This is a genomic window from Candidatus Poriferisodalis multihospitum (assembly GCF_028283155.1).
In the GTDB taxonomy this organism is placed as follows: Bacteria; Actinomycetota; Acidimicrobiia; order Acidimicrobiales; family Poriferisodalaceae; genus Poriferisodalis; species Poriferisodalis multihospitum.
The window spans coordinates 1-57,671 of sequence record NZ_JAPYOK010000031.1; the positions used below are offsets into that span (position 1 = coordinate 1).

General features: G+C 67.0%; 49 protein-coding genes and 1 pseudogene (1 of these 50 running past the window's edge). 32 read left to right on the forward strand and 18 right to left on the reverse strand.

The window, feature by feature from the left end:
- The 6 genes and pseudogenes from VI480_RS02155 to VI480_RS02180 form a co-directional block, all read left to right on the forward strand.
- Positions 1-716 (forward strand): annotated as a pseudogene (locus tag VI480_RS02155) (hypothetical protein); the annotation flags it as partial.
- Positions 713-1,249 carry a hypothetical protein gene (locus VI480_RS02160; protein WP_323671168.1) on the forward strand — a complete coding sequence of 179 codons (537 nt, stop codon included), beginning with the start codon at positions 713-715 and terminating at the stop codon, positions 1,247-1,249. The pseudogene VI480_RS02155 and the gene VI480_RS02160, both read left to right, overlap by 4 nt.
- 78 nt (positions 1,250-1,327) lie before the next feature.
- Positions 1,328-2,206 carry a TIGR04255 family protein gene (locus tag VI480_RS02165; RefSeq protein WP_323671169.1) on the forward strand — a complete coding sequence of 293 codons (879 nt, stop codon included), beginning with the start codon at positions 1,328-1,330 and terminating at the stop codon, positions 2,204-2,206.
- The gene (locus VI480_RS02170) at positions 2,203-2,871 is read left to right on the forward strand and encodes a helix-turn-helix domain-containing protein (protein WP_323671170.1); all 669 of its coding nucleotides are present in this window, start codon (positions 2,203-2,205) and stop codon (positions 2,869-2,871) included. Before VI480_RS02165 ends, VI480_RS02170 begins: the two co-directional genes overlap by 4 nt.
- A gap of 79 nt (positions 2,872-2,950) precedes the next feature.
- Positions 2,951-3,583, forward strand: a complete 633-nt coding sequence (locus tag VI480_RS02175) for a hypothetical protein (RefSeq protein ID WP_323671171.1) — start codon at positions 2,951-2,953, stop codon at positions 3,581-3,583.
- Between the two features lie 129 nt (positions 3,584-3,712).
- Positions 3,713-7,171: a DUF499 domain-containing protein gene (locus tag VI480_RS02180; RefSeq protein ID WP_323671172.1), complete on the forward strand. Its 3,459-nt coding sequence runs from the start codon at positions 3,713-3,715 to the stop codon at positions 7,169-7,171.
- Between the two features lie 157 nt (positions 7,172-7,328).
- On the opposite strand, the gene VI480_RS02185 is transcribed toward VI480_RS02180, so the two are convergent.
- Positions 7,329-9,788 carry a CoA transferase gene (locus VI480_RS02185; protein ID WP_323671173.1) on the reverse strand — a complete coding sequence of 820 codons (2,460 nt, stop codon included), beginning with the start codon at positions 9,786-9,788 and terminating at the stop codon, positions 7,329-7,331.
- 106 nt (positions 9,789-9,894) lie between these two features.
- Here VI480_RS02185 and VI480_RS02190 point away from each other — a divergent pair, with 106 nt between their 5' ends.
- Positions 9,895-11,061: a thiolase domain-containing protein gene (locus VI480_RS02190; RefSeq protein WP_323671174.1), complete on the forward strand. Its 1,167-nt coding sequence runs from the start codon at positions 9,895-9,897 to the stop codon at positions 11,059-11,061.
- Positions 11,062-11,101: 40 nt separating this feature from the next.
- Positions 11,102-11,521, forward strand: coding sequence for a Zn-ribbon domain-containing OB-fold protein (locus VI480_RS02195; protein WP_323671175.1), 420 nt, complete (start codon positions 11,102-11,104; stop codon positions 11,519-11,521).
- Positions 11,522-11,549: 28 nt separating this feature from the next.
- On the opposite strand, the gene dtd is transcribed toward VI480_RS02195, so the two are convergent.
- Both dtd and VI480_RS02205 read right to left on the reverse strand, forming a co-directional pair.
- Positions 11,550-11,987, reverse strand: a complete 438-nt coding sequence (gene dtd, locus VI480_RS02200; RefSeq protein WP_323671176.1) for a D-aminoacyl-tRNA deacylase — start codon at positions 11,985-11,987, stop codon at positions 11,550-11,552.
- A 21-nt stretch (positions 11,988-12,008) separates the two neighbouring features.
- Positions 12,009-12,395 (reverse strand): RidA family protein, encoded by a 387-nt coding sequence (locus VI480_RS02205; RefSeq protein WP_323671177.1) that lies wholly within the window; start codon positions 12,393-12,395, stop codon positions 12,009-12,011.
- Positions 12,396-12,560: 165 nt separating this feature from the next.
- Here VI480_RS02205 and VI480_RS02210 point away from each other — a divergent pair, with 165 nt between their 5' ends.
- A complete protein-coding gene (locus VI480_RS02210; protein WP_323671178.1) occupies positions 12,561-13,568 on the forward strand; it encodes a Fic family protein in 1,008 nt (335 codons plus the stop codon).
- A 4-nt stretch (positions 13,569-13,572) separates the two neighbouring features.
- Here VI480_RS02210 and VI480_RS02215 read toward each other — a convergent pair whose 3' ends face one another.
- Entirely contained in the window at positions 13,573-16,140 is a 2,568-nt protein-coding gene (locus tag VI480_RS02215) for a CoA transferase (RefSeq protein WP_323671179.1), read from the reverse strand.
- Positions 16,141-16,233: 93 nt separating this feature from the next.
- Between VI480_RS02215 and VI480_RS02220 the strand changes: the two genes are divergently transcribed.
- From VI480_RS02220 to VI480_RS02235, 4 genes are all read left to right on the forward strand, one after another.
- Positions 16,234-18,033 carry an ABC transporter substrate-binding protein gene (locus VI480_RS02220; RefSeq protein WP_323671180.1) on the forward strand — a complete coding sequence of 600 codons (1,800 nt, stop codon included), beginning with the start codon at positions 16,234-16,236 and terminating at the stop codon, positions 18,031-18,033.
- 37 nt (positions 18,034-18,070) lie between these two features.
- Complete coding sequence (locus tag VI480_RS02225) at positions 18,071-19,057, forward strand: ABC transporter permease (RefSeq protein ID WP_323671181.1); 987 nt, start codon at positions 18,071-18,073, stop codon at positions 19,055-19,057.
- Positions 19,044-19,919 carry an ABC transporter permease gene (locus tag VI480_RS02230; protein ID WP_323671182.1) on the forward strand — a complete coding sequence of 292 codons (876 nt, stop codon included), beginning with the start codon at positions 19,044-19,046 and terminating at the stop codon, positions 19,917-19,919. Before VI480_RS02225 ends, VI480_RS02230 begins: the two co-directional genes overlap by 14 nt.
- A 133-nt stretch (positions 19,920-20,052) precedes the next feature.
- Positions 20,053-20,331, forward strand: a complete 279-nt coding sequence (locus VI480_RS02235; protein WP_323671183.1) for an HU family DNA-binding protein — start codon at positions 20,053-20,055, stop codon at positions 20,329-20,331.
- An 8-nt stretch (positions 20,332-20,339) separates the two neighbouring features.
- Here VI480_RS02235 and VI480_RS02240 read toward each other — a convergent pair whose 3' ends face one another.
- Entirely contained in the window at positions 20,340-21,506 is a 1,167-nt protein-coding gene (locus VI480_RS02240) for an MFS transporter (RefSeq protein ID WP_323671184.1), read from the reverse strand.
- A 175-nt stretch (positions 21,507-21,681) separates the two neighbouring features.
- On the reverse strand, positions 21,682-22,899 hold the full coding sequence (locus tag VI480_RS02245) for a cytochrome P450 (protein WP_323671185.1): 1,218 nt from the start codon (positions 22,897-22,899) through the stop codon (positions 21,682-21,684).
- Between the two features lie 146 nt (positions 22,900-23,045).
- On the opposite strand from VI480_RS02245, the gene VI480_RS02250 reads away from it, so the two are divergent.
- From VI480_RS02250 to VI480_RS02260, 3 genes are read left to right on the forward strand one after another with little or no spacing between them, the layout of a single operon-like run.
- On the forward strand, positions 23,046-23,768 hold the full coding sequence (locus VI480_RS02250) for a crotonase/enoyl-CoA hydratase family protein (RefSeq protein WP_323671186.1): 723 nt from the start codon (positions 23,046-23,048) through the stop codon (positions 23,766-23,768).
- Between the two features lie 36 nt (positions 23,769-23,804).
- Positions 23,805-24,824: a zinc-binding dehydrogenase gene (locus tag VI480_RS02255; RefSeq protein ID WP_323671187.1), complete on the forward strand. Its 1,020-nt coding sequence runs from the start codon at positions 23,805-23,807 to the stop codon at positions 24,822-24,824.
- Between the two features lie 11 nt (positions 24,825-24,835).
- Positions 24,836-25,717, forward strand: coding sequence for an amidohydrolase family protein (locus VI480_RS02260; RefSeq protein ID WP_323671188.1), 882 nt, complete (start codon positions 24,836-24,838; stop codon positions 25,715-25,717).
- A gap of 30 nt (positions 25,718-25,747) precedes the next feature.
- On the opposite strand, the gene VI480_RS02265 is transcribed toward VI480_RS02260, so the two are convergent.
- From VI480_RS02265 to VI480_RS02280, 4 genes are read right to left on the reverse strand one after another with little or no spacing between them, the layout of a single operon-like run.
- Entirely contained in the window at positions 25,748-27,700 is a 1,953-nt protein-coding gene (locus VI480_RS02265) for a PQQ-binding-like beta-propeller repeat protein (RefSeq protein ID WP_323671189.1), read from the reverse strand.
- Entirely contained in the window at positions 27,697-28,272 is a 576-nt protein-coding gene (locus VI480_RS02270) for a hypothetical protein (RefSeq protein WP_323671190.1), read from the reverse strand. The genes VI480_RS02265 and VI480_RS02270 overlap by 4 nt, the downstream gene beginning before the upstream one ends.
- A gap of 27 nt (positions 28,273-28,299) precedes the next feature.
- Positions 28,300-29,436, reverse strand: coding sequence for a solute carrier family 23 protein (locus VI480_RS02275; RefSeq protein ID WP_323671191.1), 1,137 nt, complete (start codon positions 29,434-29,436; stop codon positions 28,300-28,302).
- A 29-nt stretch (positions 29,437-29,465) separates the two neighbouring features.
- A complete protein-coding gene (locus tag VI480_RS02280) occupies positions 29,466-30,539 on the reverse strand; it encodes an alpha/beta hydrolase fold domain-containing protein (RefSeq protein WP_323671192.1) in 1,074 nt (357 codons plus the stop codon).
- A gap of 175 nt (positions 30,540-30,714) precedes the next feature.
- Here VI480_RS02280 and VI480_RS02285 point away from each other — a divergent pair, with 175 nt between their 5' ends.
- Positions 30,715-31,677, forward strand: coding sequence for a hypothetical protein (locus VI480_RS02285; protein ID WP_323671193.1), 963 nt, complete (start codon positions 30,715-30,717; stop codon positions 31,675-31,677).
- 42 nt (positions 31,678-31,719) lie between these two features.
- On the opposite strand, the gene VI480_RS02290 is transcribed toward VI480_RS02285, so the two are convergent.
- The 3 genes from VI480_RS02290 to VI480_RS02300 all read right to left on the reverse strand — a co-directional run bounded on the left by VI480_RS02290 (position 31,720) and on the right by VI480_RS02300 (position 37,279).
- Complete coding sequence (locus VI480_RS02290) at positions 31,720-33,381, reverse strand: SulP family inorganic anion transporter (protein ID WP_323671194.1); 1,662 nt, start codon at positions 33,379-33,381, stop codon at positions 31,720-31,722.
- A 94-nt stretch (positions 33,382-33,475) separates the two neighbouring features.
- A complete protein-coding gene (locus VI480_RS02295; RefSeq protein ID WP_323671195.1) occupies positions 33,476-35,641 on the reverse strand; it encodes an acetyl/propionyl/methylcrotonyl-CoA carboxylase subunit alpha in 2,166 nt (721 codons plus the stop codon).
- Between the two features lie 12 nt (positions 35,642-35,653).
- Positions 35,654-37,279 (reverse strand): acyl-CoA carboxylase subunit beta, encoded by a 1,626-nt coding sequence (locus VI480_RS02300; RefSeq protein ID WP_323671196.1) that lies wholly within the window; start codon positions 37,277-37,279, stop codon positions 35,654-35,656.
- Positions 37,280-37,429: 150 nt separating this feature from the next.
- On the opposite strand from VI480_RS02300, the gene VI480_RS02305 reads away from it, so the two are divergent.
- The 7 genes from VI480_RS02305 (at position 37,430) to VI480_RS02335 (ending at position 44,062) form a co-directional block, all read left to right on the forward strand.
- On the forward strand, positions 37,430-38,041 hold the full coding sequence (locus tag VI480_RS02305) for an alpha/beta hydrolase (RefSeq protein WP_323671197.1): 612 nt from the start codon (positions 37,430-37,432) through the stop codon (positions 38,039-38,041).
- A 60-nt stretch (positions 38,042-38,101) separates the two neighbouring features.
- Positions 38,102-39,250 (forward strand): ABC transporter permease, encoded by a 1,149-nt coding sequence (locus VI480_RS02310; protein ID WP_323671198.1) that lies wholly within the window; start codon positions 38,102-38,104, stop codon positions 39,248-39,250.
- On the forward strand, positions 39,247-40,179 hold the full coding sequence (locus tag VI480_RS02315) for an ABC transporter permease (protein ID WP_323671199.1): 933 nt from the start codon (positions 39,247-39,249) through the stop codon (positions 40,177-40,179). The genes VI480_RS02310 and VI480_RS02315 overlap by 4 nt, the downstream gene beginning before the upstream one ends.
- Before the next feature lie 182 nt (positions 40,180-40,361).
- Positions 40,362-41,360, forward strand: coding sequence for a BMP family protein (locus tag VI480_RS02320; protein ID WP_323671200.1), 999 nt, complete (start codon positions 40,362-40,364; stop codon positions 41,358-41,360).
- A gap of 82 nt (positions 41,361-41,442) precedes the next feature.
- Entirely contained in the window at positions 41,443-41,727 is a 285-nt protein-coding gene (locus VI480_RS02325) for an ATP-binding cassette domain-containing protein (protein ID WP_323671201.1), read from the forward strand.
- Between the two features lie 62 nt (positions 41,728-41,789).
- Entirely contained in the window at positions 41,790-42,830 is a 1,041-nt protein-coding gene (locus VI480_RS02330; protein WP_323671202.1) for an ABC transporter ATP-binding protein, read from the forward strand.
- Between the two features lie 134 nt (positions 42,831-42,964).
- Entirely contained in the window at positions 42,965-44,062 is a 1,098-nt protein-coding gene (locus tag VI480_RS02335; protein ID WP_323671203.1) for an amidohydrolase family protein, read from the forward strand.
- Between the two features lie 54 nt (positions 44,063-44,116).
- Here the strand turns inward: VI480_RS02335 and VI480_RS02340 are convergent, their stop codons facing one another.
- Positions 44,117-45,322 (reverse strand): hypothetical protein, encoded by a 1,206-nt coding sequence (locus VI480_RS02340; protein ID WP_323671204.1) that lies wholly within the window; start codon positions 45,320-45,322, stop codon positions 44,117-44,119.
- 89 nt (positions 45,323-45,411) lie between these two features.
- Between VI480_RS02340 and VI480_RS02345 the strand changes: the two genes are divergently transcribed.
- On the forward strand, positions 45,412-46,089 hold the full coding sequence (locus VI480_RS02345; RefSeq protein WP_323671205.1) for a dienelactone hydrolase family protein: 678 nt from the start codon (positions 45,412-45,414) through the stop codon (positions 46,087-46,089).
- Positions 46,090-46,120: 31 nt separating this feature from the next.
- Positions 46,121-46,873, forward strand: a complete 753-nt coding sequence (locus VI480_RS02350; RefSeq protein ID WP_323671206.1) for an SDR family NAD(P)-dependent oxidoreductase — start codon at positions 46,121-46,123, stop codon at positions 46,871-46,873.
- Between the two features lie 25 nt (positions 46,874-46,898).
- Here VI480_RS02350 and VI480_RS02355 read toward each other — a convergent pair whose 3' ends face one another.
- The 3 genes from VI480_RS02355 to VI480_RS02365 form a co-directional block, all read right to left on the reverse strand.
- Entirely contained in the window at positions 46,899-47,195 is a 297-nt protein-coding gene (locus VI480_RS02355; RefSeq protein ID WP_323671207.1) for a DUF1330 domain-containing protein, read from the reverse strand.
- A gap of 88 nt (positions 47,196-47,283) precedes the next feature.
- On the reverse strand, positions 47,284-49,020 hold the full coding sequence (locus VI480_RS02360; protein WP_323671208.1) for a solute carrier family 23 protein: 1,737 nt from the start codon (positions 49,018-49,020) through the stop codon (positions 47,284-47,286).
- Between the two features lie 8 nt (positions 49,021-49,028).
- Positions 49,029-49,922, reverse strand: coding sequence for a MaoC/PaaZ C-terminal domain-containing protein (locus VI480_RS02365; RefSeq protein ID WP_323671209.1), 894 nt, complete (start codon positions 49,920-49,922; stop codon positions 49,029-49,031).
- Between the two features lie 70 nt (positions 49,923-49,992).
- Here VI480_RS02365 and VI480_RS02370 point away from each other — a divergent pair, with 70 nt between their 5' ends.
- From VI480_RS02370 to VI480_RS02380, 3 genes are read left to right on the forward strand one after another with little or no spacing between them, the layout of a single operon-like run.
- Positions 49,993-50,739, forward strand: coding sequence for a lysophospholipid acyltransferase family protein (locus VI480_RS02370; protein ID WP_323671210.1), 747 nt, complete (start codon positions 49,993-49,995; stop codon positions 50,737-50,739).
- Positions 50,736-52,013, forward strand: coding sequence for a CoA transferase (locus VI480_RS02375; RefSeq protein WP_323671211.1), 1,278 nt, complete (start codon positions 50,736-50,738; stop codon positions 52,011-52,013). The genes VI480_RS02370 and VI480_RS02375 overlap by 4 nt, the downstream gene beginning before the upstream one ends.
- Complete coding sequence (locus VI480_RS02380) at positions 52,013-53,251, forward strand: CaiB/BaiF CoA transferase family protein (protein ID WP_323671212.1); 1,239 nt, start codon at positions 52,013-52,015, stop codon at positions 53,249-53,251. Before VI480_RS02375 ends, VI480_RS02380 begins: the two co-directional genes overlap by 1 nt.
- A 27-nt stretch (positions 53,252-53,278) precedes the next feature.
- On the opposite strand, the gene VI480_RS02385 is transcribed toward VI480_RS02380, so the two are convergent.
- Positions 53,279-54,022: a helix-turn-helix domain-containing protein gene (locus VI480_RS02385; RefSeq protein ID WP_323671213.1), complete on the reverse strand. Its 744-nt coding sequence runs from the start codon at positions 54,020-54,022 to the stop codon at positions 53,279-53,281.
- 190 nt (positions 54,023-54,212) lie between these two features.
- Between VI480_RS02385 and VI480_RS02390 the strand changes: the two genes are divergently transcribed.
- The 3 genes from VI480_RS02390 to VI480_RS02400 form a co-directional block, all read left to right on the forward strand.
- Positions 54,213-55,325, forward strand: coding sequence for an LLM class flavin-dependent oxidoreductase (locus VI480_RS02390; protein WP_323671214.1), 1,113 nt, complete (start codon positions 54,213-54,215; stop codon positions 55,323-55,325).
- 83 nt (positions 55,326-55,408) lie between these two features.
- A complete protein-coding gene (locus tag VI480_RS02395) occupies positions 55,409-56,260 on the forward strand; it encodes an LLM class F420-dependent oxidoreductase (protein WP_323671215.1) in 852 nt (283 codons plus the stop codon).
- A gap of 29 nt (positions 56,261-56,289) precedes the next feature.
- Positions 56,290-57,671 carry the 5' portion of an acyl-CoA carboxylase subunit beta gene (locus tag VI480_RS02400; protein WP_323671216.1) on the forward strand. 199 nt of this gene lie beyond the right edge of the window, so the window shows 1,382 of its 1,581 coding nt (coding positions 1-1,382); it begins with the start codon at positions 56,290-56,292; its stop codon lies beyond the right edge, outside the window.

Below are 57,671 nucleotides of genomic sequence, written 5' to 3' on the forward strand. Positions count from 1 at the left end.
AGCAAGTCTTCGCACGGCCCGCACTCCCGATGATCTGGGTGTACGCGGAAGGCAATCCCTTCTCGACATCATCCGGCAACTTCATGGGCCAACTCGACTACCTCGTCGAGGTGATGCGCCGTCTCCCGGCCGCACCTGATGGCACGGGCACCCAACGAGACGCCCGCGACCGAGACCCTGCGACCCTCCGTGCCGCATCAGCGCGGCGAAGTGCCGATGAATCAGAACCCTTCGTCCAGCCGCCGGCCGACACCGGCGACCAGGTGGCATCCGCGCAGCGAGATACCGACGAAACAGAACGCGGCCTCGACGAGTCGCAACCCGGCACCAGCGGGGTCGTCGTGTGTACCGATCCGCCGTACTACGACAACATCCCCTACGCCGACCTGTCGGATTTCTTCTACATATGGCTCCGGCGCTGCCTCGCCGATGTCTGGCCAGACCTGTTCGGCACGCTGAAGGTGCCCAAGGCGCCCGAACTGATTGCAGAACCGGCCCGCCACGACGGCTGGGATGCCGCCGCGGCCTTCTTCGAGCGTGGCCTGCGAGAAGCGTTCGGCTCGATGGCCGACGCGCACGACGAACGCTTCCCGTGGACGATCTTCTACGCGTTCAAGCAGTCCGAGACCGACGCGTCCGGCACTGCTTCGACGGGCTGGGAGACCATGCTCGAAGGCGCTACAGCCGGGTGGTCGAACCCGACGGCAGCTCGATGACCGTGCGCGACGCGCTGGCCGAGATCAATCGGGCGCTCGACGCGGTGCTCGAAGAGCACGAGGGCGACCTCGATACCGACACTCGCTGGGCGCTGGCCTGGTACGCGCAGCACGGTCACAGCATCGGTCCCGCAGGTGAGGCCGACACGCTCTGCAAGGCCAAGAACACCTCCATCGGCGGTCTCGTGGAGGCAGGCATCCTGTGGCAGCAGGGCAACGAGTGCCGCCTGCTGCAAGCCGACGAACTCGACGAGCACTGGCACCCCACGACCGACAAGCGCCGGACAGTGTGGGAGACCACGCTGCATCTTCGGCGGACGCTGATGAGCGACGGCACCCAAGCAGCCGCTGCCCTGCTGCAAGCCGCCGGCACCAGCGACGACGCCCCACGCGACCTCGCCTACCGCCTGTTCCACATCTGCGAGCGCATCGGCACCCAGTCCGAAGCCCTCGCCTACAACGCCCTGGTCACCGCCTGGCCCGACCTCGCCCGCCAAGCCCAATCCTCCGAGGCCACCCTCACCTTCCAGTAGCCCCACCGCCTTGACTGATGCTGTGCTGGGTGGGCTGAACCGCTGCGACGCTCTCGGCGGCGCGGCTGTGTAACACGCTTGGTTACACTTTTGGTTATCGCCGACGACTTGTCCGGCCATACGCCGCCATTCCGGAATCCGCCGCTCGTCCTGACCGTGCTGGAGATCCGATACCCCGAGATTGCGGGTGGCTTGACCGACGACGCCGTGGCAGCGATGAAGGAAGCGGTGCGAGACAGCTTGCCGATCATGGCGACACAGATTGAGCAGCAGGTCGACGTGGCCGTGGAGGTGCCAGCTCCACTGCAGGTCACACAGCGCACGGCACCAAGGTTCTGCACCCGTGACCAAGCGACTGCGCTGGTTGTCAGGCACGACGCGCTAGTCCTCGAGACGACGGCGTACGCAGGCTGGGTTGAGCACTTTCGGCCACTGGCGCGACAAGTCGTCGAGACCTTGGAGCGCATCTGTGCGCCCGACGGCGTGTTGCGGATCGGCTTGCGGTACATCGACGAGATTCGGGTGCCCAACGCTGGCGACGAGCCTGAGGACTGGGACGGTTACATCAACTCTCAATTGCTGGCCGCAGCGGCAGCTGAGCTGAGGCCGGCTGGGATGAACGCGACGGCGTGGCAAGGCCGGATCCAGTACCAGACCGAGGCCTCGTACGCGCTGACTGTTCGTTACGGTCCGCAGACGGTTTATGCCGTAGACCCCGAGGGGCCCACCCGGCGCAAGTCTGTGCATCCACCAGGGCCGTATTTCCTGCTCGACTCCGATGCGTTTTGGACGAGCGAACACGAGATTCCCGAGTTCGCGGCAGACGGCATTCTCGAACGCTGCGATCGAGTGCATCAAGCAGCGAGCGACTTCTTCAAGATTGCCGTCACTGACAAGCTGCGCGCCGAAGTGCTCGACCGAAGCATGGATGCGCCGAGCACAAAGGACCTGACATGAGCCTGATCAACCGCATCGATGACGCGCCCACCGGCGCGTCAGTCGGTCACACACCGCCCCGCGTGGAGCGGACGAGGACGATTCAAGATGTCGTGGACGACATCGGGTTCCTGCGCAACCAGAGCGAGCTGCTGGTCAACGATTCGCAGGACCTACATGAGTCGATCGGACGCATGCACTCCGACGGCTTGGAGCAGGAGTTGCGCTCGACTGCGCTCCGCCTCGCTCAGGACCGCTTGCCGGCGCTGCTGGACCGGCTCAGCATGCTGGGCTTCTCGTGGCGGGACATCGCCCGGGTCTGCGGAGTCTCGGTGCCTGCCGTCCGCAAATGGCGACAAGGCGAGTCAGCGACGGGGGAGAACCGGCAGCGTGTCGCCCGCGCTGTGGCGCTCTGCGAGATCGCCGAAGAGCGCTATCTCATCGACGATGTCGCAGGATGGCTCGAGACGCCGGTGCACCCGGAGGCACCGTTGAGTGGGCTCGACCTGATGGCAGCGGAACGTCTCGATCTCGTCCTCAGAATGGCCCGCGACCAGCCGGGGGATCCTGAGCGGATCCTGGATGAGTTCGCATCAGACTGGCGCGTCCGGTACCGCTCTGATGTGGAGGTGTTTACGGCGGCCGATGGCCTGCGGGGCCTTCGTCTCGTCGGCTCTGACAGCTAGGGCGGTTCAGTTGCCGGATGAAGCGCTTGAGGCCCCGGGCTCGCCCTTGGACCTGTATCTCGCGTCTTCGCCTGCGGAAGTGGACCAGGCACGCCCGTTCATGACGGGCGATGTCTTCGGAGAAGTCACCATTCCGGGTGTAACGCCAGACACAGCGCCCGACAACGCGAGGCTCGGCATCGTTCTGACCCACCCGTGCTCGATGCGCGTTGATGGCGTGCGGCTGGCGCCACGACTTCACATGGCGCGAGTTGCCACCAGCCAAGAGATTCCGCTGAGGAAATGGCGAGACGGGCACTTCAAGGCGATGCCGCTGCCCGAACTCGCCGGAGAGCACCGAACCGCTCGATTTGAGGACATGGGTCTTGTCGAATCGGCGTCACTGCTGCCCGAGCGGCGCATCGCCTGCCTGTCGCCCTACGGCATCCACCTGCTCCAGCAGCGTTTCATCTGGTACCTCACACGATTCTTGGTGCCAACCCACCGACTCGCCGAGGCCACTGAAGCAGTCTTTGAGGAAGCCGAACTGGAGGAAGAGTGGGTGAGCCGCGCAGCCGAGCGTGGCGCCGCGCGCCACACATCTGTCGAGGCATTCCATCAGTGGATTCGGTCTTCTGACCAATCTGGAAGCACACGACAGGAACAGCTTGCCGATCCACAGCGCCGAGCGGGAATCCGTCGTGCCATGAGACTCCATCTCGCGCACGGCTAGGCACCGATGAGAACAAGGGTGCGCATAATAGAAACACCCACCCGGGGGCCGTCCCATGTGGTCGGCCCAGCGGGTGGGGATCAGATGGACACCCACTAGCAGTGACGGCGGGGACCCACTATGGCGGAGATGAGCAATCGGGCGCGGGTGGGGGAGGCGTTCGAGATTCTTGCGCGATGCCTCGGGCCGTTCGTCGAGCGGCACATGTCGCAGGGGCAGGGCGGCGGCGCGGACTGGGCGGCTCGGTTCGCCGCCACGGCGCGACCGCCGATTTCGGAGTTCTCGACGGAGGACCCGGCATTTCTGCTGCGCGTCATCGCCGACTGCTGGCGGGGGACGTTCGAGCGGCAATTGCCTCGCAGTGCGCGCAACATCGTGTTCGCCCTTCGAGACAAGCGGAACGACTGGGCACACAACAAACGCTTTCGCCTGAACGACACGCAGTACACGCTCAGTGCGATCGTCTCGCTCATCGAAGCCGTGGCCCCGCAGGACGCACCCGAGGTGGAGCAGCTGCAGCACGATCTCAACCGGATCGAATACGAGCGTGCCCAAGATGCCGAGCCGAGCGACAAGCCGAGCGCCGTTTTCAACGTGCTCGACACAGCGCCGCGGGGCCTGACGCCGTGGCGCGAGGTGATCCACCCGCACGACGACATCCATTCCGGGCAGTTCACCGTCGCAGAGTTCGCCGCCGACCTCGAGATGGTCCGCCAAGGACTCGGCAGCGACGAGTACGCCGACGCACGCCGCTTCTTTGAGCGCACGTACCTGACCGTCGGGCTGCGCGACCTGCTGACCTTGGCGATCAAGCGCGTCACGGGCCGTGGCGGGCAGCCGGTCATCAGTTGTCAGACCAACTTCGGCGGCGGCAAGACGCACAGCCTCATCGCCTTGTATCACCTGATGTCGGGCATGGACCCTGCTGAGATGTCGCCCGAGCTTGCCGAACTCGTAGCCGACGCCGGCGTCGACGACATGCCGCAAGTGAACCGCGCCGTCGTCGTGGGCAACCAGTTCGGCGCCGGCGAAGTGCACACGAAGCCGGACGGCACCGAGGTCAACACGATCTGGGGCGAGATCGCTTGGCAGCTCGGCGGTCGGGCCGCCTACGACTTGCTTGCCGACAGCGACCGCAACCGGGTCAACCCAGGCGACGCCATTCGCGATGTGCTCACGGTGTGCTCGCCTTGCCTGGTCTTGATCGACGAGTGGGTCGCGTATGCGCGCGAGCTGTACGAGCGCACCGACCTGCCGGGTGGCAGCTTCGACTCGCAGTTCAGCTTCGCTCAGACGCTCTCCGAGGCGGCGAAGGCGACCGACGGGGTGCTCGTGGTGGTGTCCATTCCCGCCTCTGAGGAAGCGGACGCCGACGACGAGAGCTTCGGCGTGTCCAGCTTGGAGATCGGCGGCACTGCCGGTCGGGAAGCCCTGCGACGGCTGACGAACGTCACGAACCGACTTGCGGAGACCTGGCAGCCGGCGAGCGGAGACGAGAGCTATGAGATCGTGCGCCGCCGGCTGTTCGAGCCGCTTGGCGACGAAGCCCGCGAGCATCGCGACGCAACCGCGGAAGCCTTCGGGCAGTTGTACCGGTCGCGTCGCAGCGACTTTCCTGCGGAGTGCTCCGAGATCGCCTATGTCGAGCGGATCAGGGCCGCTTATCCGATTCATCCGGAGGTGTTCGACCGGCTGTATCAGGACTGGTCGGCAATCGACCGCTTCCAGCGCACCCGTGGCGTGCTGCGGCTGATGGCCGCCACCATCGACTCGCTGTGGGCCAGCGACGACAAGTCGCCGCTGATTCTCCCTTGCTCCATCCCGCTCGGCGACGACCGAGTGGTCAACGAGCTGGCGGGTCGGCTGACCAACTACTGGCACCCCGTCATCTCCTCGGACGTCGACGGGCACGACTCGCATGCCACGCAGATCGACCGCAGCACGCCTCACCTCGGCGCCTTGCATGCCACCCGCAGGGTCGCCCGCACCATCTTCGTCGGGGCGACGCCGCGGGTGGGCAGCGCGAACCAAGGACTCGATGTGCGGCGCGTTCGCCTGGGTTCCACGTTCGCCGGCGATCCGTCTGGTCCCTTCTCGGACGCGCTGAGCCGCATTGCCGCGGAAGCCCCCTACCTCTATGTGGACCGCGACCGGTACTGGTTCGACCGGCAGCAGAACGTCACCCGAACCGCACAAGATGAGATTCAGAACCTGCTCGACGGCGAGCGGCACGAGATTCAGGCTGAGATCGTTCGCCGGCTGCGCGACGGTGCGGGACGCGGTTCGCGCAGCAGTCCATTCGCCGGGTTGCACATCGCGCCTGCGGGCCCCGCCGACGTGGTCGACGAACCGCGTGTCAGATTGGTGATCTTGGAGCCAGGCGCCTCCTTGACAGTGAACTCCGAGGACTCTGCGGCGCTGGCGGCCGCCCGCGAGATGCTCGAACAGCGGGGGGCGGGGCCCCGCCAGTACCGCAACATGGTGGTGTTCGCTGCGGCGGAGCATCGGGCAGTGGAGGGGTTGGAACAAGCGGCAGCCGAGTACTTGGCGTGGGATGGCATCTGCGACCGGCACGAGGATCTGAACCTCGACGCCCAGCAGAAGAAACTGGCGGAGACATTGCGTGAGCGAGCCGACCAGGCGGCAGGTTTGCGTGTGATCGAGGCGTACCGGTATCTCCTGGTGCCGCAGCAATACGACCCGCGGGGCCTGGTTGACCTAGAGGCTGTGAGGATCGACCCTGAGCGCGCCGAACGTGGGACCGGCAGCGGTGCGGTTCGGGTCGGCGATTTCGGCGGTCCGTCGGCGCCGGCAGTGAGCATCGCCGAGAGCGCCGGCCGGCGACTGCTGAACGACGGCACGCTGGCTGCCCAGTTCCCTGCGGTGATCCTGCGGCAGCAACTCGACGGCGTACTGGCGTCGCGCTGGGCCGACGGGCACGTTCCGGTGTCGGTGCTGTGGGAGGACATGGCGCGCTACGTCTACTTGCCCCGTCTGCGTGACCAGGACGTGCTGTTGGCCACGGTCGCCACCGGACCCGAAGGCATCATGTGGCGCACCGAGGGCTTCGGCGTCGCGGTGTCGTACGACGACGCATCTGACCGATACGTGGGCCTGAGCACTCCGGGCCAGCCCGCAGCGGCCATTTCGCCTTCGACGCTCGTGGTGCGAGCCGACCTCCTCGAAGAGCAGTACGAGCGTGACTTGAGGCAGGCAGAGGCTGACGCCGAGAGCGATTCCGACAACGCCGATACGGGGCCAACGGACTCATCCACAAGAGGCGACACCAGCGACGACGCTGGCGCTCTTTCCGATGCGTCAGGAGACCGAGGGGATGCCGCTCAGCGTGGATTTCGGGTGTTCCGCGGTTCGGTCAAGCTGGACGCCTCCCGGCCGACGCAGGCGTTCACGAGGCTCAGCGACGGCGTATTGACCCGTGTGCTCGGTCATCCAGATGCGGCGGTCGACATTCGAGTCGAGATTGAGGTCCGCAACCCAGCCGGTTTCGACAGCGACGTGGTTCGCAATGTCAACGAGAACACCCGAGAGCTCGACTTCGAAGAAGGCACCGGCTTCACCCCCGACTGACCCGATGGATGCCGCGGATGGGGCAGATGAGCGTGCGTGCGTTGCCCCATGCGGACCTGTCCTTTGGTACAGCGCGAACCCGACGTTTGGCCGTTTCTGAGGTCGACTTTTGGCTGACCCAAAGGCAGTCGTTTGGCACATCGGCCCAGTCGGCAGGTCAGCCGATGGCGCCGGCGACGGCGAGCTCGACGACGCGGTCGTCGTCGTAGCCGAGCACTTCCCGCAAGACGTCATCGTTGTGCTCGCCCAAGCTGGGGCCTGAACGGCTGATGGCATGGGGCGTCGCGCTGAGCTGCAGACGCGGCGCCTCCACGACCATGCGGTCGTACAGCGGGTGTTCGACTTCCAGCCAATGGCCCCGGTGGTTCAGTTGCGGATCGGCGAAGCAGCCCACGCTGTTCTGGTTTGCGTGCGACGGGATGCCGGCTGCTTGCAGAGCGGCTTCGGCTTCGGCGGGGGTGCGCTGGGCTGCCCAGCCTCCGACCATGGCGTCGATCTCATCGGCACGTCCAAGTCGCCCCGCTGCGTCCAGGCCGGCCAGCTCGGCAGGCACTGCATGGCCGCCCGCATCGAGCACCTCGCACAGCGACTCCCAGTGATGCTCGGTCTCGCAGACGATCGCGACCCATGGGTCCGGCGGCTCGAGCGGGTTGTCGGGCTCGGCGCCGCCCGCATCGCACGGGTACATGGCGTGGGGACACATGAAGGCGTCCGCGTTGCCCATCCGTGTCGCCTCGTCGCCGTTCACGGTCTTCGCGAGCACCTCGGTCGCCAGGAAGTGAATGGCGGCCTCGGCCTGCGCGAAGTCCAGATGCTGGCCGCGACCGTCGGGGTCGGCATCGCGTGCATCGAGCGCCGCCATGAGCAGCGGCACCATGAACTGCGGTGTGACATAGTCGGTGTAGGCTAGGAACGGCCCCGCCGGAGGTCGGTCCGGCCAGCCGGTCATCTCGTAGTAGCCGGTGATGGCCCCGGCCAGGTTGCCGAACCCGGCGAATGTGGACAGCGGACCGCTCTGGCCCATCAGGCTCGTGCTCAGCAGGATCAACTCCGGATTCCGCTCGGCCAGCACGTCGTAGCCCATTCCCCAAGCCTCGAGTGTTCCCGGCGTATAGGACTCGACGAAGACGTCGGCCCACTCGACCAGGTCGCACAGCACCTCTCTTCCGGCCTCGGTATTGAGATCCAGGGTCACGCCCCGCTTGCCGGCGTTCAAGGTGCCGAACTGGATCGAGGCATCAGGCCCCATGTCGCCCCGCAGGCCGCCGCCGGCACCTCGGGCGGCATCGAAGCGAGCCGGCCCTTCCACCTTGATGACCGTGGCGCCGAAATCGGCGAGCAGCCGCGTCGTGAACGGTCCGGCGTACACCCAGGTGGTGTCGAGCACCTTGAGGCCTTCGAGGGGTCGTGGCGACGCTGGGTCGCCGCCGGCGTCCCGCCACGCCTCGGCGGACTCCAGCAGCGCCGAGCGCGGCGCAGCCTTCACTGCCTCGGTGTCGGCGCCGAGTGCGGGCGGCCCGCCGAGCGCACGCAGGGGCGTGCGGCTGGGCTGGCACCAGCGCCCAGGCGCGGTGACACTGCCCCATGCGGCGTCGTCCACCACGTCCCAGTAGCCCCGCTGCGAGAAGTGGTCGATGTGCACGAGCTCGGCAGGGGCGTAGACGGGTGCCAGCAGCACCTCCCGGCGCTGGGCCTCGGAGAACAGGTCAGCCCGGGTCATCGACGATGTCATGGCAGCGATGGCGGCTTTCGCTGCCTCCATCTGTGCGGGCGCCACTTCGGGATCGGTGAACAGGCGCATGCCGAATTCGACCCAGTCGAGCCCGGCCAGTTCGTCGTCGCAGAAGCCCAGTTCGTGAACCCACTCCATCAGCCGGGCGGTGAAGCGGCCGATGGTGTCGCCGAACAGCAGCGTGATGGAGACGAAGCCGTCCGCAGCGGCATACACGAACTGCAGATGGAAGTTCAGCAGCAGGATCCCACCGGACGTCCTGCGCGCCGACGGGTACGCATTTGCACTATGCACGATGCCGGGAAAGGCGGTCTGCATCATCGCCTGCTGGGCGGAGATGTCGACATGCTGGCCCCAGCCGCTGCGGTCGCGCTGGCGCAGCGCGAGCGCAGTGCCGACCGCTCCATGGGAACCGGCGTGAAGCCAGCTCTGCGGCGCGGTGATGCGCAGCGGCGCCCGGTCGGTGTCGCCGGTGATGGCCGCACTGCATGCCGACGCTGCGATGGTGAGGTCTGTCGCCGCCCAGTCGGCCTTCGGGCCGGTGCTGCCGAACGCGGTGACCGTGGTGTGCACGAGTCCCGGGTTGATCGCGCGCAGCTCGTCGTAGTCGAGACCCAGGCCAGGGTCGGGCGACTCGATCAGCGCATCGGCACCCGCGACGAGCTCCAGCAGCTCGTTGCGATCGGTGATGACGCAGCTCTGTGCGCCCCGGCGCTGCGCCCACCATTGGAGCGACGTGCCGTCAGGGCCTTGACTGCGGTGGTCGCGGCCTCGACCGCCGGGTCCTTCGATGAGCACCACTTCGGCGCCGAGCGAGCCCAAGATGGCGGAGCACATCGCGCCCCGGTGGTCGGTGAGATCGAGTATCCGGTACGGCTTCAGCATCGCCGCGAAGCTAACGCTCGCCGGCAGGACGGGTTGGCGCTTGAGGGGTCCAGCCGGCCGGTCCTGTTCCGGCACCGTCTTCGGCCCTGCGACTAGGTTGCCGCCGGTGAGCATTCGGGGACGGGCCTTGATCGCGGGGGTGTACGAGCACCCTGGTCGCGAGCTGCCCGACCGCACGCTGCCGCAGATCCACGCCGAGGTGGCTGCGGGAGCGCTCGCGGACGCCGGCCTGTCGCTCGACGATGTCGACGCCTACTACTCGGCCGGCGACGCCCCTGGCTTCGGCGCCCTGTCGATGGCGGAGTACCTCGGCCTCGACCTCACCTACATCGATGACACCGAGACCGGCGGCTCGGCCTACCTCGTGCACGTCCAGCACGCCGCGGCGGCCATCGCCGCAGGCCAGGTGAATGTGGCGCTGATCACGCTGGCCGGCAAGCCGCGCACCGGCGGCGCCGGGCCGGGCGGCAGCGCGCGCTTCAGCTCCGCCCCCGAGGCCTCGTTCGAGAACCAGTTCGGCATGTCGGTGCCCGGCGGCTACGCGCTGGCGGCGGCACGGCACATGCATGAGTTCGGCACTACCTCTGAGCAGCTGGCCGAGGTGAAGGTGGCGGCCTCGACCCACGCGCAGCACAACCCCAACGCCTTCCTCCAAGACGTCGTCACGGTGGACGAGGTGGTGTCCTCGCCGATGATCTCCGATCCGCTGCACCGGCTGGACTGCTGTGTGATCACCGACGGCGGCGGTGCCCTGGTGGTGGTCAGCGAGGCCGTGGCAGCAACCCTCGACCGGCACTGCACCCCGGTGCTGGGGACCGGGACCTCCATCAAGCACACCTCGGGCGGGCGCATCGATCTGACCCACACCGGCGCGACGCGCTCGGGCCCGCTGGCGTTTGCCGAAGCCGGCGTGACACCCGCCGACATCGACTACGTGTCGATCTACGACAGCTTCACCATCACGGTGCTGATGACGCTGGAGGACCTCGGGTTCTGCGCGAAGGGTGACGGCGGGCGCTTCGTGTCTGGAGGCGCGCTGCAGTCGCCCGCTGGTGTGCTGCCGTTCAACACTGACGGGGGCGGCCTGTGCAACAACCACCCGGCCAACCGCGGCGGCATGACCAAGGTGGTCGAAGCCGTGCGCCAGCTGCGCGGCGAGGCCCATGCTGCGGTGCAGGTGCCCGACTGCGAGCTGGCTCTGGCGCACGGCACCGGGGGCAGCCTCGCCACCCGCATGGGCAGCGCCACGCTGGTGCTGGGCAGGTCGACATGAGCCTGATCGGAACGAGCGGGGTCCGAGTGAGGTCGTTGCTGTGAGCGATCTGGGTCCGTCGGGGCTGCCCGTCCCGCCGCCGAACCCGAACCTCGAAACTCAGCGGTTCTGGGATGCCACCGCTGAGGGTCGACTGGAGCTGCCCCGCTGCGACGACTGCGGCCACGTCGTGTGGTACCCGCGGGAGCGCTGCGATCAGTGCGGCGGCACCTCGGTGACCTGGTTCGAGGCGTCCGGGCGAGGCACGGTGTACAGCTGCACGGTCACCCGGCGCATCCCCGGCTCGTGGCGCAAGGCGGCACCGTTCGTGCTGGCCTGCGTCGAGCTCGACGAGGGCCCGCGGGTGATGACCAACATCGTCGGCTGCGACCCCGAATCGGTCCACATCGGCCAACCGGTGCAGGCGGTCTTCGACGCCACGCCTGACGGCCCCGCCTTGCTGCGCTTCACCCCGGCCTGAGCGCGGCTCTGCGGCAACAGGCCTGGGATCAGACTTCGAGCATCAGCGTCACGGGGCCGTCATTGGTGAGTTCCACGGCCATGTGGGCTCCAAACGAGCCGGTCGCCACGGTGGCGCCAAGTCGACGCAGTTCGTTCACCAGCACATCGATCAGCCCGGTGGCCTGATCCGGCACGGCCGCTGCCACGAAAGAAGGCCGTCGGCCCTTGCGCGCGTCGCCGTAGAGGGTGAACTGGCTGATCACCAGCACCTCGCCGCTGGTCTCGGCCACCGATCGGTTCATCTGGCCGTTCTCGTCGGCGAAGATGCGCAGGTTCCAGATCTTGCCGGCCAGCTTGCGCGCAGAGTCGTGATCGTCGTCATGGGTGGCACCCACGAGACAGCACAAGCCGGGGCCAATCTCGCCGATTACCTCGCCGTCGACCCGCACCCGGGCGTCCGAAGCCCGCTGAACCAGCGCTCGCACCCGATCAGGGTAAGCAGCGAATCAGGGAATGATCGCGTCGACTTCGATCTCGATGACCAAGTCGGGATGGATCAGACCCGACACCTCAACCAGCGTCGAGGCGGGCCGGATGTCGCCGAAGACCTCGCCGTGGGCGCGGATGAAGTCGTCGAGCATGCCGATGTCGGTGACGAACGAGCGGGTCCGCACGACATCGCTCATCTGTGCGCCCGCCTCTGCCAGCGCCTGCTCGATGACGCCCAGCGTGTAGATGGCCTGCCCGTAGCAGTCGCCCGGGTGGGCTACGCCGTCGGGGCCCAGTGACGTGCTGCCCGATACAGCCACCCAGTCGCCGACTCGCACAGCCCGTGAGTAGCCGGCCACAGGCTCCAGCGGCCCGCCGCTCGAAATGTTCTGTCGTTCACTCATGCCCACATTGTGGGCTGCGCGAGCATCACGTGCTGAACCAAGCGCATCAGCGACAAGTTGGAGTCTCGGCCCCGAAGTTGAACTGTCCGATTAGTTTGGCGCGAACTCAACAAATTCACTCGTCCAACCAGCTGAACTACGTACACCCAACTCGGAGGTGCGGTGATGCCAAGACAGTCGGGCCGCCCGACGCATCTGCAGGTGTACGAACGGCTCCAGATACAGGTCACCGAGCTTCGAGAGAACCTGGGCGGGTTGCCGCTGCCCGAAGAGGCCTCCGACATCTGGCGCGGCATCTGGTACGCGGAAGCTCACCACTCGACTGCGCTGGAGGGCAACACCTTGGTGCTCCGGCAGGTAGAGCAGTTGCTTGGCGAGGGCCGGGCAGTCGGCAACAAGGACCTCGGGGAGTATCTGGAGGTCAAGGGCTATGGCGATGCCGCCGAGTGGGTGTATTCCCAGGCGACGCGCCCGGCGGGACTCGGCGAGCACCAGCAGGTCGTAACGCTGTCCGAAGTCCGTGAGATTCATCGCGCGGTCCTCGCGCCGGCTTGGGAGGTGTCGCCGCATCCGAACGCCACATCGGCGGAGTCTCCCGGCAGCTATCGCCGACACGACATCCGGTCGTTCCCAGATGGGATGACGCCAGTCGCGTGGCCGCTCGTCGATGCGGAGATGGCCGAGTGGGCGAAGCAGGTCAACCTGCTGGACTCCGATGAGCTCACGTTCCCGGAGGCGCTGGCCGCGGCACACTGCCGCTTCGAGCAGATACACCCATTCCTCGATGGCAACGGGAGAACGGGACGACTGGTGCTCAATCTGGTGCTCGTCCGATTCGGCTTCCCGCCAGCGATCATCTACAAGCGGGATCGCGATCGGTACCTGCGAGCGCTTCGCAAGGCTGACGACGGCGATCCTGGTCCGCTCGGCGCAATGCTCGCTCGATCGATGCTGGACAGCCTGTACAAGTTCGTCCTGCCCGCGGTGGCGGGTCCCGCCCGTCTCGTGCCGCTGGAAGCGCTGGCTTCGAGCGAGATCAGCGATGTAGCGCTGCGCGGCGCAGCGAATCGCGGACGGCTCCAGGCGACACGCGGCAGCGATGGCCGCTGGAGGAGCAGTCGTAGATGGGTCGACGACTACCTCGCATCGCGCTATCGACGCACACCGCGCTGAGCTCTCAGGTGAGGGCACCGGCGATGACGAGCTCGGCGACCTTGTCGGCGTCGTAGCCGAGGATGCCTTCGAGCACCTCCATGTTGTGCTCGCCGAACATCGGGCCGCCCCACAGCGGCCGGCCGGGCGTGCGTGACAGCTCGAAGTTGCTGTTCTCCACCCAGGTGTGGCCGTGCTTGGCGTGCGGCACCGACAGGAAGTGCTCGCGGGCGACGATCTGCGGGTCGGCCATGAGGTCTGCGGCGTCGCTCACGCGGTGGGCAGGCACGCCACGGGCTTGGAGCGCCGTCTCGATGTCGGCTGCTTCCCGAGGCTTCGTCCACGCGGTGATCGCGGCGTCGATGGTCTCAGCGTGCGCTCGACGATTGGCGGCATTGAAACCGCTCAAGTGCCCTGCTCTGTTTGCATCAGCGCTCAGCGTGTCCAGCGCCCGTGCCAGTTCGGCGTTGCCGGCCGCAGCCTCAGTGAGCAGCGCCGCCAGGGCGCCCCACTGCGCCTCGGTTTCGCAGGCGATCGCCACCCAGCGATCGTCGCCGGCTGCGGGATACACGCCGTGCGGGCACATGTGGCGGTCAGCGTTGCCGTTGCGACCAGCAGTGCGACCGTTGATCTCCTCGTCGGCGAACTCGGTTGCCAGGAAGTGCAACGCGCCTTCCATCTGGGCGAAGTCGATGTGCTGGCCGCGGCCGGTGCGGTCTCGCTCGGCCAGCGCAGACAGGATCAGCATCACGCCCAGCTTCGGCGAGATGTAGTCGGTGTAGGCGGTGAACGGCCCTGCCGGGATGCGGTCGGGCCAGCCGGTCACCGGGTAGAAGCCCGCGATGGCCGCAGCCATCGTGCCGAAGCCGGCGTACAGGCGCATCGGCCCGGTCTGGCCCATCAGGCAGCTCGAGAACATGACGAGCTCCGGGTTCACCTCGCGCAGCGCGTCGTAGGTGAGGCCCCAGTTCTCCATCGCCTTCGGCGAGAACGACTCGGTGAGCACGTCGCACCAGGCGACGAGGTCGAGAACCACCTCTCGCGATTCGGGCAGCGACAGGTCGAGCGTCAGGTCCATCTTCCCGGCGTTGATCGAGTGGAACTGCAGGGCGTTCTCCTGCCCGCCTTCCTCGCCGATGAACGGGTGGACGCCGCGCAGCACGTCGGGCTTCAGCTCGCTCTCGACCTTCACGACGGTGGCGCCGTAGTCGGCCAGCGTGCGCGTGGCGCCCGGCCCAGCCAGCGCCCACATGAAATCGAGGATCTTGATGTCGTCGAGCGGGCGCTCCATCTGCTGCCCCGCGGGTGCGGCCTCTGCCCGTGGGCGCGCGGTGATCGCCGGCGCGGCGGTGCCGTCGCTGCCGAGATAGAGCGCTGTGTGCTCCCCGAGGCTCGGTGCCGCCGGCAGGTCGGCCAGCGGGCCGGCAGTGGTCTTGGCGAGCGCACCGCAGAGTCGCACCGGCGCCGGGCCATCGGCACGCGGCATCTCCACCTGCTGCCAGTACTCGCGCACCTGCAGCTGGTCGAGAGCCAGCACGTCGGCGGTGGTGGTAATCGGCGCGATGAGCAGGTTGTCGGTCAGCGCCCGTTCCAGCAGCTCGGCTTTGGTCTTGCTGGACACAAACGCCGTCAATGCTTTGATGGCCTGATCGAAGGTGTCCATTGACTCGCGGCCCTCCACGATGGCCATGCCGAAGTCCACCCAGTCCTTGTCGCGCAGCTCAGGCTCGCAGAACCCCTCCTCGCAGGCCCAGCTCAGGATCCTGCTGGTGAACGGGGCGATCATCGGACCGAACAGGAACGTGACGGTCACGTAGCCGTCGGCGCACTCGTACACCCAGGGGATCAGGAAGCCGCCCAGGTTCACCGCGCCGGGGAGCCGCACCGGCACTTCGCCGCCGGTGAGCACCGCCATCATCTGGAATTGCGTGCAGTCCACGAACGACTGCTGGGCCGACGTGTCGACGTGCTGGCCCAGCCCGGAGGTCTGCCGTTCGTGCAGCGCCATGAGGATCGCGCCGGCGGTGTCCACCGCAGCGTTGTGCCAGGTCTGCGGCGGCCCGATGCGCACCGGTGCCCGGTCGCGGTCGCCCGTCAGCGACATCGTGCCGCTCGAAGCGGCGATGGTCAGGTCAGTAGCGGCCCAGGCGGTCTTGGGGCCCGTTTCGCCGAACGGCGTGATGGCCGCGGTCACCAGCTGCGGGCTCGCAGCGCGCAGCGCATCAAGGTCGACGTCGAACGCGCCGCACGAGATCACCGCATCACAGCCAGCGGCGAGCTCGGCAATCTGCGCCGTGTTCTCGACGACCACTGAGTGCTTGCCCCGGTTGTAGACGAGGAATTCGATAGCGCGCTCCGGGTCGGCTACATCGTCGACGTACGGACCACGGTGTCGGGTGCGGTGCCCGCTGGGCGGCTCGCAGAGCACCACCTCGGCGCCGAGCTGGGCCAGCAGCATTCCGGCGAGATGGCCCCGGTCGTCGGTCAGATCCAGTATCCGGTACCCATCCAGCACGTTGAAGCTCCCCCAGGTGTCGAAGATGGGCCGGCAGGGCCCGCCGAGTCCGGCAAACTCTGCCAGAAGCGCTCGCATTATGCGTGCGATGCGCGGCGGGCCGGCTGCATCCCTTCTTTCTCGTTGGCTGAATCACATCGCGCCCGAGTGCCAGAGCGTTACTTTGACGGCATGAAGATGCTTCGGACACAAGCGCGGCTGTTCCTGGTCCCGGCGGGACTGCGGCGGGCCAGCGGCTGGCGCATCGGGGCTGTCGCCATCGCAGCGACGCTGCTGCTCGCTGCATGCAGCGGCGACACGTCGACCGATGAGCCCGCGGCCGCGCCCGCAACCCAAGAACCAGCCGCCGCACCAGGCGCCACCGACGCTCTCGACGATGCTGCGGCCCCGAGCGGCGGCACGCTGGTGCTGGCGGTGGAGCAGTGGCCCGAGTGCACCAACCCCGTCACTTCGTGTGCCAATGCCACCTGGGCGATCTGGTCGGTGCTGATCCACTACCTGCCGAGGCTGATGGAGCTCGACCAGACCAACACCTACGTGGCATCCTCGCTGCTCGTCGAGGAGCCGACCGTTGCGAACGGCGGCCTCGTCACCGCAGGCGACGGCACCTTCGCGCTCACCTACCGCCTGAACCCTGAGGCGACATGGAGCGACGGCACGCCTATCACCAGCACCGACGTCTGGTTCACCTGGCGCGCCGGGCTCGACACCACCGGCACGCTCAACACGATCGGCCTCGATCTCATCACCGGCATCGACCATTCCGATCCCCACACGGCCGTCATCACGTTCAGCGAGCCGTATGCACCCTGGCCGACGCTGTTCGGCGGACTGCTGCCTGCGCACGAGCTGGGCCCAGACACCGACATCGCCGACAAGTGGAACGACGAGATCACGGTGTCGGGCGGGCCGTGGATCCAGGAGGAATGGAACCAGGAGCAGCACATCCTGGTGCCCAACCGCAGCTACTGGGATGCCGAGCGCATCCCGCTGGTGGACCGGGTGGTGATGGTGCCCCGCGAGGACACCGATTCCCAGCTGCTGGCGCTGCAGACCGGCGAAGCCATGGCGGCTTTCCCGCAGCCGTTCCCCGGTGCTCGCCAGCGCATCACCGGCGATCTGACGTACGAGGTCGCCGAGGGCACCTACATGGAGGGCCTCTGGATCAACCAGGACGCGCCCGACCGCCGCTTCGACATGACGCGCAACGTCCGCCAGGCCGTCGCCTATGCGCTCGACCGCGAACGCATCGCCGAAGTAGCGCTGGGCACGATCACTGCTGACCCGCCGGTCCTGCAGTGCGCCGGATGGAACCCCGGGTTCGGGCCGTGGTGCCAGGGCGACTTCGCCCGCTACAGCCAGGATGCGGCCAAGGTCGCCGAATTGCTGGAGGCCGAGGGCTGGACCCGGCCCGACCCCGACGGCCTGTGGGTGAACGCCGAAGGCGAAGAGCTGGTGCTGGCATGGAACACCGTCGCCGGCAACAACCGGCGCGAGGACGTGCAAGCGCTGGTCGTCGACATGACGGCACCGCTGGGGATCGGTTGGGAGATCATCAACTATGACCCCGGCGAGCTGTTCCAGAACCGGTTGCCTGTGCTGAACTTCGGCCCGGTTGCGCTGTTCGCGAACAGCACCAACCCCGATCCCTCCGTGGCCAATCTCTACGACATCGATGGCGTGCCCATCGAGGAGAACGAGTACACGGGCCAGAATTTCACGGCCTACCGCAGTCAGCAGGCCAGCGATCTGGCCTTCGCGATCGATGCCGAGGTGGACCCCGCAGCCCGCTTGGAGCTGGTTCACGAGCTGAGCCAGATTCTGGCCGCCGACGTGCCGTGGATCCCGCTGTACATGTTGCCCAACATGATCATCTGGGACCCCAACGCGGTGTCGGGACCGGGCGCCTATGTGTCGAGTCCCTACGGCGGGTTCTTCGACATCTTCGACTGGACCGTGAACCCCGAATGAACGCATAGCCCGTCGGCGGGCTGGCAGGCTCAGCATCGTGGCGCGCTACGTGCTGACACGGCTCGCGACGGCGATCCCGATCCTGCTGGCCATTTCATTCGCAGTGTTCTGGGCGGCGAATCAGATCTCGGATCCCACGGTCGCGTTCACGGTGAATCCTCGTATCGCGCCAGAGGACATCACCAAGTACCGCGAGCACCTCGGACTCGGCGATCCCATCCTGAGCCGGTACCTGCAGTGGCTCGGGGCGTTCGTGCAGGCCGATTTCGGCATCTCGCTGGTGCGCAACGGGGCGGAGGTATGGCCCATCGTGCGCACGGCGCTGGTGAACACGCTGGTGCTGGTGGGCTTGGCAGTCGTGCTCTCGCTGGCCGCAGGAATCGCGATCGGCGCGATCTCGGCCATCCGCCGCGGCACGTTCATCGACTACCTGGCCACCACGGTCTCCTTCTTGGGGATTTCCATCCCGGTGTTCTGGCTGGGCCTGATGCTGCAGCTGTTCTTCGGCCTGTACCTCGCGAACTGGCTGGGGATCGGTCCACCGCTGCTGCCCACAGCCGGGCTGTATTCGCCTGGCCAGCAGGGCTTCGACCTCGCAGACCGGCTGCGACACCTGGTGCTGCCCACGATGGCGCTGTCGCTGCAGCTCGTCGCCGTGTACAGCCGCTACATGCGGGCCAGCCTGCTCGACGTGATGAGCCTGGACCACGTTCGCGCTGCTCGTGGCCGAGGGCTGCCGGAGCGCACAGTGGTGGTTCGTCACGGTGTGCGCAACGCGCTGCTCCCCGTGACGGCGCAGGTCGCCACCGATGCCGGTCAGCTGGTGGGCGGGCTGGTGGTGACCGAGCTCGTGTTTCAGTACCCGGGCATGGGCCGGTTGTTCGTCGACGCCCTCTACGGCGGCGACTACCCGGTGCTGCTGGCCTCGGTGATGATCGTGGCGACGGCGGTCTTCCTAGTGAACCTCGCAGGCGATCTCTTCTATGGCGTCCTCGACCCCAGGATCCGGCGTGGCACTGGCTGAGGACCGGCTCGCAGAGCGTCCCGCGGCGGCGGCCTGGCGGCGCTTCGCCGCTCGCCGAGCGTCGGTCATGTCGCTCGTCGCACTCGTGATCATTGCTGCGGCGGTCGCAGGCGCCGATCTGATCGCCCCCTATGGGTCAGGACAGCAGCATCTCGACCATGTGCTGGCGCCCCCAGGGGGCGACTTCCTGCTCGGGACCGACACCTTGGGCCGGGATACGTTCAGCCAAGTGCTGTTCGCGGGCCGGATCTCGCTCGTCATCGGCCTGTCGGTGGCGTTCATCGCGTCACTGCTCGGCACGGCCGTCGGTGTGGTCGCCGGCTATCTGGGCGGACGCGTCGATGCGGTGCTGATGCGGTTCACGGACACGCTGCTGGCTCTGCCTCTGCTCATGATGATCATCCTGCTGGCGCGCATCTTGGGCGACAGCGCCGCTGATGTCGTGCTGGTGCTGTCGCTGCTGGGGTGGATGGCGCTGGCCCGCATCATCCGGGCGAAAACGCTGGCGCTGCGCGAGCAGGAGTTCGTTGCAGCCGCACGCTCGATGGGCGCAAGCACCACGCGGATCATGGTCCGCCACCTGCTGCCGAACCTGGTGGGCGAGATCTCTGTGGCGGTGTCGCTCGCGGTCGCCGGTGCGATTCTGGCCGAGTCAGTGCTGAGCTTCCTGGGCTTGGGGGTGAGTTCTGCTCACACGCCGACATGGGGCAACATGATCGGCGGCAATGAGGGCTTCATGACCGTCGAGCCCTGGCTGGTGTGGGCGCCTGGCTTGGCCATCGTCGTCATCGTCCTGTGCGTCAATTTCATCGGTGACGGCCTGCGTGACGCCTTCGATGTGCGCAGTGACGGGCGCAACTGACGGCCGCTCCGAGCACTGTCTTGGGGTGCAACTGGCGGGCACTGCCGATAGACAGCGGGCCGCAATTCCACCACTTGGGGCCGCATCTGTGCTGATGTGTAGCCCCAAGTCACTTCAGGAGAGGAACCCGATCGTGGCGAACAAGGCAGAGACCATCAGGGCGGTAGCCGACAAGGCAGGCGTGACCGCAAGCGACGCGGAGCAGACGCTGTCGGCGTTCTTTGATCTCGTGGCGGCGGAAGTCAAGGCCGGCGGCAAGGTGACCTGGCCGGGATTCGGCACCTTTTCCATGTCAGAGCGCGGTGCCCGCATGGGTCGCAACCCCCAGACCGGCGAGTCCATCGAGATCGGTCCGAGCCGCTCCCTCAAGCTGGCAACCGCTGCTGCCATGAAAAAGCAGCTGATGAGCTGAGCTGACGCTCAGTTCAGCGGCGCTGCCTGCGGCGCCACACCATCCCTTCGACGCATCGTCGCCATACAGATTCCCGACGTGAGAGCTATCGCAGCGATAGCCCAGTACGTCGCGCTGAAGTTGCCGGTTCGGTCGGCGAGCCAGCCGCTCGCGGCCGGGCCGATTACCGCAGCAGGGCCGTAGAACATCGTCATTGTCCCGAGGACGGCCGCGAATGTCCGGTCCGAGACGTGATCGCTGACGAACGTGGCGGTGAGCGATGGGAACGAGAATGACGCGCCGCCGAAGATCAGGAAGGCGATGACGACGATCGCGCCGCTGGGGATCCGCGCCGCCAAGATGGCGCCGGCCACGGCGCTGAGGGCCATGACTGTCGCCATGGTCGCGGGTCGTCCGATCCGGTCGCTGAGACGTCCGAACGCGAGCGCGCCCACGATCGAGCCCGCACCCATCACCGAGAAAGCGAGCGTTGCAGCCGTGCGGCTGAAGTCGTGATCACTCTCGAGCGCCCGGCCCAAGAAGTTCGCAAACGAGGACGTCATGTAGGCGAACCCGACGTATGCCGCGACGGCTCGCTTCCAGCCGTGGATCTGCCGCAGCGCTCCCAGTCCGCCGATGGCCGCGACCCGCTCGGTGCGCCGTGCCCGAACCAGCAGCCACAGCGCCAGCAACAGCACGACTGAGAGCGCCGCTTGGGCCAGCCAGATAGGGCGCCAGAGCGCATCGTCACCTACCAAGCGGCGCCAGACAGTCGTGGCGATGGGTACGCCGATCAGGGCGGCACCCATGGTGGCGGTGAGTGTCCCCAGCGCAGCTCCACGGCGAGACGCTGGCACGCCCTCGCTGGCGATGACCGGCGCGGTGAGCCAGATTCCGCCGCCGCCCAGCCCGGCGAGCGCGGTGCCGATCACGACGGCTGCCGGGCTCGACGCAGTGCCGATCACCGCGAGGCCCAAGGTGGACGTGACGATGCCGGCGCGCAGCAAGGTGAACGGCTCTATCCGACCGGCAGTGAACGTGACGATGACCACGCCGGCGAAGTAGGCGCCCATATTGGCCGAGCCGAGCGCGCCGATCAGCGTGTCGTTGAGCTCGAGATCGTCTGCCATTGCGGGCACCAGCAGCCCCACAGTGGCCCGCCCGAAGACGTGCGACACGACCCCGGAGAGAGCCACCAGCACCACCCGGCCCCATCGCACCTTCTCTCGCGAGGTGCTGTCCGCGACGGCAGCGGCGGGGGCGGAGGGCGGAACAGCGCTGTCACCAGATCCGCTTGGGCTTGCTGCAATCCGGCTCGGCGCAACCCCGAAGACGTCGGGCAGGCGGCCCATCTGCGGCTCTCGGCGAGGCTCAGTGCCCCGGCGTGAACCTGATCGGCAGCGTTGATGGCCCCCAGATGCCGTTGGACACCGGCTTCCATTCCACGTCGCCGTCGAGACGCAAATCCGGCATTCGCTTCGCGACGGCTTTGAGTGCCTCTTGCAGCTCGGCCCGTGCCAGGAACGCGCCGAGGCAGTAGTGGATGCCGCTGCCGAACGTCATGTGCGGCGCATTCGACCGGCGCGTGATATCGAAACGCATCGGCTGTTCGAACTGCGTCTCGTCATGGTTGGCGGCGGTGAAGCTGGGGAAGATCAGCGTGCTGGCCGGGAACTCGATGTCGCGGTACACGAGGCTCTCGCTGGCGTAGCGGGCGGTGCCCCGGATGGCGCCGAAGTGTCGCATGACTTCTTCGGCAGCCTGGGGTGCGAGCGACGGCTCGTCGCGCAGCAACCGGAGCTGGTCCGGGCAGCGAGCGAACAGCTCCACAGCGCAGGCGAGCTGATTGCGCGTGGTGTCGGTGCCGGCGAGCAGCACGGCGTTGGCAAGCGACTGCATCTCCTCGGTGGTCAGCCGGTCGCCTTCCTCTTCAGCGGCGATCAGGTCCGAGAGCAGGTCGTCGCGAGGCTCGGCTCGTCGCTCGGCGATGAGCTTGGACATGTAGGCGCCCATCTCGTCTTGCGCGGCCATGATCGTGTGCAGGTCGCGTGCCAGGTTGCCGTTGAACACCCGGAAGATGTCGGTGGCGAGGCGGCTGAACAGCTCCCAGTCGTCGCGGGGAGCGCCCAGCAGCTCGCAGATGATCGGGATGGGGTACGGCTCGCAGACCTCGGTGACGAAATCGCCGTGCCCGCGAGCACACAGCGGGTCGAGCAGTTCGTCGATGACCTCAGCCATGAAGGGGCGCAGCCGTTCGGCCGCCTTCGGAGTGAAGGCCGGCCCGACGAGCCGGCGCAGCCGCTGATGCTCGTCGCCTTCCATGCCCAGGATGTTCTGCCCGCTGCGACGGTTCCATTCGGCGTCGTCGACGCCCTGCATCTGGGCGATGAGGCCGATGGCGCTGAACCAGCGCTTGTCGCGCAGCATGGCGGTCACGTCAGCGTGACGGGTGATGACGTAGCCCAGCGGGGTGCGGGCGATCCAGCTGCGCTCAGCGAGCCCGATCAGCGCCTCTCGCCGCTCGTCCTCGCCTTCATCGCCTCCGAGGCCGACCTCAGGCATGTCGACGTCAGCAACAAGTGTGGCCATGGCCGAACCCTAACCAGAGCGGCTGCTGCGCCGAACAGAAGCCCCATGACATCGAGCTGAGGCTGACGCTGGTTGTCGATGCCGAGGTTGCGGGTGTGGGCACGAGGCCGAGCACAGTGCCATTTGGCAGCCGTACCATTCGCGCGATGAGCGATACAGCAGACAATGGGAACGGCACGGTTTCGGCAGAGCGGCACGGCGACGTGCTGCTGGTGCGGGTGGATGACGGCAAGGCCAATGCCTTTTCTGTGCCGATGCTCGCTGCGCTCGATGCCCAGATCGATACTGCCGAGGCCGACGATGAGATCGGGGCGATGGTCATCGCTGGCAATGATCGGGCGTTCTTCGCGGGCTTCGATCTCAACGTGATCCGCGGCGGTGACCGTGCTGCGATCGGCGAGCTCGTATCGGCAGGCGGGGCGATGGTGCGGAGGGCCTATGGCTCATCGGTGCCGGTGGTGGCGGCCTGCACCGGCCACGCGGTCGCCGCCGGAGCCTTGCTGCTGCTCGGGTGCGACCACCGTGTCGGACCCGACGCACAGGTCAAGATCGGCTTGAACGAGGTAGCGATCGCGCTGACGCTGCCCGACTGGGCCATGACCATTTCCAAGGAACGCCTGTCGCGCCGCCACCTGCAGCGCTGCGTGGCCAATGCACGCCTGCTGGACGGTAACGGGGCGGTCGAAGCTGGCTACCTGGACGAAGCCGTCAGCCCCGATGCCGTGGTCGACAGAGCGCTCGAGGTTGCTGCGGAGCTGGCGGAAACGCTCGACGCCGGCGCGTACGCCGGCACGGTGCGCGCGCTGCGCGGCGATGTCCTCGCTGCAATGGACGCTTCGGTTGAACGGGATCGGGCCGCCGCGGCCTGAGATAGAGATGACGGCCAGCGACATGGGGGCTGAGTGATGAAGGCAATCGTCTTCGACGAGCACGGCGACATCGACGTGCTGGCGTATCGCGATATCGACACGCCCGAGCTGCAACCCGGCGAAGCCCGGATTGCGGTGCGGGCCTGTTCGCTCAACTACCACGACGTATTCACCCGCCGGGGCATGCCCGGCATCAAGGTGCCGCTGCCGGGCATTCCCGGCTGCGATGCCGCCGGGCAGGTTGCCGAACTCGGTCCCGATGTCGAGGGGTGGTCGGTGGGCGACCGGGTGCTCGTGGACCCCGTGCGGTGGGACAGGGGCACCGGCAAGTTTTCGATGATCGGCGACACGCTGTGGGGTGCGTACGCCGAGTACGTCGTGGTGGCAGCGAGCCAGCTGATCCCGCTGCCCGATGACGTCTCCTACGAGGACGCTTCGTGCCTGCCGGTGGCCTACGGCACGGCACACCGGATGATGATCACCCGGGGCGAGGTCGGCCCCGGCGACGCTGTGTTGATCCTGGGTGCCAGCGGGGGAGTGGGCACCAGTGCCCTGCTGATCTCCAAGATGCGCGGTGCCAAGGTCATTGCTGCCGCAGGCACCGACGAGAAGTGCCAGCGCCTCGCCGATCTCGGCGCGGATGAGACCATCAACTACTCCGAGGTGGACATCGCCCGGTACTGCCGGGAGCAGACCGGCGGCCTGTTCGGCGGGGGCGGCTACGACGTGGTGGTCAACTTCACCGGCGGCGACACCTGGGCCCGCTCGCTGCGCTGCGTGCGCCAGGGCGGGCGCGTGCTCACCTGCGGAGCGACCGCGGGCTACGACCCGCCGACCGACCTGCGGTTCATCTGGACCGCCGAGATGGACATCCGGGGTTCCAACGGCTGGCAGCGCAGCGACCTCGACGAACTGTTGCGGATGGTGCAGGCCCGCGAGCTGGTGCCCGTCATCGATTCGCTGGTGCCGCTGCCTGACGGCGTGGAAGCGCATCGGGCCATGGAGGAGCGTCGCTTCTTCGGCAAGATCGTCATCACCGCAGACGCGCCGGTCTGAGCATCGCTGCCGTGCCCGACGACGGGAGTCCTCCGGCCGACGGTGGTGACGGCGAGGACATCGCCGTCATCGATTTCCGGTTCCGGCCCATCGGGGCGCGCAGCTGGACGCCCGAGACCACCTACCACTACCTCGAGCGGATGGGCCTCGAGCCGTGCCCCAGTTTCGAGGCCCAGTCGGTTGACCTGATGTTCACCGAGATGGATGAGGCCGGCATTGCGCTGGGCGTCATCGGCGTGCCCGGTCCGACGGACATCCGCGGGCTGGACCCCACCGGCTCGGCCGAGATCCGCCAGATTGTCTCGGAACATCCAGATCGGTTCGTGGGGTTCGGCTCGGTCGAGCCCAGCGACATCGGGGCCGCAGTGTCGGCCGTCGGAGAGCTAGCCCGCCAGGGCATGCGCGGCGTCACAGTCGATCCGTCCACCGCCCAGATCAGCCGCCGGTTCAACGATCGCGACCTCTACCCGATCTACGAGGAGGCGCAGCGCCTCGGGCTGATCGTGTCCACCACCATGAGCTGCCTGCTCGGGCCGTACCAAGACGACTGCCGCCCGGAATACGCCGACCACGTCGCCACCGACTTTCCCGGCCTCACCATCTCGATCCAGCACGGCGGTTGGCCGTACGTCCGCGAGACGCTCGGCGTGCTCTACAAGCAGCCCAATGTTGTCACCGTGCCCGGCCAATACGTCCACTACGGGTTCCCCGGCTCGGAGGATTACGTGACCGCGCTGACCCGCCAGCTTCCCGACCAGATCCTGTTCGGCAGCGTGTATCCCAACTGCGGCCCGCTCACCGACCTGCGACGCATCGTGGCTAGGTGGAAACTGCCGCCGCACATCGAGCGCAAGTACCTGCGCGACAACGCCGCCCGAGTCCTCGGCCTGTAGGACACGACTGCGCTCGGCTCCGGCCCGACCTCACTGCTGGGGTAATGCGAAGGCGACGAGCGCGGCATCTGTGCCTCGGCCGGTGGCGATGACGACGAGCTGCTGTCCTGATTGCGTCGTGTAGGTCATCGGGTTCGCGCTGGTCGGGAACGGCGTTGCGCCACGCCAGAGCTCGTCGCCTGTCGCACTGTCGAATGCGTAGAGGTACGGCTCGCCGCCGCCCACGAAGACCAGTCCGCCCCCGGTTGCCAGCGGCCCGGGATTGCCGACCCTGCCCAGCCGCTCCGGCAGCTCGACGCCATCGAGCAGCGGGTGGTTGCGGATCTCGTCACTGCCTTCGCCGAAGGGCACCTTCCATGCGATCTCGCCCTCGTCGAGGTCGATTGCCACCAGATGCGCCCAGGGCGGCTTGGTGAGCGGGATCGGGCCGAGCCCGCTTTCGGGCGTCTCCACAGCGCCCGGCCCGCCGGCTTCGGCGAACATGACGCGAATGGCGCCGTAGGGGCAGTTGTTGCTGTAGGCGGCGTCGACACGGGGGTCGTCGCCTCGGTTCTCGCAGACCTGGTTGGTGTCGGCGTCTTCGGATGTGCGTACGTACAGCATCCCGGTATCGGGGTCGAACGCTGCTCCTCCCCAGTTCGCGCCACCGCTGCCGCCCGGGCGCTGCAGGGTCCCCTGCAGGCTCGGCGGGGTGAACAGCGGACCCAGCCGGAACCGCTGCATCTCGGCCACCGCGAGCGCGTGGATCTCCGGCGTCAGATCGTTCGCATCGTCCAGCGACGCACCCTGGTGAGCGAACGGCGGGGGCTTCGATGGGAACGGCTGGGTGGGATACAGCACTTCGCCGGGGACATCGGTGAAGGTGTCGACCGCGCGTTCGGTGATCGGCCACACGGGCTCGCCGGTCTCCCGGTCGAACACGTAGGTGAACCCCTGCTTGGAGACCTGCGCCACGGCGTCGATCTCGCGCCCGTCCACGGTGATCGTCACCAGGTTCGGTGCGGCAGAGAGGTCGTAGTCCCACACCCCGTGATGCACTGTTTGGAAGTGCCACTGCCGTTCGCCGGTGCGCGCATCGAGTGCCACCAGCGACTCGGCGAACAGGTTCGCCCCCTTGCGACGACCTCCCCAGTAGTCGCTGCTCGGCGTGCTCGTCGGCACGTACAGCAGCCCCCGCTCGGCATCGAGCGACATCAGCCCCCACACGTTGGCGTGGCCGGTGTAACGCCACGACTCGTCCTCCCAGGTGTCCGCCCCGAGGTCGTCGCTCGACTGCGGGACGGTGAAAAACACCCAGCGCCGCTCACCGGTCCGCACGTCGAATGCCTGCACTGTGCCGGGCGGATCGAACTCGCGCTGCACTCCGTCGGGTACCCGGCTCCCGACGATCACGAGATCTTCGAACACCACCGGGGGAGACGTCTGGTCGAACTCGAAGCGCGTGACCTCACGGCCGTGTCCCTCGGTCAGCACAGCGCTGCCACCGACGCCGAAGTCGGCGTCCAGATCACCAGTTGCGGCGTCGATCGCATACAGCCGGTCGCGGCTATTGAGGAAGATGCGTTCGCTGTCCCCGTCGCTCCAGTAGGCGATGCCGCGATGCTTGAACCCGGTCGGCCCGGCGCCGACCGGTCCGCCCTCGTAGGCCTTCGGATCGAACGTCCAGAGTTCAGCGCCCGTCTCGGCATCGAGGGCCGCCACCCGCGTGTACATCGTGGACAGGTAGAGAACGCCATCGACCATGACCGGAGTGGCCTGGAACGGACCCGGCCGCGTCTCGTATTCGGGGAGCGGTCTCTCGCCGGGTTCCCACGTCCAGGCGATCTCCAACTTGCCGACGTTGTCGACCGTGATCTGATCGGCGGTGGAGTACTTGGTGTGCGCCTGATCAGATCCGACGAACGGCCAGCCGGTTGCGGATGGTTCCTGCCCGCATGCGACTGCGCCCAGAACCAAAGCGGAGGCGACAAGCAGGGTCTTCACGGCACCCGCTCGACTTCGACGGTCACGATGTCGATGCCCGAGTACTTCCGGTGGCGCACCGTCGAGGCGAAGTGACGCAGTAGGCGTAGCGAAATCGTGTGCTCTTCGGTTGCAGGGGCACGCTCACTCACAAACGTGAGTCGGTCTTCGAGATTCTGGGCATCGGCTGACGTGCGCAGTTGCGGTTCGATGCTGGTCGCCGACGGCCGTGCAATGACGACCAACCGTGACCGAGACCGGTCCTCGCCGGACTCGCTCTCCTCCATGAGGCTCAGCAGCGATTCCTCGCCCACCAGCCTGAGCCGGTTCGCCGCCACCTCATCCCAGCCCGAACCCTCCGCGATCTCGACCAGGAAGCTGTCGACCTGCGGCAGTGCCTCTGCGTTCAATGCCGTTTCAAGGCGGCGACGCTTCCGGCCGCTCGACTCGATGTAAACCGTCAGCGAGATCGCGATCAGCGTGCCGACCATCATGCCGTTGCTGAGCAGCGTCCCCCAGGCGCCGCCGATGACAGTGCCGATCACATCAGAGCCCTGCAGCCCTACGCCGACCGCGACGGCGACTCCGATCACTACGGCTTTCTGGGGTTGGAGGCCGTCCTACAGCACGGAGCGGAGCCCCTCCACGAACAGCAGCCCCATGATGATGAGCAAGTAGCCCGAAGCCACCGCACCGGGAACGGTCAGCAGGACGGCGGTCAGCTTCGGTGTCAGCACCAGAGCGATGAGGATGGCACCGATGCAGTACCCGACCCTGCGAGAGGCCACGCCGGTGAACTGTGCGAAGGAGATCGACGTTGCATCCATGGTTCCGATGGACAGCGTTCCTGCCAGCCCGCCGACGAGCGAGCCCACGCCCACGGTGTTGACCGTGCCCTGCACGAGGCGGTAGTCGGCCGCGCCTGGGTTCCGCAGTGACACCCGCTGGATCACGACGCCGGTGGTCATCGCCTTGATGGTGACGGCCAGCGAGACGACCACGAACAGCGGCAGCAGCGCCCAGAACTCGGCGCCGGGGGTCAGGTCGAGCCCGGGAAACTCCGGCTCCGGCACTGCGAACCACGCAGCGGTGCCGACGTCTGCAGAGTCATACAACCCGAACAGGCCGGCAGCAATGGCCGCAGCGACGATTGCAATGATCGGCGACCACAGCCGGAGAAGCCCCTTGGCACGCAATGCCAGCATCGCCGCAACCAGAACTGCGATAAGCGCGACGACAGGCGCCGCGATGGCCGGGGCGTCCGGGGATGTCGTGCCGACGCGCTCGACGACAACCTGCATGACCCCGATCGCGATCAGCATGATGACCACACCCGAAACCGTGGGCGTGATGATCCGGCTCAGGCGATGCAGCCACTTGGCCAAGGCGATCTGGAACAAGGCGGTCACGACAACCAGGGACGCCAGCGTCTGCGGTCCGGCACTGTTCACCGCCAGGATCGCAACAGCCAAGTAGCTCGGCGAGGTGGCCATCAGCACGTTGTGACCGCCGCCGAGCGGTCCGAGACGGGCGGCTGAGATCACGGTCGCGATGCCGCAGACGAGGATCGCCGCCATCACTGCCCACGTCGCCTGGCGGGCGCTGAGACTCGTCGACTGCACGAACAGCGACATGGTCAGCACCGTGGGTGCAAGGGCGATTACGACGCCCTGGATGCCCATCCCCAACGACAGCGCAAACGAGCACTTCTCGTCCGGTTCGTAGGTGATGCCCTCGCCTGATGCAGATGCGGCCATGGAGACCCGGGGGCGAAGCTCGACGGCCGTTACACCGAGCAGGCGAAGTCGCGCAGTGCGGCAGCGGTCGCCCCGTACACCTCGGGCATGGCGGTGCGGAAGATGACATCGCCTGCGTGGCAGGTGCCGTTGATCGTTCGGGCCTGCGCGCTGTTGCCGGCCGCAAGCAGCTTGTGGTAGTAGGCGAGGCCCTCGTCGCGCAGCGGGTCCAGCTCGTTCACCGAGATGACGTGCGGCGGCAGGCCGGCGAGATCGTCGGCCGTGGCGTGCAGCGGCCAGGCCAGCGGGTTGGTCCGGTCTGGTCCGCCCAGGTCGTACGCCTTGGCGATGCCGCCCATGTTCTCGCAGTCCAGGAAGTACTGGTTGTTCTCAGTCAACGACGGCAGATCCGCAGGCGGGTCGGCATAGGCCCCCGAGATATAGGGACACTGCGCAAACACTCCGTCGATGATGTCGAGATACCCCTCTCGCTTGGCCTTCAGCGTGGTGGCCAGCGACAGATTCCCGCCGCCCGACTCGCCCGAGACGGTGATCGTGGAAACGCCGAGGGCGTCCTTGTTGGCGGCCACCCACTGCAGGCCCGACGCGCAGTCGTTCAGACCGGCCGGGAATGGGTGCTTGCCGAGCTTGCCGCCGCCGTTGCGGAACTCCACGCCCACCGCGACTAGCCCCCGCGACGCCAGTTCATTCCGCCACGCGACAAACGACATGCCGGCCGCCGACAGCAGCACCATGCCGCCGCCGTGGATGTGGTACACGCACGGCATTGGGCCGTCGGCCTTCGCCGGGCGGTGGATGAACAGCGTGATGTCGTTGTCGTCGACCCCGCTGATGACTTCAGTGCTCGCCACCACGCCGTCGGGGGGCGTCAGATCGGCGAAGAGCGCGTCGAAGAGCATCTCGAAGCCTGGCTCGGCCTCATCGACCCAGGCGTACAGCTCCTCCATCGACGAGTCCGCGGTGGCCGTCGCAGGCTCGCCGTGCCCGTCGAGACCCATTGCTGCCAGCACGGCCACCATGCGCGGATCAGCGCGCGGATCGGTGCCGAGCGTCATATCCGGGTCGCCGAGCCGTCCAGGCCGGTGTACCTCTGCTGCAGCCATGCGGGTTCCTTCCGTTCGCTGGACGGTTCCCTGCCGTCCCATCGCGCCGCCGACAGTAGCCCCGCCGCGCGACACCGGGTGAAGGGCACTTGATCCCCCGGCGGCTGCCGTCAGTCGGCGATCGCTGTGTTGAGCGAAGATGCCGATATGTAGTTGTTCTTATTACTATGGCCGGATGACCGATCATCCCTTCGACAACGACTTCGGCATCACCAGTGCGCAGAAAGAGCAGTTCTCGCGGGACGGCTTCGTCAAGCTCGAAGGATTCCTGAACTCCAGCGTGGTCGACATGCTGCTCGATCAGGTCGACGCCGAATCGAGCCGCGGCGCCGGCGATGCTCCCCCGCCCAAGCCGGGCCGCCGGTTCAGCAACATGCAGCACTTCCTGGCGACCGACAAGAAGGAAGTCTTCGGACTGATCCAGCGTCCCTACTTCCAGCGGGGCTTGACGGAGCTGGCCGGGCGCGACCTCTTTCTCACCTACGACTTGTCCTTCGAGATCTCCAAGAGCGTTGACAAGGGGTTGCCGTGGCACGCCGGCGTGTCGACGTTCGGACTCCACTACGCCGAAGACTTCGGGTGCACGCTCTGGGCGCCGCTGCACCCCATCGACACGAACGGCCAGCGCGGCGGCATCGCTTGCGTTCCGCTCCATGTGCTGTCGGCCGAATTCGTCCACACGACGGACTTGGCACTCGTCGAGGTGATCAGGGCCAGGGAGCGGGCCGGGAGAAGGACGAGCCCGCAGGAATACCGCGATCTCAGGAACGAGCTACTGAATTCCCCGGTGATGGACGAGCTCTGTAATGTCCACATGGTCGAATACGACTTTGCTCCCGGCGATGCGCTGCTGTTCACCAAGAACGTCGTGCACCGCAGCATCGTGCTCGGCGAGGGCGAACTCCCGCGTCGCGCTGCGTACGCAATGCGCTTCATCGACGCGGCGTCGCGCTACGACATGAACCGGGCGCAGACCCTCCACTTCCCCAGCGAGCAGTACGGGGAGGGACTGTTCCCCTACCGGCAGATCACGAGCGACTACGTCGAGATCGGCAAAGCCGGGGCGAAGGACGGCGACCTTGTCTCGCAATGCGCCTACTTCAGCGACCGCGACCTCAGGATGGTCGTGGGCGCATGAGTTCTGATCGCAGAATCGGCTGGTAGCCCCTGACGGCCTTGCCTACTCGGGTTCGGCCAACGGGGGAGGGCGTTCGCGATCTGGTTCGTCGACGAGCAAGCGCCGTGTGATGTCCTGGGCTTCGTCGAGCGTTCCGACCAGATGCTCGGACGGGATGCGACGCAGTGCATTCAGCGACGTGAGCGTGGCAGCGGGTGCGCCGTCGAGCGCCAGCACGATGCAGCGGACCTCGTTTTCCGTCGCTGTGTCGATGAGCTGTTCGATGACCAGCGCGGCGCTGTCGTCGATGTGTTCAGTTTCGGAGAAGTCCAGAATCACCACCTGATGGCCCACGATGTCATCGCCGATGGTGCGGATGAGCTTGCTCGAGGAAGCCACGGTGAAGCTGCCGCGCAGCTTCACAATTCCCGTGCGGGCGGAATACGGGCTGATGCCGTAGGACTCTGCGCTGTGCTCGTGCAGGAAGATCTGGTCGAGCAGGGGCACCGAGACGACGCTGTCGAGCTGGAGGCGCTCGAACTGGCGGGCGCCGATCATGCCCGCCACGATCAATCCCACGGCCACGGCCGTCACTAGGTCCACGAAGATCGTGATGCCAAGCGTCGTCAGCATGATCAGCAGGTGCTCGCGCTGCACACGCCGAAGCCGCGCCAAGAACCGCCAGTCGATGAGCTGCCAGCCGGTTACGGCCAGTATTCCTGCCAGCGCGGCGTGCGGCACGTAGGCGAGTAGCGGCGCCAATCCCAGCACGAGCACCAGGAGCGTGAGCGAGCGAACGATGGGCGAGATCGGGGTACGGGCGCCCATCCGCCACGCCAGGATCGACGAGAGGAAGGTCGGGCTCCCCGGCAAGCCGCCGATGAGGCCGGACGCGACATTGCCGATGCCGGTGCCGAGCAAACCCTTGTCGGGGTCGAGCTGAGTGCGGGTCTGTGCATCCACTGCCAAGGCACCCAGCAGGCCTCGCACCGTGCTGAGCAGGGCGATGGTCAGCGCCGGCACTACGGCGCCTGCCAAAAAGCTCAGCGAGAGCTCGGGGCGCTGCAGGTCGGGCAGGGACCGCGGAATGCCTTCGAGCGTCGGCACGTCGCTCAGCCCGACGATGTTCAGGAGGGTGCCGGCCAGCAGCGCTGCAACCATGGCGGGCAGGAACCTGCGGAGTCGCTTGGGCCACAGCAATGAGACGGCCAGCGCAACCAAGCCGATGATCAACGCGCTCCCGTTCAGCGCTTCCAGCGCGTCAGGCCACTTCTGGATTGCGTTCAGGGGCTTGGTGATCTTGACCGGTTCCCCCATGAACGTGTTGACCATGGAGAGCACCATCATCACGCCGATTCCCGACGTGAATCCGGCGATCACCGAATACGGCGTATAGGTGACGTAACTGCCGATGCGCAGCACACTCAAGACGAGCTGGATGACGCCGGCCAGGATCACGACCGTGAACGCTTCGGCGGGAGACTCGGCGTGCGTGGCCACGACCGCAGCCATGGCCACCGCCAAGACGGCGCTCACTGATCCCATCTGTGGCCGCGACCGTTCGAAGATGCCCACAAACAAGCCCACGGCGAGCGCGCCGTAGATGCCGCTCGCAGCGCCGAGCCCCGACACGACGCCGAACGTCGCAGCGGGCGTGATGGAAACTGCCGCCGCGGTGACACCGCCCGAGACGTCCCCACGGAGTGTGTGAAGGTCGTAGCTCATAGGAGAGAAGCCGGAATCCCTCGTTCGAGGATCCGATAGCCGACGCTATTGCACCGTGGTCACCGGCACCGAGGTCAGATCACCAGTCAGATTGCTACTGGTCGGCCGTGATGACAACAAGCAGCTCGCCGTTGTCGACCTGGTCGCCGACGTGGGCCCGAACTTCGGCCACCTCGCCGTCAGCCGGTGCGGTGATCTGATGTTCCATCTTCATGGCCTCCATCAGCACCAGCACCTGGCCGGCGGTCACCCGGTCGCCGGGCTGCACATCGACCATCAGCACTTTGCCGGGCATCGGAGCGACCAAGCCGCCTTCGACTGCCTCGGCATCGGGATCGGGGAATCGGGACCGTTCCCGCAGAGTCGCTGAACCCGTGAGCGGCCCGGTCACGTACCAGTTGTGGCCGCGCCTGCTGACCTGCCAGGTGCCCCGCATGCTGCCTGTCTCGACATCGAGCTCCGCGTCGAACTCCTCAGCGGGCGGTGCGTCGGTTGCCCCGCCGCCGGCGTCGATTCGGATGTGGTCGTCGGCGATGGCGTGGATCTGGATCGAGTGGGGCCGAACGACGAATTCGCTGGCCTCTGGCAGAACGCCCTCGTCGCTGTCGTCAGGAGGGGCGTACGGCGCGTCCGCCCGCAGCGGGGCGACTCGAAGCCGGTAGCTGCCGTCTCGTTGCCGCCGGTAGGTCACGCTCACATCCGCATCGCCTGCGGACGGATCGAGCGCTGTCAGCGGCAGCACCTCGTCGGGCATCACGCTGTTTCGGTAACCGGAGCTCATGAAGCTCAGTGCGGTCGCCTGAGACCGATTGCGAGCCTGCGAGACCAACGCCACCGCCGATGCCGCCGCGTGAAGGAACTGGCCTCGGTACGGCGGCGAGTCGCTCGCGAGCCCGGTTCGCTCGATGAAATCCGTCGTGGTGTCGCCGGCCAAGAACTCATCGCTGCGCAGCACCGCCGACAGGAAGTCACGATTGGTGACCACGCCACCCAATCGTGTGCGGTCGAGTGCCGACGCCAGTCCGAGCGCGGCCTCTGTGCGCGTCGGTGCCGCCATGACCACCTTGGCCAGCATCGGGTCGAACTCGGTGCCGACCACCGACCCCACCTCGATACCGGAATCGAAACGCGCCTGCGGATCGCGCGCCGGCGCCCACAATTCGACCGTGCCGGTGGCGGGCAGGAAACCGCTGGCGGGATCCTCCGCGTACAGGCGAGCTTCGGTGGCATGCCCGCGGATGGTCAGATCGTCCTGGCCATAGCCCAGCGGCTCTCCGGCAGCGACGCGGATCTGCTCCCGGACCAGGTCGAGGCCCGTGATCTCCTCGGTGACCGGATGCTCGACTTGCAGACGAGTGTTGACCTCGAGGAACCAGAACTCGGCGTCGTCGCCGCTGCCCTCGAGCAGGAACTCGACGGTGCCAGCCGAGTGGTAGCCGATCTTGCGAACGGCCGCGACGGCCGCGGCGCCCATGCGGTCGCGCAGAGCAGGCGTCACGGCGGGAGACGGTGCCTCCTCGATGACCTTCTGATGGCGCCGCTGGATGGAGCATTCCCGCTCGAAACAGTGCACGAGGTTGCCGTGAGTGTCACCGAGCACCTGGATCTCTACGTGGCGCGGCGCAGGCAGGTAGCGCTCCAAGAACACCGTGTCGTCGCCGAATGCTCCGGCGGCCTCGCGCCGGGCAGCTGCGACAGCGTCGGCGAGGGTGTCGGGGGCGTCGACGATGCGCATGCCTTTGCCGCCGCCGCCCGCCGATGCCTTGACCAGCAGGGGGTAGCCGACCTCGGCGCCGGCGGCAATCAGATCATCACCCGACATCGAGTCAGCCACCGGCACCGACGGCAGCGTCGGCACGCCGGCAGCGGTCATCGATTCCTTGGCGGCCAGCTTGTCGCCCATGGCCGCAATGGCCGTCGGCGCAGGCCCCACCCAGATCAGCCCGGCGTCGATCACCGCCTGGGCGAAGTCGGCGTTCTCGGACAGGAAGCCGTAGCCCGGGTGCACGGCATCTGCGGCACTGTTCTCGGCCGCGGCGATCACCTTGTCGATCGACAGATATGAATCGACCGCCGTGCGGCCGCCGAGCGGCACGGACAGGTCGGCGTCGGTAACGAACGGTGCCTCGGCGTCACCCTCGGCATAGACGGCAACTGTGGAGATGCCCATCGAATGTGCAGTGCGGAACACCCGGCGGGCGATCTCGCCGCGGTTGGCCACGAGCAGGCGCCGGATCGGTCGAAGCTCAGAATCGGTCATTCCCAGTGGCCCTTACATCCGGAAGACGCCGAACCCGTCGGCGCCCTTCACCACGTTGGTGTGACATGCAGACAGCGACATCGCGATCACGTCCCGCGTATCGCGCGGGTCGATGACGCCGTCATCGGTGACGCGCCCACTGGCGTAGGGGGCCAGCGACTTCAGCTCGTGATAGTGCTCCACCTGCTCGGTGATCTTGCGGTCGGCTTCCTCGTCGAACTCGATGCCACGGCGCATCGCCTGGCCCCGCCGCACGATCGACATGACGCCCGCGATCTGCTTGGGCCCCATGATCGCGATCTTGGCTGTCGGCCACAGGTAGGTGAAGCGGGTGTTGAACGCCCGACCCGACATGCCGTAGTTCCCCGCGCCATAGCTGTTGCCCAGGATGACCGTGATGTGGGGCACCATCGAATTGGACACGGCGTTGATCATCTTCGAGCCGTTCTTGACGATCCCGCCCTGCTCGAAGTCCTTGCCGACCATGTAGCCGGTGATGTTCTGCAGGAACACCAGCGGGATGTCCTGCTGGTTGCAGAGCTGGATGAACTGGGTGGCCTTCTCTGAGCTGTCGCTGAACAGCGGGCCGTTGTTGCCCAGGATCCCCACGGGGAAGCCGTGCACCGACGCCCAGCCGCAGATGAGCGTGGTGCCGTAGCGGGCCTTGAACTCCTCGAAGCGGGAGCCGTCGGTGATGCGGGCGATCACCTCGCGGCAGTCGATCATGGCCTGCAGGTCCCGCGGCATCAGCCCGAGGAGCTCCTCGGGATCGTGCACCGGTGGATCGGCGGGCATGGTGGGACCCGGGCCCAGCTTTCGCCAGTTCAGGTGCGCCACAACCTCCCGGCAGATGCGCAGCGCATCGGCTTCGTCCTCGGCGAGGTAGTCCGCGAGACCTGAGATCTCGGCGTGCATCTGCGCCCCGCCGAGCGTCTCGTCGTCGGAGTCTTCGCCGGTGGCCATCTTCACCAGCGGGGGTCCGCCCAGGAAGACCTTGGACTGGTTGCGGATGAAGATGTTGTAGTCGCTCATGCCGGGCTGGTAAGCACCCCCGGCGGTGGAGCTGCCGAACACCACCGAGATCGAGGGGATCTTCATCTTCGACAGCTCGGTCACGTCATAGAACAGCCGGCCGGATTCGGCGAAGTGGCTCTCCTGCTCGAGCATCTGGCGCTCAGGGTCGTCGTCGCCGCGCAGGTCGCCGCCCGCCGACTCCACGAACTGGATGTAGGGCATGCGATTGTCGCGGCAGATCTCGATGGCCCGCATGATCTTGCGGCCCGCGAACACCGTGATGGCCCCGCCGAGCACGGTGGGGTCATTGCCCTCGATCATGCACTCGACGCCGTTCACGACGCCGATCCCCATCACCAACCCGCCGCCGACGGCGTAGTTCGAGCAGTAGCCGGCTAGCGAGCTGATCTCGAAGAACGGCGAGTCGCGGTCGAGCACCATGGCAATGCGTTCGCGCACGGGCATCTTGTCGCGGCTGCGCATGCGTGCCATAGCCCGCGGTCCGCCGCCGGCCGCAGCCTGCTGCTGCAGCTCGTCGAGCTCTGCGAGCTGCTCGCGCATGTCGTCGCAGTTCTGGGTGAACCACTCGGCGGAGGTGTCGATGTGGGATCGCAGTACTGGCATGTGACTCCCGCGTAACGGCCGTGCGCACGTTCTGTGCCGCCAGCCCGGTCGAAGCTACGGCGCGAACGCCCGAAGTCTGCATGACGCGCTAGGCGAATGCTCGCTGTGTCGGCCTGACGATCATCAGCCGCCGCCAATAGCATCCCGGCCGTGGCTGACTCGGGTGCCTGGCCGATCGAAACGCACATACTCCATCGGCGCGATGTCGATCGCAGCTACCAAGTGTGGGTGGCGCTGCCCATGGGCTACCGGCCCGACGCCTCCAACCCCTACCCGCTCGTCGTCTGCTGTGACGCACCCTGGACGTTCGGCACCGCAGTGGACACCACCCGGATCCTGTCGATGTCCAGGGAGACGCCGCGCTGCGTCGTCGCCGGCATCGCGCACGACACCGCCGACATGCGCGAGATGCTCGATCTGCGGGCTGTCGACTACACGGTGACGCCGGCCGAGGCCCCCCCGATGACCGGCATCCGGGCACCCGCCGCCGAGACAGGTCAGGCCGAGCCGTTCCGCCAGTGGCTCGCGGGCGACGTGATGCCGCATCTGTACGACCGCTACCACGTCGGCGAGCCGACCTATGTGGGCCACTCGTTCACGGCGCTGTTCGGACTGCATGTGCTGTTCAACGCACCCGACATGTTTGCTCGCTACCTGCTGGCCAGCCCGTCGGTGTGGTGGGATGTCTTCCCGGATGAGAACCACAACACGGTGGTCGGACCGGCCGTGAGCCGGGGCCTGCGGGTGCTCTACGCCGACTGAGGGGTTTCTGACGCTCTAAGTTCGCGTGATCGCGAGCGGGAACGCAGAAGGCGACGGGGGATGGCGCGCGTAGCACCAGGAGCCGAGGACACTGACGCGACTGACGACCTAGCCGTCAGCCGTCTGGCGCGCCTGATGCGCCCCTTCGTGGGCGTTGCTGTGCCCGCGTTCGCTGCGGTCGCCGCCCTGCTGGTGGGCGCTGTCATGCTGCTCTCCTTCGGCGCAAACCCCTTGGTGGCCTACGGCGAGCTGGTCACGGGCGCCTTCGGCAGTGCCGACAACCTCGCAGACACCGCCGTGCGGGCAATGCCACTTGCCCTCGTCGGTGTCGGCATCTGCATCGCATTCCGCACCGACGTCATCAACATCGGCGGCGAAGGTCAGATCATCCTGGGCGCGATCACCGCCACAGTCACTTCGATGGCCTTCGACGACGTGCCGCGGGTGTTGCTCGTGCCCATGGTGATCGTCGCGGGGGCGATCGGCGGCGGCTTCTGGGGTGCGATTCCCGGTGCGCTCAAGGCCTATGCGGGTGTCAACGAGATCTTGTCCACGATCATGATGAACCTCGTTGCGTTCCACTTCCTGAGCTTCCTGCTCCAGGATCTCCTGATCGAGCCTGGCGCCATCAAGATCCAGCAGACACGCCGGCTCAGCCCCAACGCCGACTTGCCGCTGCTCCCCGGCGGAACCCGGCTGCACATCGGCGTGCTCATCGCGATCCTGGTCGCAGTGTTGGGCTACCTCCTGCTGTTCCGCAGCGCGCTCGGCATGCGATTGCGGGCTGTCGGCCACAACCCCGATGCATCTCAATACGCCGGCATGGCGGTCAAGAAGAGCGTCACCCAGGCGCTGGCGTTCAGCGGGGCCTGCTGCGGTATTGCCGGAGCGGTGTTGGTGTTCGGCAGCGAATCGCACCGGCTCATCGGTGAAGGCGGCGCAGCGGCGTTCACACAGAACGCCGGCTTCAACGGCATCGTGGCGGCACTGTTCGGTGCGCTCCATCCGATCTTCACGGTGCCTGCGTCGTTCCTGTTCGGGGGAATGCTCACCGGCGGCAGCGACATGCAACGGGCAGTTCAAGTGCCTGCAGCCCTGGTGGTAGCGCTGAACGGCGTCGTGGTGGTGTTCGTGGTGGGGAGCCTGCGACTGCGTGACCGGCTGAGGACCTGGGTGGGCGAGGTCTCGAGCTACGGAGGCCGGGCATGAGCGACTTCTTCACCGTGAGCGTGCTCGTCGCCACTCTGGCGTCCGGCATCCGGCTGGCAACGCCATTCCTGCTGTCGGCACTGGGCGAGACCATCGGTCAACGAGCCGGCGTGCTGAATCTGGGCGTCGAAGGCGTGATGCTCATCGGCGCGTATGCCGCCTACATCACGGCGCTGCGAACCGGCAGTGTCGTCGCTGGCGTGATTGCGGCCATGGCCGCCGGGGCGGCGATGGGCGTCGTGTACGCCTTCATCACGGTGGTCATGCATGCCACCCAGGGCATCAGCGGTATCGGCATCTTCCTGTTCGGTCTCGGCTTCACCGATCTGCTCTTCCGCCAGCAAGTCGGCACCCCGGTGCCGATCGACGGCCTGCGGGGCCTCGACATGGGCGGGCTCTCGGACCTGCCGATAGTGGGGGAGCTGCTGTTCAGCCACAACATGCTCACCTACGTCGCGTTCGCCCTGGTCCCGGTGGTGTGGTTCGCGATGAATCGGACCACGTTCGGCCTGAACGTGCGGGCCGTGGGCGAGACGCCTGAAGCGGCTGACACGCTGGGCGTGCGCGTCAACGTGGTGCGTACACAGGCCATCATCATCGGCAACGTCATGGCGGGCCTCGCGGGCGGCACCTTGGCTCTCGATGTCGGCATCTTCCAGCAGAACCTCACCTCGGGGCAGGGGTTCATCGCCGTGGCGCTCGTGTACTTCGGGGCCTGGCGCTCGAGCGGGGTGATGGCTGGGGCGCTGCTGTTCGGCGTCGTGTCGTCGACCGTGCTGCAGCTCAAGACGCTCGGCATCATCGTCGGCGCCAATTCGACCATTGCTGCGATGGCGCCCGCGATCCTGACCATCGTGGTGCTCGTGCTCGTCAGCCGTCGCATCGGGGCGCCGTCCGCTCTGACGGTTCCGTTCGAACGAGACAATTGACGGCCCGTACCCCGTACCAGACAGCCGCATGGGGTCCGAAGGGCTGTGCGGGCACGGGAGCACAGCGCCCATTCGGGGTCGCCTAGCATCGCCTGCAGGCTGGGGGCTCCGCCGAGCCGCGCTGTACTGCCGCGAACAGATCCGGCATGAGCCCGAGACACGGCCGATCCGGGAGGGATCACATGTTCAGAAACACCACACGCAGGTCGCTCGCAGCCAAGCTCGTAGCGGTCGCCGCAGTCGTACTGCTGCTCGCTGCGGGCTGCACCGGCGCCGAAGAGGAAGACGCAGGTCCGATCCGGATTGCCATCGTCGCGCCGAGCGCCAGCAACGACTTGGCATTCACGCAGAGCATGGTCGATGCAGTGAACGCGGTCGGCGAGACGCGCGAGATCGAAGTCGCGGTGACCGACGGCACATTCATCGTGGAGGAGGCCGCTGCGGCGATCCGGGGTTATGCCGAGGACGGCTTCGACCTCGTGATCGCGCACGGCAGCCAGTACGGCGGTCCGCTCGAGGAGATCGCACCTGACTTCCCGGACACCTCGTTCGCATGGGGCACCGCCGTCGACTTCAAGGGCCTCGACAACGTCTTTGCCTACACGGTCCGTTCCGATCAGGGCGGGTACGTATCGGGCACCGTTGCAGCCCAGATCACCGGCACCGGAGTCGTCGGCGTGATCGGTCCGATCGAGGTCGGCGACGCCAAGCTGTACGTCGACGGCTTCGCGGCGGGTGTAGCGGCACAGAACTCGTCGGTGACGACCAACATCGTGTACACCGACTCGTTCAGCGATGTGGCATTGGCAGCCGAAGCCGCCGAGGCCCACATCTCCAACGATGCCGACGTGCTGACCGGCTCGGCGCAGATGGTCGTGGGTGCGACCGGTGTTGCCAACGAGCACGGCGTGGCGTGGTTCGGCACGCAGGCCAACCAGACGGCGCTCGGCGAGAGCATTGTGGTGGCCTCGCAGGTGTACCACTGGGAGGTGCTGCTCAACGAGATGATCGACAAGATCGAGGCCGGCACGCTCGGCGGTGAAGTGATGACCGCCACGCTTGCCAACGGCGGCATCGTGATCGAGTTCAACGATGGCTACGGCCTCGATGCCGGCATCCAGGCGGCTGCGGAAGATGTCATCGCTGGCATCGCAGACGGCTCAATCTCGACCGGCCAGTAGGCAAGGTCACATTGAACGGCCAGCACGGACGAGCTGAACCAGCCGAGCAGGCCTCGCAGGTCTGATCGGCAGCACGCTGCGTATGGCCGAGCAAACACACAACACGGCAGCCGGGGCCACGGCAGCAGGCCGGGCCCCGGCTTCGCCGATGCTGGAGATGACCGGCATCACCAAGCGTTTCCCAGGCGTTGTCGCGAATGAGAACGTCGACCTGGTCGTGCAGCCCGGCGAGGTGCACACCCTGCTGGGGGAGAATGGCGCCGGCAAGAGCACGCTGGTGAAGATCCTCTACGGCCTGTACCGGCCCGACGAGGGCGAGATCAAGATCCAGGGAGCACCGGTCGAGATTCCCTCTCCGGGCAGCTAGCCGTCGGCGAGCGCCAACGGGCGGAGATTCTCAAGGCGCTCTACCGGGAAGCGCAGCTCTTGGTGCTCGATGAGCCGACGGCGGTGCTGACGCCTCCCGAAGTCGAGGATCTGTTCGCCACGCTGCGATCGCTGACCGACGAGGGTCGCGGTCTTATCTTCATCTCCCACAAGCTGGCTGAGGTCATGGTCATCTCCGACCAGATCACGGTGCTGCGAGACGGCTTGGTCGTGGGGCGCACCACGCCTGCACAGACCACCCGCGAAGGGCTGGCATCGATGATGGTCGGGCGGGAGGTGAAGCTGGGCCGCGAGGTGCCCGACCAGGACACCGGCGACCAGCGTCTGACAGTGGACCGCCTCCGAGTGCGCGGCGACCGGGGGAACATCTCGCTCGACGACTTTTCCGTGCACGTGGCGAGCGGAGAAATCGTCGGCATCGCCGGCGTGTCGGGCAACGGGCAGCGCGAGTTGGCCGAAGCGATCTTCGGCCTGCGACCCATCGAGTCCGGCACTGTGCAGGTTCGCGGCGAGACCATCGCGGCACCGTCGCCGAAGCAGGTGCGCCGGCGTGGCGTGGCGTTCGTGCCCGAGGAACGCATGCGTCACGGCGCCGTCGGCGAGATGAGCGTGTCGGAGAACCTGATGCTCGTCGACTATCACAAGCCGCCCTTCGCTCGCGGCGGGCTGCTCCAGTTCGGCATCATTGCTGAGCGCTGCTGGGAGCTGGTGCGTCGCTTCACGGTGAAGACCCCGGCGCTGAGCACCGAGACCTCGCACCTGTCGGGCGGCAACATCCAGAAGGTCGTCATTGCCCGGGAGTTCTCGGCTGACGCGGATGTACTCGTGGTGGCCCAGCCGACCCGCGGGATCGATATTGGCGCAGCGGAGTACGTGCACGAACGCCTGCTGGAGAAGCGCGCCGCCGGCGCCGCGATCCTGCTCATCACCGAGGATCTCGACGAGGCCATGCAGCTCTCGGATCGGGTCGTCGTGCTCTTCGAAGGCCGGGCTATGTGCGATCTCCCTCGTGCGGAGGCCACCACCGACCGTGTCGGCCTGCTCATGACCGGCGTCAGCGAGGGAGCTTCAGCGTCCGCCTGATCGTTGAGCGCCGGGCCTCGGGGGTGGGGCAGAATGGGCGCACAGGGATGTCGCACCTGAATGACGGGGGAGGCTGTGACATGGCCATGACGCAGGAACGCAAGAGCGCTGGACCATTGGCATCAAATGGGACTGTGCCGGTATACGACGCGGACGCGCACATCGCCGAGCCGACGTCGGTGTGGGAGGAGTACGCCGATTCCAAGTACCGGGATCTGATCGCGCAGTGCCGGATCATGGGTGACGGCAGCGACGCCATGTTCGTCGAGGGCAAGAGGCTGCGCAACGGCATCGCGCCGGCCTGCATCCCGCACGCGTACGGCACCGACGTCACCTGGGACGACATCGTGCCCGGCAGCTACGACCCGGCCGCCCGCTTGTCGGTGATGGACGACGAGGGCCTCGACGCGGCGCTGATGTTCCCGTCGCTCATGCTGATCTCGGGCGACATCAACGACCCAGACATCGCCGTCGAGAATGCCCGTGCCTACAACCGCTGGATGACCGACTTCTGCTCGGAAAACCCGAACCGGCTCTTCGGTATGGGCGTCTGCCCGCTGCAGTCGGTTGACGGAGCGGTCGCGGTGATCGAAGAAGTGGCGAATGCCGGGCTGACCGGCATCACGTTCCGGCCCGAGCGGTATCACGGGATGGAGCTGTTCTCCGACGAGATGAACCGCGTCTGGTCGGCGGCCGAGCACCACGACCTGACCGTCGGCATCCACGGCAGCTTCGGCTCGAGCATGCCGAGCTTTGCCAAGACCCGCTACGAGAACCAGTTCTACGTCCACATGGTGTGCCACCCGTTCGAGCAGATGGCATCGGTGATGGAGATGGTGGCCTCCGGCGTGCTCGACGACCACCCCATGCTGCGGGTGGGCTTCTTCGAGTCGGGCCTGGGCTGGCTGCCCTATTGGCTGGACCGTCTCGACGAGCACAAGGAGGCCATGGGCCACCTCGTGCCGCGGCTCAAGCGCGATCCCACGGAGATCTTCTCCGAGCAGTGCTTCGTGACGATGGAGGCTGGCGAGGGCGAGGCCTTCGAGCAGGTCGCCGCAATGGGCCTGGCACATACGGTCGTCTGGGGCTCGGACTACCCGCACTACGACTGCACGTTCCCCGGCGCGCTGGCCGAGCTCAACGAGACCTTCGCGGGCTTCGACGACGAGGTCAGCGCCCTGCGCGACGAGGTCGTCTACACCAACGCCCGCCGCTTCATGGGACTCGCCTAGCCCCATGAACATCGGGCACAGCATGGGCCTCTCCTAGCCCCAGACTTCCGACGCTCAGGGCGTTTCGGGGACCAGGGTTCGGTGGTAGACGGCCCGCACGGCGAGTGCCTCGCGCAGTTCGTCGGTCATGTCCTCGGCGAACTCTGAGCGGTAGCTGGAATCGAGCACGACCGAGACAGCGAACTGCAGCCCGGAGAACAGACCGATGAAGGCCGCCACCAGCACCAGTTGGCGGCTGAACAGCAGCTCCCCGCTCCACAGCGGGAGACTCACGACCCACGAGTCTTCCCAGGTGAGCTGGCTCAGCGTGGTCCACTGCAGCAGCGTGCTCTCTCGCACGGTGAACACGCCGAAGAGCACGTAGAAGGAAGTGACGATCACCGCCACCAGCGCGATCTGGATGCTCTGGGCCACGAACAGCAGCAGGCTGACGTTGAATCGTGCCCGGCGTCCTAGCGGCGGTGAATCGGGCGCCGGGGAATCATCCGTCGGGACCAAGCTCGCGATCGGCGTGTCCGCACAGCGAGCGCGCACATCGGCCCATGACGAGAAGCGGGCCATGTCCACCGCGAGGCGCCGCACCGAGATGATGACGAACAGCGCCCCGACTGCCACCAGCAGCAGGGCGACCATCCCGAAGAACGGCAGCGTGAAGTCGTTGGCCACCTGCCACATCTCGGCATTCAGGAAGATGAACGCTGAGAACACCAGCAGGATCGGAAGCGACTTGGCCAACAGCGTCATGACCTGGCCCACCTGACGCCAGAGCTGGCCCACCGACCATCGCACCATCGGCAGCAGGCCCCAGCTGGTCACCACGTAGGCGCCGACGAGCAGCGCCGCGTTCAGACCCGCGGCGAACGCGGCATCGACCACAACCGAATTGGAAGATCCCAGCCCGGCGAAGACGGCCCCGAGCATGAGATAGGCCAGCACCTCCCAGACGCCGAACCGGTCGGGGAGCTGCCACAGCCGTCGTCTCCGCAAGAGATTGACGAGCGCCACGACGCCTGCCATCACGGCCAGGCCCACCACGAAGACGACTGCCTGGGCCCAGCCCATCCACCTGTCGCCGAACACGAAGAAGAACTCGACGAACACCACGAGTGCCAGGAACGGCGCGGCCCGCGTGAGCACGTCGGCGCTGGCGGAGTAGTCGTGAATCAGATGCGGCAGGCCTCTGCGGACGAACCACCGCTCGCAGCGGTGTCGCTCGGCGGCCAGGGCGTGCGCGCTGCCTGCCGCGTCGGGGTTCCCCATGGCGGAGCACCCTAGGAAACTCAGCCGAGCCAGCCAAGACTGCGGCAGCTATGACATCAACAGCGCGGAGGCCGCTAGACATTGGCGCCATGGGACAGACGATTTCCTTGACAGCTTCAGACGGCACGACCTTCAGCGCCTACCGGGCCGAGCCCTCTGGGCCGCCGAAGGGCGGCGTGGTGGTCGTGCAGGAGATCTTCGGTGTGAACGACCACATCCGCAGCGTGGCCGACGGCTATGCCGCCGACGGCTATCTGGCAGTCGCACCGGCGCTGTTCGACCGTGTTCGGCGCGGCGTGGAGCTGGGCTACAACGCCGAAGGCATCGACGTAGGGCGCAAGATCGCCTTCGAAGACCTCACTGTGGACCAGGTCATGGACGACATCTCCGCAGCGGCCGACTGTGCGGCCGACGGCGGCAAGGTCGGCATCGTGGGCTATTGCTGGGGCGGGTCGATGTGCTACGTGGCCTCAGCCCGCTTGGCCGACAAGATCGCCGCGGCATCGGGCTACTACGGCGGTCAGATCATGCCGCACCTCGATGAACGGCCCGCCGCTCCATTGCTGCTGCACTTCGGCACCGAGGACCATGGCATCCCCCTCGAGAACGTGCGGGCCATCGCCGAGCGCTGGGATCACATCGCCGTGCACATCTACGACGGCGCCGATCACGGATTCAACTGCGACGCCCGGGCCAGCTTCCATCCCGATGCGGCGGCGCTGGCCAAGCAGCGCACCCTCGATCACTTCGCCGAGCACCTGAGCTGAGCCACCGGCTCTGGGACGGGGGAGGAATCGCATGGGAATGCTGGATGGGCGAGTGGTCATCGTGACCGGAGGTGCGAAGGGCATCGGCAGGGCGTACTGCCGGGCTCTCGCCGAGCATGGGGCGACGGTGGTCGTTGCGGACTTGTCCGACGCTGCCGAGACGGTCGATGAGGTGGTGTCGCTGGGCAGCGAGGCGATGCAGCTGCGTGTCGATGTCTCCGACGTGACCCAAACCGAGGACATGGCGACCAACACGGTGGAGGCATACGGTCGCATCGACGGCCTCGTCAACAATGCGGGGTTCTTCATGGAAGCGGCACGCGTGCTCATGGAGGACGTCTCGCCCGACGAGTGGGATCGGTGCTTCGCCGTCAACGTCAAGGGCACGTGGCTGTGCTCGCGAGCCGTTACACCCACAATGAAGGCCCAGGGGAGCGGCAAGATCGTCAACATCTCCTCGACGACGGTGAACGACGGGACACTGCGCTTCCTGCACTACGTGTCGTCGAAATCAGCCGTCGTCGGCCTCACGCGGGCGATGGCGCGTGAATTGGGCCCCCACGGCATTGCGGTCAACACCATCACGCCCGACTACATCCCGCACAACGAGGAGTACGCCAGCGCGCGGCCCGAGATCGACGTTGCCATCCGAGCACGCCGTGCGTTCGCGCGCACGCAGGTGCCAGAGGATGTGGTCGGAACGCTCGTTTATCTGATGAGCCCGATGTCAGACTTCGTCACAGGGCAGAACATCTTCGTGAACGGCGGTTCCAGCTTCAACTAGCCGGCATTCGCCGGGCCCAGCAGGCTCAATCGGCGGCGATGCCCTCGACCATCACGACGTTGGACGTGATCGCCTGTTCACGGACCTTGTCGACCGCCGCATACTCCGCGGATGCGGCGAATTCACGTGCCCGGTCGAAGCTGTCGAACTCGATGACAACGAGTCGCTGCGGTGCCCAGTCGCCATGGATCGCCTCGAGTTGTCCGCCCCGGACGAGGAATCGGCCACCGTGTGCGGCCACGGCCTCTGAAACTTTCTGAACGAACTCCGGGAGTCGCTGCGCGTCAACGACCTCAGAATCGATGATGACGTATCCCTGCATGCGCGCTACTCCTGCCTCGCAGCTGTTCAGACAACGTCGGGCACGCTAACTGGCGGACGGCGGTCATGTCGCCGACCAGCACATCGCCTCACGCCGTCGAGGCCTCGACGTTGACGGTGACGACATCGAGGCCGTGATAGCGGCGGTGCCGCACTGATGTAGCGAGGTGCCGCAAAAGCCGGAACGAGAGCTCGCTCACGTCAGGCAGCTGGGCGTCTTCGCTCATGAGGTCGATCCGGTCTTCCAGGTTCTCCTCGCTGAACAGCGCCAGGAACTCCAGTTCGACCGCCCCGGGTTCAGGACGCAGGTTGAGCACGACCCGTGGAGCACTCGAAGTGTCATGGTCTTCCCCAAGCTGCATCATCGCGGCCAGGGTTTCCTCTCCCGCAGCCCGCAGACGCCCAATGGAGTCGTCGTTCCACTTCATGGCGCGGCCGGCCTCGTGCAGGAACGCGTCGATATCGGGCAGCGCTGAGATATCCAGCACTGTGTCCAAGCGGCGCCGTCGGGCCGCCGTCAGGTCGATCAAGGCCGTCAATGCGATGGCGACGACGACGCTCACGAGCACGCCGTTGGTCAGCACGATCGCCCACGGCGAGTCTGATGAGGTCAGCGAACCGCCATGGTTCTCGAGTCCCACCGAGATCGCCACGGGAAGCCCTACAACGAGCGTCCGCTGCACGGTCAATCCGTCCCGGGTCACGAGCCGCAGGCCTTCGACGAAGAACAGGCTCATGATGACCAGCAGCAGCGCACCGCTGACTGGGCGGGGAACCGTCAGCAGAGCGGCGACTGCCTTGGGCAGCAACGCCAGACCGACGAGCATCGCGCCAATGAGGGCGCCCACCCGCCGCGCCGCGTCGCCCGTGAAGTTCATCAGCGCGATGGTGGAGGGCAGATACCCAGCCGTGGGCGGAACGCCCGCGATTCCAGTGAGCAGAACGCCGACGGTGCTGACGTTCAGCGTGCACTGCACGCCGCGAAAGTCGACTGATCTCGGCTGGCGCCGGGTCGCCTGCTGAATCCCGGCGCCCTCGCCAGCAGACCGCACGGCGACCACGGCGCTGACGATGAGGAATACCGGCAGCAACGCCCAGAAGTCCCGATTCAGAATCGAGCCGGGGCGGGGCCAGCCGGCCACATTCGGTGCACTGAACCAGGACGCTTCGACGATGGCATCAGGGCTGTACGCACCCAGAGCGACGGCTGCGATGCATCCGGCTGCGATCGCCGTAGGCAGTGCCCACAGACGCCAAAGTCCCTTGCTGCGCATCATGAGCAGTGCGACGGCGGCCAGCACCACGACGGCGACAACGGGACCTGCATACCCTGCAGTGCCCTCGGGTACGTCATTGAACCGCCGCATGGCGATGGGCATCGTCGTAAGGGCGATCGCCATGAACGCCACGCCGGACACGACTGGGGTGATCAGCCGTCGCAGCCTCGCCAACCACGTCGCCGCGGCAAGCTGGACCAACGAGGAGGCGACTATCAGGCTCGACATCAGCTCCAAGCCGCCCGTGTCAACGGCGAGGACGCAGACTGCGAGAAACGGGACCGCTGAGCCCATGAGCAGGAAACACCCCGCACCGAGGCGCCCCAGCCTCGAAGCATGGAGCGCTACCACGATGCCCGCCACCGCCAGCGCGCCCGCGATGGCCCACTCGGTGTAGTCGCTGTCGGCTTCGAATGCAGCCGCAAAGAGAATGACGACGGCGGTGACGTTGGCGATGACCAGAACAGCGCCTTGGAACGCTGTGTTGAGGTCCAGCAGCAGCGGTGCCCGTTCGTCGGGTTCGTAGCGGATGTGCTCGTTGGCCGGCATCGGTCGACTCAATCGCCGAGCAGGATCACCCCTCGGTCCACCGCGGGGCCGCCTTCGGCGTTCAGCACGTCGAAGCGCACGGCGCGCGTCGCGGGGCCGAATTCCGTGACCGGGATTTCGTCCCAGATGCGCACCGTGATGGTCGACGGCATGAGCACCATGGCGCGGAAGCGGCAGACGATGCGGCGCACCCTCGACGGGTCGCGGTCGGCAACGGCGTCGACGACAGCCGAGACGCCCAAGGCCAGCGTCGCGGTTCCGTGCAGGATGATGCCCGGCAGCCCCGCCTTGCGGGCAACGGCCGCGTCGGTATGGATCGGATTCCAGATGCGGGCGCACTCGGTGTAGCTGTGCGCGGCGCCGTGCGCAACGGGCACGGGGATCTCCATGAGCGGCTCAGCGGGCAGCTCGCCGAAGTCCGGCTCTGCAGGTGCATCAGCATCGGGCTTGTCGCCCCCGGCGGTGTCGACGTTGAGGTACATGCCGCCTTGGTAGGTCGTCGCCACCGGCTCCCCATCGGCATCGACCGTGTCGATGCGCATGGTCTGGAACGTGCCCGGCTTTCGCTGCTCGACGCCGGAATACGTCAGGCTCGACCTCAGGCGGTCACCCGGGCGCACCAACCGGTGAACCGTCAGGTCGTGCGTGGCGTGCACCGAGCGCCGGACCTCGTCGGGCGCGATGCCCCAGCGGTCCGAGACATCACGGCCCGCCACGATCACCGGCCACTCCGGGCACACTGCGAACATCGGGTGAGCCACCACTCCGTCATCGGCGAGCGTGTCGAAATAGCAGTCGTGGGTGTCGCCGAGCGAGGCCGCATATGCCATCGTCCAGCGTTCGTCGACGTCATGGTCAATGGGCCCGATCGTCTCGCCCACCATGTCTGAAGGAACCGGCATGACGCGCAGCGTAGTGACATTGCGGATTCTGGATCGTCGCGGATCGCATGCGAGAGGCCAGAATCTCTGTGTGGCGCGACAGTCCAGCAGATGGAAGCTGCGCGGCCCCGGGGGGTTGCTGGCCGATGACGGCTTTGCCGGATACTGGGCGTGGCGGGCGGCGCGGGGACTTATACGCATCTTGCTGTTTCGGATGTACCGGGTGCGCGCCACAGGTCAGGAGCGCCTGCGGGCGAGCGGCACCTTGATCTATGCGCCGGTTCACCGCAGCCACCTCGACGGTCCCCTCATCGGCGGCCTCACACATCGCCGAGTGCGCTACCTGGGCAAGGAGGAACTCTTTCGTCCCAAGCCGCTCGGCTGGTTCATGCGTTCCATCGGCACGTTTCCGGTGCGGCGCGGCGAGGCTGACCTCGACGCGATGCGTGGGGCGCTCGGTCTGCTGAACGACGGCGAGGCCATGCTGGTCTTCCCGGAAGGAACACGCCAGCCCTCCGACGACATCGGCCCCGTGTTCGATGGCACAGCGTGGCTGGCGGCGAAATCGGGGGCGCCGGTGCTGCCAGTGGGCATCGCGGGTACACGCGAAGCGATGCCGAGCGGCGCCAAGTTCCCGAAGCGCACGCAGGTCGCGATCGTGGTGGGGGAACCGCTCGTCCCGCCGGCAGGGCCTGACGGCGGCCGTGCCCGACGACCGGACATGACAGCGTGGACGGCAACCCTGCGGGAGGCGCTCGAGGACTGCCAGCAGCGCGCACGGGCGCTGGCCAACGAACCCGGCCGTGCACGCACGCCGATGCGCGACCTGGTGCCGTGATCGGGCCGGATCACCGCCCGCCCGTCTGGCCGAAGCCTGAGCCGGGAGCCCTCGCTGGCATCCGAATCTGCGACTTCACCGGCCAGCTCGCCGGGGCGGGTGCCACCAAGATCCTGGCCCAGCTGGGCGCGGAGGTCGTCCGCATCGAAGATCCCGTGCGGCAGGGCCGCTGGGACATCCTGCGAGGCACCCAGCCCTTTGTCGGCGAGCACCGCGGGATCGAGGCCGGAGGCTCGTTCAACAATCACAACGCCGGGAAGCTCGGCATCACGCTCAACCTGCGGGACGACCGGGCGAAGGACCTGCTGCGCGAGCTGGTGGCCGCGAGCGATGCGGTGACGGAGAACTTCGCTGCGGGTGTGATGGAACGGCTCGGCTTCGGGTACGAGGCACTGCGGGCCATCAAGCCCGACATTGTCTACGTGTCGAATTGCGGGTTCGGCGCCGACGGACCGTATGCCAGCTTCCGCTCATGGGGACCGATTGCGCAGGCCGTGTCCGGCTTGACGTTCCAGTCGGGCCTGCCCGACCTGCCTCCCGCGGGATGGGGCTACTCGTTCATGGATCACACGGGCGCCTACTACATGGCGATGGCCATCCTGATGGCGCTCTACCACCGTCGTCGTACCGGCGAGGGCCAGTGGGTGGACCTGGCCTGCGTCGAGGCAGCGGGAACGCTGCACGGCGCTGCTTCGCTGGACTTCACCGTCAATGACCGCCCCGCCCGCCGCGACGGCCTGCCGAACAGCAACCGGTGCCAATCGCCGGCCATGGCACCGCACGGAATCTGGGCCTGCGATGGCGACGACCAGTGGGTGGCAATTGCCGTCCGCAACGACGGGGACTGGGAGCGCTTGGCCGAAGCGCTGGGCGAGCCGTGGGCTGCCGATGAGCGCTGGGTGCGGCTGGCCGGACGGCTGGCCCACGAGGGCGAGCTGGAGCGGCTGATCGGGGAGTGGACTGCGCACCGCGACAAGCACGAGGTCGCCGAGCTGCTCGTCGCTGCCGGCGTGCCTGCCGCACCAGTGCTGCGACCGAGCGAGCGCATCGACAGCGACCCGCGTACGAGCGACTGGGGCATGTGGGTCACCGTCCCGCACAGTGAAGTGGGCGATACCCGGGTCGAAGGGCTGCCGGTCCGCCTGTCCGAAACCGACTGGGCCATCGGCCGCGCTGCGCCATGCCTCGGCGAGGACAACCAGTACGTACTCGGTGAGGTGCTGGGCCACAGCGACACTGAGATCGCCCAGCTCGAAGCGGACGGCGTCATCTGATGGCGGGCGCAGGCGGCGCGAGGCCGCTCGACGGCCTGCGCGTGGTCGAGCTGACCTCGCAGCGATGCACGCTCGCAGGGAAACTGCTGGCAGACATGGGCGCTGACGTGATCGTGGTGGAGCCGCCAGGCGGCTCGCCGATGCGCGGCCACGAGCCATTCGCCGGCGATCAACCCGACCCCGAGGGGGCCTTGTGGTGGTGGCACTACAACACGTCGAAGCGCTCGGTGGTGGTCGACCTCGACTCCGCGGCAGGCGCAGCCGACTTTCGTCGATTGGTCAGCACCGCCGACGCTGTCATCGAGGCGGAGCCGCTCGGTCGCCTCGACGCGCTCGGATTGGACTGGGGCCAGCTTGGCGGCGCGACTGCCGACGCTGGCGGGCGAAACCGACGCCTCATCTGGGTGTCGATCACGCACAACGGGCGCGATCGTCCCGACCCGCCGGCCACTGACTTGACGGTGCTGGCCGAGGGCGGACCGGTCTGGTCCTGCGGCTATGACGACCACACGATCCCGCCCGTGCGGGGCGGCGGGAACCAAGGCCTGCACATGGCGAGCCAGTACGCAGTCGTCACGCTGATGGCGGCGCTCATGTGGCGCGAGCACTCTGGCCGCGGCCAGCTCATCGAGGTGTCCATGCTCGCTGCTGCGAACGCCACGTGCGAGTTCGCGACTTACTTCTGGCTGAATCAGCAGATCGACGTGCAGCGCCAGACGGGCCGCCACGCACTGCCGCAGATCAGCGAGCCGACGCAGGTGCAGTGCGCGGACGGCCGGTGGCTCAACACCGGCGTGCCGCCCCGGCGAGGCCCCGAGTTTGCGGCGCTGGCCACGTGGGTCACTGAGCTCGGGCTCATGGAGGAATGCCCGTACGCAGAGCTGCTCCGGCTTGGCGAGAGCTACGAGCAGATCGACATCCTCCACCTTGACGCCGATCCGCTCGGCGCCGAGGTCTTCGGTGCGGGACGCGACACGGTCAACTTCCTGGCCGAACGGCTCGGAGCGCATGAGCTGTTCGTGGGTCTGCAGTCGATCGGTCTCGCCTGCGGGATCGTATATTCGCCCGAGGAAATGCTGGCCGACGAGCACTTCGTGACCCGTGGTTTCCCCGTCGAGATCGATCACGACGGGACCGCGGTGACCTACCCGGGCGCGCCCTACAAGTTCTCAGCTACGCCGTGGCGCGCAACTCGCGCGCCGCGATTGGGCGAGCACCAAGAGCTGCTCGCCGAGTGACAGATACGACGCTGCGCTGAGGCCTCGCTACTCGTCAGGGTTGTGAAAGCGAGCGGCCTTGGCCAGCTCGCGGACTTCGGCGCGCTCATCTGGCGTCAGGCACTCGAAGTCGGGTGCGTGCAGCTTGTCGGTGAGCGATTCGATCTCGTCGCGTGCATCAGCGAGGTGGCTGACGTCGGGATAGGGCTTGGGCCAGCCGAAGAACTCGGCGTTCCACTCGCCCGCCGGGCCCGACAGGATCGCCTCGAGCGGGCCCATGCCCAGCGCTTGCACTGCGACAGCGTGACGGCCAAAACGCAGCTCGCGCATGCACTGCGCCATGAAGAACGCATGTGCGGCACCGGACTCGCCAGGCCGGGGCATGTCCCGCCAGCCGACGAAGGTCGGCGCACCCTGGGGGACTGCGGCATCCACTACCCGCTCGAGCAGTTCGCCCAAGCGCTCGGCGCCTTCCATCCCGGCGAGCCGCTTCTCGCCGTACTCGGTGCAGATGTCCGCCCAGATCAGCGCCCCCTGCGACGGATTCATGACCGCACGGCCCGCTTCGGTCGCCGAGCGCATGGTGTCGGGATTCCAGAAGAATGCCGCTGCGACCACGTTGTCGACAGGGCACTCGCCGAGCACGCCCAGCCGGCCGGTTGCGTATGCGCCCAGGCCCTCAGCCATGCCGCGCTGTGCAGCCTTTTCCAGCGTGCTGGGGTCCATCAGCCAGTCCATCGCCAGCATTCCCACTGAGCCGCGCATGCTGCGCGCCACCGCCGTTGTCTCCATGACCGACTTCTCCTGTTTCGAGCCGGCTTGACGCTAACCGCCTGGGCCTCGATCGTGCATGGGCCGGCGGTGGCCGTACGCCTGGGGGATGCCCGTGCAGGCCGCCGTGCCGACGGCCGCGGCCTGTCGAGAATCTGCCTAACATTAGATTTTGGCCGCAATATCGGCGGCCGGACCCAGGGGGCACGTCATGCACGTCGGTTATTCGGCCGTCTTCCAGAACCCGGAGAATGCACTCTCGGACCGTGAGGTCTGGGAGCAGGAGATCCGCATGGTCGAGGAAGCCGAGGATCTCGGCTTCGATTCGATCTGGACCGTGGAGCACCACTTCACCGACTACACGATGTGCCCCGATCCGGTGCAGTTCCTGACATGGGTCGCCGGCCGCACGAACCTGCAGCTCGGCACCGCCGTCATTGTGCTTCCGTGGCACGACCCGATGCGGGTGGCCGAGCAGGTGACCATGCTCGACAATCTCTCAGGCGGGCGCATGATCCTCGGCATCGGTCGTGGTCTCGCCCGCATCGAATACGAGGGCTTCCGGGTGGACATGAACTCCAGCAGGGAACGCTTCCTGGAGTACGCCAAGATGCTCATCGAAGGGCTTGAGCAGGGCTACGTGGAGCACGACGGCGAGTTTGTGCAGCAGCCTCGGCGAGACATCCGCCCCGCGCCGGAGCATTCGTTCAAGGGTCGCACCTATGCCGCCGCGGTGTCGCCGGAGGGCATGCCGCTCATGGCGCAGCTCGGCATCGGCCTGCTGGTGATCCCGCAGAAGCCCTGGGAGATTGTCGAGTCAGACTTCGCGGCGTACCACGGCGAGTGGGCCAAGCATCACACCGCGCCGCCGCCCCCGCCGCTGTCAGGCGGATTCTGCTGGGTGGACACCAACGCCGACCGGGCCGAGGAGAAGGCTATGGAGCACATCGGCAACTACTACGGCACCGTGATGAAGCACTACGAGTTCGGACCCAAGCGCCCGCACGAGGGCGTCAAGGGCTACGAGTTCTACGAGGGCATCTCCAAGTACATCGACCGCCACGGGGCGCGTGGCGCTGCTGAGGACTTCACCCGGCTCATGCCCTACGGCACGCCCGATCAGGTGCTCGAGAAGCTGCAGGTCATCAAGGACAAGATCGGCATGGCCGCGTTCTTCCCCAACCTTGCCTACGCGGGCATGACCTGGACCGAGGCCCGCCGCAACCGCGATCTGTTCGCCACCGAGGTACTGCCCGTGATCAAGGAGTGGGACGCCCCGCCCGTGGGCCTCGCTGCCACTGAGACCGCTGCCGCAGCGGCGTAGCAGGCACCGCGGGAATCCGCGGCGCTGATCGGCCATGATGTGCGCCGCCGCGCCGCCCGAGCGCGGCGGACAGGGGCTTCCAGATGAGATTCGGCCTGATCTCCGCGAACTTGATGGGCAACGTCGACGGCGCTGCAGCGCAGGAGACCGCCCAGACCGCTGAGGAAGTCGGCTTCGATTCGCTGTGGGCGATCGAGCACGTGGTGGTGCCGAAGTCGTACAGCTCCACCTACCCCTACGACGAAGGGGGGCGCCTGTTCAAGGGCGCCAGCCAGCTCGACCACTCGGACCCGCTCATCTGGCTGGCGTATGCGGCTGCAGTGACCACCCGCATCCGGCTGGCCACCGGCATTCTCATCCTGCCCCAGCGCAACCCCCTGATCCTGGCGAAGGAGATTGCTTCGCTCGACCGCCTGTGCGGCGGTCGTTTCGACTTCGGCATCGGCGTGGGATGGCTGCGCGAAGAGTTCGACGCACTCGGCGTGCCTTTCGATCGCCGGGGTGCCCGCACCGACGAGTACATATCGGCGTTACGCGTGCTGTGGACCGAGGAGGAAGCCGAGTTTCACGGCGAGTTCGTGGACTTCGACCCGGTGTACAGCCAGCCCAAGCCCATCCAGCAGCCTGTGCCGATCCTGGTGGGCGGCCACAGCGACCGCGCCGCCCGGCGCGCCGGTGAGCTCGGCGACGTGTTCTTCCCGGCCGAGCGGCCTGCCGAGGTGCTGGCGGGGCTCTTCGAATCGGCGCGCCGCTATGCCGAGGCCGCAGGACGCGACCCGAGTGACATCGAGATGTGGACCACCGGCGGGACCGACCGGTCCCATCTCGATCAGCTTGTCGAGCTCGGCGTCAGCCAGGTGATGGTGCCGGGGCGCAGGCCGCCCCAGCTAGGCGAGACATACGGGCAGATCCTCGCTGACTATGCGGATGCATAAGCGAGGCATGACAGTGCAGGGGAGAAGCAATGCCTGAGTACGGAGACGGCGACGCGATCAGTCACGAGCAACGGGTTGCCGAGATGCAAGCCCGAGCAGACGTGATCCGTCGCGACATGGGCGGCGCTTCGAAGGTCCGGGCGATGGCCGAGGAAGGCGACCGGACGATCCGCCAGCACATCGACGCCTTCCTCGACGACGGCTCCTTCCGTGAGATCGGCACCTTCAGCCGGTCGCTCCGCCCTGAGATGCGTGACATCACACCCGGTGACGGCAAGATCGGCGGGCACGGCAATGTGGACGGCAGGCCGGTGGCGGTGTTCGGCGACGACATCACCGTGCTGCGCGGCTCGAGTTCCATCGTGGGCACCCGCAAGGAAACCCGCCTCTACGACCGCGCGCTCACCATGGGCATTCCTGTCGTGCACTTCGGTGAGACCGGGGGCGGCCGCATTCCCGATCTCATGGGTTCGGAGGGCATCTCCGAACCCGGCGCCATGTTCGAGATGTCCCAGCGGCGTCACCGGATCCCGATGGCCACCATGATCTGCGGCCAGTCGTTCGGCGGCTCGTCGTTCGTGTCGGCCATGAGCGACTACGTCGTCATGGTGCGCGGCTCGTGCTTGGCAGTCACCTCGCCGAAAGTGTTCGAGATCGCCACCGGCGAAGTCATCTCATTCGAGGATGTAGGCGGCGTGGACGTGCACGCTCGCATCACCGGGCAGATCGATCTCGGAGTCGACACCGACGAGGAGGGGTACGAGGCCATCCGGCGGTGGCTGTCGTACATGCCGTCGAATGCCTGGCAGCCAGCGCCACGGGCCGAGCCGATAGGAGACGACGGACCCGACCCCCAGCTCGCCAAGATGGTGCCGGCCCGGCGCACTCGCGGCTACGACATGCGACGCGTCGTCGCCCGCATCTGCGATCCCGGGTCCGTCTTCGAGATGCAGCCGAACTACGCCCGCAACGTGGTGTGCGCGCTCGCGCGGATGGACGGGTACCCGGTGGGCGTCATCGCCAACAACCCGATGTTCCAGGCGGGAACCCTTGACCCGCAGGCGTGCCACAAGGTCATACGCCTCGCGACCGTGTGCGACTCGTACAACATCCCCATGATCTTCCTGGTGGACGTGCCGGGCTTCATGGTCGGCAAGCGTGTCGAACACGACCTGATGCTCCACTGGGGCATTCGCATGATGCATGCGCTGCAGAATGCGTCCGCGCCCACACTCACGGTGTGCCTGCGCAAGGCATTCGGCATGGCTTGGCAGGCCATGAACGGTTCCCGGATGCCGAGCCATGGCATCTACTGCTGGCCTGGTGCGGAGGTCGGCTTCATGGATCCTGAAGTCGGCGTGAACGTGGCATTCGGCTCGAAGCTCTCGCGCATCACCGATCCCGACGAGCG

Excerpts from the sequence above, each read along its gene's own strand:
- VI480_RS02160 (WP_323671168.1), top strand. The coding sequence starts at position 713 with ATGACCGTGCGCGACGCGCTGGCCGAGATCAATCGGGCGCTCGACGCG.
- VI480_RS02170 (WP_323671170.1), top strand. The coding sequence starts at position 2,203 with ATGAGCCTGATCAACCGCATCGATGACGCGCCCACCGGCGCGTCAGTC.
- VI480_RS02180 (WP_323671172.1), top strand. The coding sequence starts at position 3,713 with ATGAGCAATCGGGCGCGGGTGGGGGAGGCGTTCGAGATTCTTGCGCGA.
- VI480_RS02185 (WP_323671173.1), bottom strand. The coding sequence starts at position 9,788 with ATGCTGAAGCCGTACCGGATACTCGATCTCACCGACCACCGGGGCGCG.
- VI480_RS02205 (WP_323671177.1), bottom strand. The coding sequence starts at position 12,395 with ATGAGTGAACGACAGAACATTTCGAGCGGCGGGCCGCTGGAGCCTGTG.
- VI480_RS02210 (WP_323671178.1), top strand. The coding sequence starts at position 12,561 with ATGCCAAGACAGTCGGGCCGCCCGACGCATCTGCAGGTGTACGAACGG.
- VI480_RS02215 (WP_323671179.1), bottom strand. The coding sequence starts at position 16,140 with ATGCGAGCGCTTCTGGCAGAGTTTGCCGGACTCGGCGGGCCCTGCCGG.
- VI480_RS02220 (WP_323671180.1), top strand. The coding sequence starts at position 16,234 with ATGAAGATGCTTCGGACACAAGCGCGGCTGTTCCTGGTCCCGGCGGGA.
- VI480_RS02245 (WP_323671185.1), bottom strand. The coding sequence starts at position 22,899 with ATGGCCACACTTGTTGCTGACGTCGACATGCCTGAGGTCGGCCTCGGA.
- VI480_RS02250 (WP_323671186.1), top strand. The coding sequence starts at position 23,046 with ATGAGCGATACAGCAGACAATGGGAACGGCACGGTTTCGGCAGAGCGG.
- VI480_RS02255 (WP_323671187.1), top strand. The coding sequence starts at position 23,805 with ATGAAGGCAATCGTCTTCGACGAGCACGGCGACATCGACGTGCTGGCG.
- VI480_RS02275 (WP_323671191.1), bottom strand. The coding sequence starts at position 29,436 with ATGGCCGCATCTGCATCAGGCGAGGGCATCACCTACGAACCGGACGAG.
- VI480_RS02280 (WP_323671192.1), bottom strand. The coding sequence starts at position 30,539 with ATGGCTGCAGCAGAGGTACACCGGCCTGGACGGCTCGGCGACCCGGAT.
- VI480_RS02285 (WP_323671193.1), top strand. The coding sequence starts at position 30,715 with ATGACCGATCATCCCTTCGACAACGACTTCGGCATCACCAGTGCGCAG.
- VI480_RS02290 (WP_323671194.1), bottom strand. The coding sequence starts at position 33,381 with ATGAGCTACGACCTTCACACACTCCGTGGGGACGTCTCGGGCGGTGTC.
- VI480_RS02295 (WP_323671195.1), bottom strand. The coding sequence starts at position 35,641 with ATGACCGATTCTGAGCTTCGACCGATCCGGCGCCTGCTCGTGGCCAAC.
- VI480_RS02300 (WP_323671196.1), bottom strand. The coding sequence starts at position 37,279 with ATGCCAGTACTGCGATCCCACATCGACACCTCCGCCGAGTGGTTCACC.
- VI480_RS02310 (WP_323671198.1), top strand. The coding sequence starts at position 38,102 with ATGGCGCGCGTAGCACCAGGAGCCGAGGACACTGACGCGACTGACGAC.
- VI480_RS02315 (WP_323671199.1), top strand. The coding sequence starts at position 39,247 with ATGAGCGACTTCTTCACCGTGAGCGTGCTCGTCGCCACTCTGGCGTCC.
- VI480_RS02320 (WP_323671200.1), top strand. The coding sequence starts at position 40,362 with ATGTTCAGAAACACCACACGCAGGTCGCTCGCAGCCAAGCTCGTAGCG.
- VI480_RS02325 (WP_323671201.1), top strand. The coding sequence starts at position 41,443 with ATGGCCGAGCAAACACACAACACGGCAGCCGGGGCCACGGCAGCAGGC.
- VI480_RS02340 (WP_323671204.1), bottom strand. The coding sequence starts at position 45,322 with ATGGGGAACCCCGACGCGGCAGGCAGCGCGCACGCCCTGGCCGCCGAG.
- VI480_RS02345 (WP_323671205.1), top strand. The coding sequence starts at position 45,412 with ATGGGACAGACGATTTCCTTGACAGCTTCAGACGGCACGACCTTCAGC.
- VI480_RS02350 (WP_323671206.1), top strand. The coding sequence starts at position 46,121 with ATGGGAATGCTGGATGGGCGAGTGGTCATCGTGACCGGAGGTGCGAAG.
- VI480_RS02355 (WP_323671207.1), bottom strand. The coding sequence starts at position 47,195 with ATGCAGGGATACGTCATCATCGATTCTGAGGTCGTTGACGCGCAGCGA.
- VI480_RS02360 (WP_323671208.1), bottom strand. The coding sequence starts at position 49,020 with ATGCCGGCCAACGAGCACATCCGCTACGAACCCGACGAACGGGCACCG.
- VI480_RS02365 (WP_323671209.1), bottom strand. The coding sequence starts at position 49,922 with ATGCCGGTTCCTTCAGACATGGTGGGCGAGACGATCGGGCCCATTGAC.
- VI480_RS02380 (WP_323671212.1), top strand. The coding sequence starts at position 52,013 with ATGGCGGGCGCAGGCGGCGCGAGGCCGCTCGACGGCCTGCGCGTGGTC.
- VI480_RS02385 (WP_323671213.1), bottom strand. The coding sequence starts at position 54,022 with ATGGAGACAACGGCGGTGGCGCGCAGCATGCGCGGCTCAGTGGGAATG.
- VI480_RS02390 (WP_323671214.1), top strand. The coding sequence starts at position 54,213 with ATGCACGTCGGTTATTCGGCCGTCTTCCAGAACCCGGAGAATGCACTC.
- VI480_RS02395 (WP_323671215.1), top strand. The coding sequence starts at position 55,409 with ATGAGATTCGGCCTGATCTCCGCGAACTTGATGGGCAACGTCGACGGC.